This is a genomic window from Chlamydiifrater phoenicopteri, assembly GCF_902807005.1.
Classification (GTDB): Bacteria; Chlamydiota; Chlamydiia; order Chlamydiales; family Chlamydiaceae; genus Chlamydiifrater; species Chlamydiifrater phoenicopteri.
Genome location: NZ_LR777658.1, coordinates 1 through 57,671 on the forward strand (window position 1 = coordinate 1; position 57,671 = coordinate 57,671).

A 57,671-nucleotide genomic window follows, 5' to 3' on the forward strand; every position below is an offset into this window, starting at 1 on the left:
ACGCTTGATTTTGGAGAATAAACGTTTGTCGCCCTTTTTTATCCCGTACATCATATCCAACATGGCAGGAGCTCTCGTAGCCATGGACTATGGTCTTTTGGGCCCCAATTATTCAATCTCTACAGCGTGTGCGACAGGAAATTACTGCATAGATGCAGCGTATCAGCACATAGTTTCTGGTCGAGCGGATATGATTATTTGTGGAGGATCTGAGGCTGCGGTTAATAGACTAGGTTTGAACGGATTTGTGGCTAATAAGGCCCTTTCTCAGCGTAATGACGATCCAAAGGGAGCTTCTCGCCCTTGGGATAGAGATAGGGATGGCTTTGTTCTTGGGGAAGGGGCTGGAGTTCTTGTTTTAGAGTCGTTGGAGACTGCTTTAAAGAGAAAAGCCCCTATATATGCAGAAGTTTTAGGGACGTATACAACTTGTGATGCTTATCATATGACGGCTCCTAGAGAGGATGGCTTGGGGGTCACAGCCTGCATAAACGGGGTTTTAAGAGAAGCTGGCATCGAAAAGGAAAGAGTAAATTATATTAATGCTCATGGGACTTCTACAGAATTAGGAGATATTGCTGAGGTAACAGCTATCCGTAAAGCTTTTGGTTCTCACACCAAAAATATAAAAATGAATGCTACAAAGTCTCTCATAGGGCACACTTTAGGTGCAGCCGGTGGTATAGAAGCTATTGTCACGGTTTTGGCGATTTTGAAGGGGCGGCTACATCCAACTCTTAATTTAGATAATCCAATACCAGAGGTTGAAGGTATAGATTTGGTTGCCAAGAAAGCGAAAGACTGTGACATTGATGTAGCTATGTCGAACTCCTTTGGATTTGGGGGACATAACTCGACTGTATTATTATCTAAATATATTCAATAAAGTTGGCGATGGAAACTGTGAAAAAAGATTATTCTTTCGGAATTATTCCGATCAAGTACTTGGAAGGGCGTGCTTCTAGAAACATAAAAGTTTGTTTGATTCGTCATGCTAAAGGGGGGCATTGGGGGTTCCCAAAGGGGCATAGTGAGGAAAATGAAGGGCCTCAATTTGCTGCTGAAAGGGAACTTGTAGAAGAAACAGGATTGGGAATAGTCTCATTTTTCCCAAAGGTCCTTAAAGAGCATTACGAGTTCTCCCAAGGAGGACAAACGATTTCTAAGGAGGTCACTTATTTTATAGCTGAAGTTTCAGGGGAAGTCCGAGCAGATCCCGAAGAAATATCAGACTATAATTGGGTCTCTTTAGGAGAGGCTTCGAAAATTCTAAGTTTCCCAGAAGCTTTAAATACTCTGAAAGAAGCGAAAGCATTTTTGGATAGCATTCCTGCTCGAGAATAGTCCTATTTTTTCAAAAAGACTCTTAGAGCCCTGGGCGCAGTTAAGCTCCAGGGCTCTTTTTTTTAAGCGAATGATTCCATGTAATCTTCGTGGGCGAGTCGAATAACTTCTTTCGCTTCTTCTTTCCCGTAGACGCCAGCCACTTCTACTTTAGGTTTCCCTGAGCTCATCAGGTGGTCTGGTGTGGCTTTGTATGTAAGGAAATAATGGACGATCATGTCCAAGATGGTGGAAGGGCAGTATGTAATATCTGCAATGCCACCATAAACTAGATCGTCTTCGAGAACAGCTATAATTTTATCATCAGCTTCGCCAGAGTCAATGATTCTAATGCCTCCAATAGGTCTAGCTTGAACTAATATATTTCCTTGAGTGATGTTTTTTTCTGTTAAAACACATATGTCCAGAGGGTCTTTGTCTCCAAAAATATCGGATCGATTTAGTTTTTGAGCGGAGAACTCCCCAGAACGCTTTCCACAGTATGTTTTAGGAAGTAACCCGTATAGACAAGGGCAGAAGTTAGAGTATTTTTGGGGTCTGTCTATTTTTAATAAACCACTCTCTTTATCTAGCTCAAATTTCACAGAGTCAGAAGGAGTAATTTCGATGTAACAGCAAAGGCTCTCATAGTTATCTGAGGAGAGCTCTGGGCCATGCCAAGGGTGAGGGATAAACCTTTTAGTCATTTATGGATCTCTCATTTTTTATTTTTCAGGGTATCATTATAGAGAGTTTCATACAAAATTGATAGGCCTCTTTGTTTTGACTTTTAAGTATCTTTTGATGATCATTTCTCTTTGTGTTTCAGGAGTGTTATGAAGTATCGTCTAGTTCAGGAAGACTTAAATATTGATGATTATGAAAGAGTAATAAGGTTTTCTTGTAGGGAGACGCTATTAGATTCTATCATAGCTATTCATAACACTCGTAAAGGGCCAGCTCTTGGTGGCATTCGAATGCTCCGTTATAGCTCCTTTGAAGAAGGCCTGAGGGACGTGCTTCGTTTGGCAAAGGGAATGACTTACAAGGCTTTTGTTTCTGGAGTTAATACAGGAGGAGGGAAGAGCATAATATTTTTGCCCGAAGGTGATTTTGACAGGGAAGCTTTGTTGGAAAGTTTCGGTCAAGCTGTAAACTCTTTGCAAGGAAGTTACATTTGTGCTGAAGACATGGGAACAACCCCAGACGATATGCAAGTTATTCATAGGGAGACGAAATACGTCGTAGGGAAGAAAAATGTTAGTGGAGACCCCTCTTATTATACAGCACATGGTTTGTTTCTATGTTTGAAGGCTGTGGCTAAGGAGTTAGATGCTGCTTTTGATAGGTCTCTTAGGGGCTTAAAGGTTGCCGTTCAAGGCTTGGGAATGGTAGGATTTAAGTTGGCGGAGAAGTTATTTTGGGAGGGGGCATCCCTTATTGTGGCCGATGTAAACGATGAAGTGGTGAATATTGCTCGGAAAAGGTTTTGTGCAGAGGTTGTTGATACAACGGAAGTAATGTTTGCTTCCTGTGATATATTGTCCCCTTGTGCTAGGGGCGGTGTCTTGAATAGTGAAAATGTGTCCAGATTGCGTTGCAGAGGTGTTGCTGGAGCAGCCAATAATCAGTTGGAATCCCCTGAAATAGCCGAAGAGCTGCTTAATAGAGGGATTTTGTACGCGCCAGATTATTTGGCTAATGCTGGAGGGCTGATTAATGTCGTCTCCGAGCTGGGTGGGCAATATGATCCAAGAGAAGTTCTGTTTGCTCTGGATAGAATTCCATCAGTGTTCGATGAAGCATACAAAGTTTCACGAAATAATAACATTAGTCTTGAAAGAGTCTTATTAGAGCGTTTCCAAAAAGATTTTTAGATCGTTCCTTCTGGATAGATAGCGCTTAATTTTGTCAAAACTTCTTCATGAACGTTAGGCCTGGAAGAAGCCACAATGGTCGCGTTATTTTCTAAACATAGCGAGTTTCTTATTGTTAAAGGCCTTCCTAGAAGATCGGACACAATACCTCCAGCTTCCGCTGTTAGTAAAGATCCGGGAATATGATCCCAAGGTTTAGCCTGGACTTGTACGTAAGGTACTCTAAGAAAAAAATCCACTTTCCCGGAAGCTACATAAGTGTACTTACTTTGACTATCTAACCGGACGGGTTGAGGGCGAGAGAGCAGCTGCTCACTCAATTGTCGAGTTGTTTGATGCTGTTGATTGTAAGTAGACATAGAAGCCTCGCAAAACTTGCAAGTATAAGCTTGTGCTGTGTGGATTCTTTTTCTCTCAATACTCCCTCCAGAAAAAGATAAAGAAAAAGAGCCATGGTTTTTTCTTGCGGAAAAAACTTGATAAGGTTGATGAGGATTGAGTAGTCGAGTGGTTGGATCGGAGCATGCTATAACAGAAAGAAGAGGCTCTTTATTAATCACGAGAGAAATAGCTACGGAGAAGGCTTGGTTTCTAATGAACCCAGAGGTTCCATCAATTGGATCTATCAACCAGAAGGAGTCTTCTATAGAAGGATGTTTTTGACTCAGTACTTCTGTAATAAGCTCTGGGGAAGCTTTGGTAGTGCATTGCGTTGCAAAGTTGTAAATGCTGAGTAGTTTTTCCTCTGGCAGGTCGTGATAATTCTCTTCGCAAACCAATGGGATACCAGGAGTTTTTTGAGCCAGTTGTTGTTGGATAAGAAACTGAACGCCATAGTCTGCAGATGTAACAAATGACCCATCCGATTTCTTCCAAACAGAACTGAGAGGAAGGTTTTGTTGGTAGTGCACGAGTTTTGGTAATATAGAAAAAATTAGGCGTTCAAGAAATTGTTGGTAATTGGGAAGGAGCTGATAAAATGAATCTAACATAGTTTGAGATAGATAAGCTTAAGATAAAGCATATTATCAAAAGCGCCGTTTATGTTAAACTGGAGGTAGACGGGACTGTTTTGTTAATTAAACTGCTAACAAAGGTATTGGCGAGCTAGAAGTGCTTAAGGATTTTATAAATTTTTTCATTTTTTACCTTGTGAAATTTTTGCTTTCATTGCGCTATCGATTTACGGTTACTGGATTAGATGCGTTAAACTTAGATAAATCTTGCGGGGTATTGCTTCTTTCCAATCACGTTGCAGAGATAGATCCTGTTATCATAGAATTCTTGTTATGGAGAAAATTGAAACCGCATCCGTTGGCTTCTAGCAGTTTATTCAAATCCTCTTTTGTGCGCTGGGTGCTAGGTCAAGTAGGAGCCGTTGCTGTTCCTGATGTTTCTTTTGCAGAAAAGGATAGAATTAGAAAAAAAAATGAAATCAGCAAGTACTTCTCTACTGTTTTAAAAATACTGAAGAATTCTGAGACAGTGCTTCTTTATCCATCAGGAAAGATTTCTCGCGAAGGACCAGAGGTTTTAGGAGGAAGTTCTTCTGCCTATGTTTTGTTGCAAGAGATTGATAAATGCAACGTGGTGTTGGTGAGAATTAGGGGATTATGGGGGAGTTCTTTTTCCAGATACAACAGAAACTCTACCCCTCCATTGGGAGCAACTTTTAAGAAAAGTTTCTTTGCTCTTTTGAGAAAAGGCTTTTTCTTTTTGCCCCGTCGTCCGGTATCTTTGACTTTAGAGCGGGTAGACTTTTCTCTGCTGCGGTCATTTGCAGGTAAACAGGAATTGAATCGTTTTTTAGAAGCCTGGTTCAACAGGGATCCAGAAAGAGTCTGTTTAGTTCCTTACTAATTTAGTTTTCTTGCGTTGATAGTTATATCTGAAAGAAGGAGAGCATAATGGGGCGACAAAGAGATCCCTGTGCGCCGTGTAATAAAAACTCAGGCTTTCGTCGAGGGAAGACTATTCTAGAAAAGTTCCTTCGATTGTGCGACGATTTGTCTGAAGAAATAGTTTGTTTTGAAGATCAATTAGGTTTCTTTAGTTATAAAAACACTAAGCGAGCCATTATAGCTTTAGCTAAAGAGTTTAAAAAATATTCCGGTGAATCTCTAGGTATAATGATGCCGGCTTCTATAGGGGCTTACATTTCTATGTTTGCTACCCTACTCGCGGGGAAGATCCCAGTAATGATAAATTGGACCCAAGGGAGAAGAGAATTAGTTGCAGGTTTAGAAAAAACTCAATTGAAAAGAGTTATTACTTCAAAAACCTTCTTGGAACATTTGAAAAAAAATCGTGACGAGGAAAATCTAAGAGCACTTTTTGATCCAGATCAGATGGGTGAGGTTGTTCTCGATGCTATTCATCTAAAGAAAGTGAGTATTGAGAGTATCTATGCTTCTATGGGCTGGATCAGCAAGCTCGCTGTATGGGGATTAAGCCTTCTGCCTATTTCTTGGTTACTTCGTTTCTTCGGTGTTCATAGAGTTTCTGGTGATGACACGGCGGTTATGTTGTTTACCTCAGGGACTGAAAATGTTCCCAAATGTGTTCCTCTAACGCATAATAATCTTATTGTGAATCAAGAAGATTGTTTTCCTTTCTTCGATGTTAAATCCGTAGATAAGGTAATTTCTTTTTTGCCTCCTTTTCATGCTTATGGATTTAATAGTTGTACCTTGCTTCCGTTGCTTGCAGGTGTCCCTTTGGTTTTTGTCGCAAACCCCTTAAATATTAATCGAATAATGCAGCTCATGAAAAGTAAACGAGCAACCATAATGGGGACAACACCCACTTTTTATGGCTATTTTTTAAAAAAAATAGAGAGTGACCCTAGTTTTGCTGAATCTTTATCTCTGGTTGTTTTAGGAGGAGAGCGAGTTAGCGAAGAATTGTACAACTCTTCAGAGAAATTGTTACCTCACGTGAAAGTTATTCAGGGATATGGCGCAACAGAAAGTTCCCCAGTTATTACGTTGACTCCTAGAGAATTGAATCGTGATGGAGTGGGGTATCCTTTGCCTAGATCCTCTATCAAAATTTTATGTCGTACTACTTTAACTCCTCTTCCTGAAGGAAATCCTGGGATTGTCGTTGTTGCAGGACCTTCGGTTTTTTCAGGCTATTATGGAGAGGCTCCTAATTTTGGGTTTGTTAATCTTGATGGAGAGAAGTACTATAATACCGGTGACATAGGTCTTCTGACAAAAGAGGGATACTTGCTTCTCTTAGGGCGATTGAGTCGTTCGGTTAAGATCGGAGGAGAAATGGTGAGTCTTGAGTCTGTGGAGTCTATTCTCCAAGAGCACTTTCTCTCAAAAAAGGGAAAAGGATGCTATGGAGAGGGGCCATGCTTCGTTGTCTGCGGATTAGAAAGAGAAGCCGAAAAAACCAAACTCTGTTTATTTACGACGTTAGAACTTTCTCTGCAAGAAGTGAATGAAGCCCTTAAACAGGCCGGGACGTGTAGCGTGGTAAAAATCTCGGATGTTCAGAAGCTAGAGGCTATCCCTTTATCTGGGATAGGGAAGCCTAATTATGTATTGCTTAGTAAGTGGTTAGAGAATAAATAAAAAGGTTTTTGATTATTTCATATGGCGAGTCAGTCTATAGATTTTATTTCCAATGATTTTTTAGGATTTGCTGGGTCTTCCATGCTTCAGCAAGCAGTTCAGGACAAATATTTAGAGATAGTACATTCTTATCCAAAAGTGATGCAAGGATCGACAGGATCTCGTCGTATTGTAGGTGGACATCCATTTCAATCCATACTGGAAGAAAAAATAGCAAAGTATCACGGTTTTGAATCCGCAGTTATCGCACACTGCGGTTACATGGCTAATTTAAGTTTGTGTTATCTAGTTTCTGAAGTCGATGATGTGATGTTGTGGGACGAAGGTGTACATGTATCTATTCGCGAAGGAAGTTTGATCATTTCTGGAAAGCAAGAGTCTTTCCTGCACAATGATATGGAGCATTTAGAAAAACTATTGATTAAGTACAGAGAAAAAGGATGTAATCGCATATTCATTTTCATTTCTACGGTTTATTCGTCAGACGGTTCGTTAGCTCCTCTCAACGAGGTCGTCGCTCTGTCGAAAAAATATGAAGCTCTTTTAATTTTTGACGAAGCTCATGCTTTAGGTATTCACGGATGTGAAGGTAAAGGTTTTGGGTCTGAAGATTTTAGAAAGGATGTTTACGCGGTACTAGTCACTTATGGTAAATCCTTCGGGGGATTTGGGGCTGCTATCCTTTCTTCTAAGATCGTTAGAGAAGATATCATGGAAAAAGGTACTCCTATAATGTTTTCTACAGCACTTCCTTTGCACGCGCTCGTAGTGATAGACAGAGCTTACGAACACTTTAAAACTTTTGGAAACTCTCTAAGAAAACAAATTTTCAATTTAAGGAATTATTTCTCTTCCTTTGTCTCAGATAGCTCGCCAGGATGTGTGCAGTCGATAAGGTTTTCAGAGCGTCAGCATGCTTTGGATTGGGTAGAGGCTCTAAAGGAACATAATATTCAAGTTGGTATTTTTGAATCCGAATCCGTGAGCTCCGTTCGGATTAATTTGCATGCGTTTAATAGCTATCGAGATATAGACACTCTCTTTAGGGTTGTGGAGAATTTGTTAGAAAAAGGTCGTTGTAGGATCGACGTCGATCATAAACTTCACTTTTCCAGAGAGTTTTGCGTCAAATAGAGCTTTTTGCAAAGATCCGTTAATACGCATAATTTGTTTTCCTTTAATCAGAAATTGATATCGAAAGAAATCTTTGATTTTAGAGTAGCCACAAGAAGTAATTTCCATAATTTGAAAATCTGGGGAAGGTCTTTTTGCTAATAATAAGTGAACTTTTTTGATTTCAGACAAGGTCTCCTCGGAATTTTTCCCTATAAAGATACATCGGACAAGCCTTTGGAAGGGTGGAAAATCGCATAACTCTCTTCCAGGAAGTTCTCTATGATAAAATGTAGAGTAGTCTCTCGCAACTGCAGCCAGGATGGTAGAGTGATCGGGTAAAAAGGTTTGGATAAGAACTTCTCCAGAAAGTTTACCTCTTCCAGATCGTCCTGCTACCTGAGTGATTAATTGGAAGACCTGCTCTGAAGCTCTGAAGTCTGGAATGTGTAACCCCGAGTCTCCGTTAAGAATCACAGATAGAGTAACAGAGGGACAATTCATTCCTTTTGCAATCATTTGTGTCCCAATGAGAACATCGGCTTTACCCGTAGAAAATTGGCGGAAAAGTTCATCATGAGCATTTTTGCTTCGGGTGGTGTCAGAGTCTATGCGGATGATTCGTATAGAAGGGAAGATAGCGTATAAAGCTTTCTCTATCTTTTCTGTTCCCATGCCGCGAAAAACCAATGACATGGAATCTCCACATTGTTCGCATTTTGTTGGTGGCGGAGAGATGGCATAGTTGCACAAATGGCAGGCTAGAGTATTAGATTTTTTGTGAAAGGTTAAAGTAACATCACAGTGTTTGCATTTTATAACATGTTGACAAGAGGAACAGAGAGCACTCGTGTAATACCCTCTGCGATTGTAGAAAATAACGGTTTGTTCTCCTTTTTTTAATCGCTCTTCTATTCCATTGATTACAGGTTGGGTGAACAATGTTGAAGAGTGAGATTTTTCTAGTTCCTCGTTCATGTTTATCAAAGAAACTTTTGGAGGGATTAGGCTAACAGCAGGATTAGAAAGGGTTAGCAATTGATACTTTCCCGATAAAGCATTGTAGTAGCTTTCTATACTAGGAGTTGCACTTCCAAGTAAGACCGTGGCGTTTGCTAGTTTTCCGCGCATGACAGCTACATCTCTAGCTTGGTAGCAGGGAGTGCTTTCTTGTTGTTTATAAGCGGGATCATGTTCTTCATCAACGATGATAAGCCCAAGATTTTTTAAAGGACAAAACAAGGCTGAACGGGGCCCTAGTATGACGTCTATAGCTCCTTCAGAAGCTTGCTGCCAAGTTTTGCTTTTCTCGCTATCGCTCAATTTGTGGTGGAGGATAGCAACTTTTTTCCCTAGACGGGCACGGAATAAATCCATGTTTTGCACAGTAAGGGCTATTTCTGGGACAAGGAATATGGAGCTTTTCCCCAGTTCTCTAGTTTTTTCTATAGCTTGGAAATATATTTCAGTTTTTCCGCTTCCAGTGACTCCAAAAAGAAGATGGGTTAGAAATTGAGCTTTTTCTAAGGAGTGAGAAATTTTTTGAACAGCCAGAGATTGTTCCGTTGTTAGAGTTTTGGATTCTGGAAGAAAAAATTCTACGTTATTTAATTGCAAATCGTATTCAGAGCTAGAGACTATTTTAATAACACCCGCCTTCTCAAGAGAAAGAACGGGTGAAGTAGAGACGCTAGCTTCTTTTATTAGCTCTGCTAATGTTAAGGAATGTGTAGAGTAGAGTAATGTTCGGAGGACTCTAACCTGGGGAGAGTCTGTAGAACCTTTTTCTCGAATGAGAGCTCGTATTTTGGATTTTGATTTTAAACAAGATACTAAGTAGTGCTCCTTGGGTTGCACTACTGTTTGAGCTTTGCTGGGAATTACTAGTTTTAACATTTTTCCTAGCGGGCAAAAGTAATACTTACTCATCCAGATAATAAGTTCTAACAAATCTTCTGAGAGAGTAATTCCTGAATCAATATTGTTGATAATTGGAAAAACATAGGGACTTTTAGTTTCAGTTTTAGTCCGAATGACTATGGCCGCTTTTTGAGATCCGCGCAGAGGCACTGAGACGACCGAACCTCTGAAAATTTCTGTTTCCAAATTTTCAGGAATGCCGTAATCCAAAATTTTATTAATTGTGGATCCAACAATTACTTCAGCGTATCGACGAAAGGTAGTTTGCTTAATATTGCCCATAAGTCTTTCTTTAATCCAGTATTGTTGGCGTATTCTTCAGAAGAGTAGATAGGGATTACAAGAGATTCTTTATTGTAAGAAAAAGAGGAATGAGGGGAAGTATTAGGAAAGTATTGCTGGGTTAGTATAGGAGACAATAATGTTAGAGGGTGCTGAGGTAGTAATTGTTCTAAAGTATCTGCCGAGTGAATGAAAACACACCTAGCAGGGAATAAGCGTTGGGTTATAACTTTAGCCAAACGTGAAACAAAGACAACTTCTTCACTGTCTTCTCTATGAGAAAAAATAGCACAGGGGATGATCATCTCTGAGAGAGCTTTATCTTTTAAAGAAGCAAAGGAAAGTCTTGATATATCATCTGTGGGGTCCACAGGAGATAACGATAGTTCCCAATTAGTACTATTGTATACGGGCTTTTTTGGTGAGGGTAGCTTTAAGGAATAAGATGTCGTTGTAGGCGCGTTCTTGGGCAGAGATTTCTGGGATACGTGAGAGCTCTTTGGGTCAAGAAGCGTAGTCTTTACTGGACTTGTGGGACGAGAAGGTTGATTGGCTGCTTTAAAAGATTGAGAAGTTTTTTTAGGTTTTGTTATTGCCAGAGGAGACAACGTCTCTGTTGTTTTCTCGACATGGTAGTAGAAGTCTTCAATGTTAGCAGCTAAACAATCAAGCAAGTAAGTAACAGATTTGTCCATCGTCAGCGAGGTTTCTTTAGAGCTAAAGTCTCCACTATATCCTCTGTTGGATTTATTGCTCCATTAGATCTTGTGTTTGTTTTTTTCTTTGGATTTTATTTTTATTCTGGCAATAACTGGAGGATGTGACTTTTTGTAGACATGAACGTGTATAAAATTACTCAGGGTTTTTATGAGAGTGTTAGTTAAAGTTTTTGTGGCTGTTTTTTGTTTGTTTTCAGTCTCTTGTTGTTATGGAGGGACAGGTAAGAACTCTTTGAAAAAAGTTAGTTATGACGGCGCCTCTATGCATAAAAAAGATCATGCAGCAATTGCATGGGAAAGTCTAAAGGAAGCAACAGAAGCATCCCAAAGAGATCGGAAGCCCATATGTTTGTTCTTTACCGGATCTGATTGGTGTATTTGGTGTATTCGTATGGAGAAACAGATTATGAGTACCCCAGAGTTTGCTAACTTTTCTAGAAAACATTTGCACATGGTGTTGGTGGACTTTCCTCAGTCGACTCCTCTGGATGAATCTACCAAACAACAGAATCGTTTGTTAAAACAGAAATATAATGTTAATGGGTTTCCTGAGTTGGTATTCATTGACTCTGAAGGAAAGGTGCTTTCTCGACAAGGATATGAACAAGGAGGGGCAAGACCCTATATTTCTAAGTTAAAGAGAGAATTGTCTATAAAGTAACCCAAAGTACAGGGTTGTAAAAGTTTTTTTCTTGTCTCGCTAAGATCCCTGGGAGATTCCTCTTTAGAAGAGGTTTCTTCTAGGATCGAAAATCTAACTCTAAACCCATCCCAACTTCTTTCATACGCATCTGGATTTTTGTTGTTTAAAAAGCGTATACTAGGGAAATGCTGCCCTCGTTTGGTTTATTTCTCGAGGGAATGTAATTTTATGAAAGAGAAGGAATGCACTTTATGTTATCAAAGCCCCCCTATGCTGACCGCGAGGATTTTCTTTATCGCTCTGAGAAATTAAAAGAAATTTGTGAAAGGGGTATTAATCCTTATCCTTATAAGTTTGCCAACATAGAAAGTGTTGAAAATCTATGCTCCCAAGATATTGGCTCCATAGGAGATAGTGAAGCGGCTTTATCGAAGCAGACACCTAAAGTACGTGTGGCTGGTAGGTTAGTATTATTCCGAGCTATGGGGAAAAATGCTTTTGGGCGGATCCTTGATGGCAATCATAACATCCAAATCATGTTTAACCGTGATTTTAGTCGTGTAGATGGTTTAGGAGAGGATCAAGACATCACTCCTATGAAGTTCATAGAAAAAAAACTGGATCTAGGAGATTTTTTAGGAATAGAGGGCTATCTATTTTTAACGCATTCTGGAGAGCTTACAATTCTTGTTGAGACGGTTACCTTGCTGGCTAAAGCGCTACTTTCCCCCCCGGATAAGCATTCTGGGCTTAGCGATAAGGAGGTTCGTTATAGAAAAAGATGGATGGATTTGGCATCTTCTGAAGAGGTTAGGAAAACATTTCTAACAAGAAGTCGAATTCTTAAATTGATCAGAAACTACATGGATAATCATGGCTTTATAGAGGTGGAGACGCCCATTCTGCAAGCGACCTATGGAGGCGCAGAGGCTGAGCCTTTTATCACGCGGGTGAATGCTTTACACACGGACATGTTTTTGAGAATTTCGTTAGAGATAGCTCTCAAGAAAATCCTTGTCGGAGGCACTCAGCGTGTTTACGAAATAGGAAAAGTTTTCCGTAATGAAGGCATAGATAGGACTCATAATCCAGAGTTTACGATGATAGAGGCTTATGCTGCTTATGCTGACTACAATGATGTTATGGTGTTTGTTGAAAATCTTGTAGAAAGTGTAGTCAAAGAAATTAATGACGGTAGCACTGTTGTGACCTATTCACACGCAAAACATGGAGAACAAACTATAGATTTTAAGGCTCCATGGATTCGTATGACTATGAAAGAGAGCCTTAAGCAGTATGCAAATCTTGATGTAGATCTCTGTAGTGATGCAGTATTAAGAGACGAGTTGCGAGGGAGAACTACTTTAAAAGAAGAAGAATTCTGTAGTGCCCCAAGGGGATTATTGATAGCAATGTTATTTGATGAGTTAGTTTCCAACGATCTCATGCAGCCGCATCACATAACAGACCACCCTATAGAGACAACGCCTCTTTGCAAAACTTTACGTTCCGGTGACGGGCAGTTTGTTGAACGTTTTGAAAGTTTTTGTTTAGGGAAAGAGCTTTGTAATGCATACAGTGAGCTTAACGATCCTATACAGCAGAGGAAACTTTTAGAAGAGCAGTTATTAAGAAAAGAGCTCGTTCCTGGGAGAGAGTGTCATCCTATAGATGAGGATTTTATAGAGGCTCTTTGTCAGGGGATGCCTCCTGCCGGAGGTTTTGGTATTGGTATAGATAGGTTGGCAATGATATTGACAAATGCCGCCTCTATTAGGGATGTCTTGTACTTCCCCTTAATGAAAAAAGTGTCGGCAAGTTCGATCGAAGAAGAGGCCGTAGAAGAAGATTCTTTAAAATAGAAATGCTATTTTCCCAAGGGGGTTAGTTCATATCCTCCCTTGGTGTCTTTTATTTCATAGCCTAGCAGAGAGATCTGTTCTCTAAGGGAGTCCGCTAGTAACCAATTGCGTTCTTTTCTTGCTTCATCTCGTTTTTGTGCTAGTAACACAACATTTTCTGGAATAGGGGTTTTTTTAGACTCCAGCGAGAGGATGTTTAGAACAGAATTAGCTCGTTTTAAAGCATCCAAAATGACTTGCGACTCCTGATAAGAAATGTCTTTTGCGCATAGCAGCTCGTTTATTTCCTTCGCTAGTTCAAAAAGAGAAGCGATTCCTACAGCTATATTAAGGTCATTGCCAAGAGCTGTTGTAAATGAGGTCATAAATTTGTTAGTAATAGTAAGTACAAGCTCTCGCACAGGGGTTGGGCTAGTTATTTCTGGGATGGATTTTAAGCGGTTTACGAAGGATTCTAATCGACGTAAAGCGCTGCAGCAGCCATCTAAAGAATCTTTAGTAAAATTTAGTTGCATGCGATAATGACTTTGTAAAAGCAGAAAACGAATCTCTTTCCCTTGATAGCCCTTGTCTAAAAGATCTCTCAACGTAAAAAAGTTGCCTAAGCTTTTCGACATTTTTTTGCCGTTTACCAGAAGATGCTCTGAATGCATCCAGAATCGACTAAAATCCTTCTCGGTCAAACTTTCTGACTGAGCAATTTCATTCTCATGGTGGGGGAAAATATTGTCTACGCCCCCAGCATGAATGTCTATAGTTTGTCCAAGAGTATGCATCGCCATAGTGGAACACTCTATATGCCATCCTGGGCGTCCTTTACCCCAAGGGCTTTCCCAATAAATATTGCCGTCTCGTTCTTTGTTGTATGACTTCCATAGAGCGAAGTCTCCAACATAGTCTTTTTCGTATTCATCCAACTCTGTCGGACTTGTAGAAGAGAGCTCTGAAAGGTTAAGATCGGACAATTTTCCGTATCTGGGAAATTTGCTAACGGAAAAATAAACAGAGTGGTCAGAACCTATGTAGGCAACACCTTTGTCTATAAGAATTTCGATGAATGAGATCATTTCAGAAATGTAATCAGTGGCTCTTGGGTATATGTCGGCTCTTTCTATTCCCAATTGATCTACATCTTGTAGAAAGGCTTCTATATATTTCTCTGTGTAGGTTTTTAGCGTCTCATTTCTTTCAGTAGCCCGCCTTATTGTCTTGTCGTCGACATCTGTAATATTCATTACGTGACGAACTTTGTACCCAAAGTATTTTAAAGAACGTTTTAGAATGTCTTCAAAAACATAGGTGCGAAAATTGCCTATGTGAGCATAGTCGTATACGGTAGGTCCACATGTATATAAGAGAACTTCTTTAGAACAAGAGAAAGGCTCTTTTTTCCCTGATAAAGTATTGTGAAGAAAAAGGCGGAGATCGGTGGTGGAGGGAGTATTCATAAATTGGCTTGCGCACTATTTTATCTGTTTGAGATTCTCCTGATTATAATTTGTTTGTTGAAAAAAGCAAAGGCAGACGTTTAATTCGTAGCTTTATTTTGAGTTATGAAGTATTTTTTTTTAAACTTGTCTACTGGTTCCGTTTTTTAGTTTTGTTTTAATCAAAAAAAAGATTATATAACAGAATTTCTAGAGAGCGGTCAAAATGGATCGCCGAGTCAAGGAAGATGACCATTTTAAGGAGAGGCGCTAGTGGTATTAGTAAGAAGGTTTAAGAACGTTAGGTTACTCCGCTCATTATCCCTATTGCTTTGTGTAAATACCGTTGCTCATGCTGCTCCAGAGAAACAGAAAGCCTCCTCAAATTTTTGGTACACAAACTATCAGGATGCTTTGAAAAAAGCCAAAGATAGTCACAAAGGGCTTCTGGTACTGTTCTCCGGATCAGACTGGTGTGGATCTTGCATGAAGATCAAGCGAGAAGTTCTTTCTAATCCAGCATTTATTTCTAAAATTCAAAGTGCGTTCGTTTGCTTGGAAATAGATTTTCCAAGGCACAAGAACTTAGATGAGGCTATTCGTAAACAGAACATGGCGCTGAAAGAACGCTTTCATGTTGATGAGTTTCCTTGTCTGGTATTGCTGACTAAAGAAGAAAGAGAAGTTTTTCGTGTAATCTCTTTTGGTAATGAATCTGGTGAAGGGTTGGCGGGTCATTTGCAGCACATTATGAAGAGCGACGAGCTTTTACAAAAAGCGTTGCCAGTTCTTCATAAACTTTCTTTAGAAGAGTTGAGAGAGTGTTATGATTTGGCTCAAGAATTAGGTCGTAGGGATATTATTAAGAATATCCTTTCTCTTGGAGTGAAGGAAGATGACTACTTCTTTCTATCTGAGCAGTTTCGTCTTCTAGTTGAAGGCGGTAAGATGGATACAGAGGAATGCGTCAAATTAAAGAAAAGGTTGCTTTCTAAAGATCCTAAGAATGAAAGGCAAACACATTTCACTGTGGCTCTTATAGAGTTTCAGGAATTGGCAAAAAGATCTAAGGAGGGCGTTCGTCAAGATTCTAGCCAAGTCATAGCACCTTTAGAGTCTTATTTGGCCCAATTTGGAAGACAGGATAAAGAAAACGTTTGGCGTATTGAGATGATGATAGCGCAGTTTTATTCTGAATCTGATCAATGGGATTTTGCGAGGAAGCATGCGGAGGTAGCATACGAATTTGCTCCAAACAATGTTCGCTCTCACATATCGCAGTCTTTGGACTACATTAAAGATCAGGAGTGCTGTTCCTAGAACAGCTGTCTAGATTCATTTGTTTGATTTTTGGAATGCAGTTCAAGAAGTCATCGAACAAGCTTTGCACGGAGGGCATGACAGAGCTTGATTGCGGCATGACTACTATGCTGCAGGAGGGTAGAGATGGTCGAGAGTGACGAAAAGCTTCTCTAACTTTTCTTTTGAAAGAATTTCTTGCTACAGCCTTTCCAAATTTTTTTGAAACAGTGATACCCAGTCTGGCAGAACTTTTCTTTGACAGAGTCACATAGAAAAGAGCCTGCCTGCCACGGAAACAAGTCCCTTGACGCTGCGTATAGAGAAATTGTTTCCGCTTAAGGATACGAAACTTCTTTGGTAAGGAAAAAGAACTCACACTATAGATCAATCAAAAGATGTCGACCATGCCGCCGCCGGCGGTTCAAAAGTTTTCTACCACCCTTTGTTTGCATGCGCTTTCGAAACCCTACAGAAGAGCGACGCTTTTTTTTACTAGGTTGATAAGTGCGTTTCACGATAAACCTCTCAATATTTTGCACGAATCTCTCGATTTCAGAGAGAGAAACGCTGATCGAACAGGCGACAATGGTATCAATTTGCGTAAATAAACATCAATAAAAACCACCCCCCTTTTTTCCCGCTCTCACTAAGAGAAAAGAAAGCAATTTTCTAAATTGGAATTAGTTGAAAAAAAAAACGAAACGCAATAAAGTATCCCCTATATTGCTCTGTTGTGCTTCCTGGTTGGAACTCTTTCCGTGTTCTAGGAGCATAAGGTCGCCTTAGTTAGCCGAAGATGTTTTATAAGGTTGTTTATGAAGGTTAGTTCATCTATCAAAGCAGATCCCTCTAAAGGAGACAAGTTAGTACGCAGGTGCGGTCGTCTTTATGTCATCAATAAAAAAGACCCTAACCGCAAACAAAGACAGCGTGGGCCTGCGCGTAAAAAATAATTTTTAGGATTAGGATATGGCTAAAAAATCTGCAATCGCTAGAGAGAAAAAGCGTAGAAAACTAGTAGATAGAAATTTTAAGAAGCGTTCGGAGTTGAGGGCTTTAGCTAAGAGCTTGTTTGCTAGTGAAGAAGAAAAAGAGCAGGCTAGAATCGCTCTTAATAAGATGAAACGAGATACAGCCAGTATTCGTTTGCACAATCGTTGCCAGCTAACCGGTCGGCCAAAAGGCTTCTTGAGAAAGTTCCAAATTTCCAGAATTTGCTTTAGGCAGATGGCCTCCATGGGTGAAATTCCTGGAATCGTCAAGTCTAGTTGGTAAAAAATCTTTGAGGAGCGGGCTCCCGCTCCTTTATCGTTCTCTTTCCCTAATTCTCTGACTCTCCTGTTGTATTTAGATTCCCAGCTCTCTCCCAGTCTTTCATTCCCTTCTTCCATACCCATATTTTTTTCCAGTCCTCAGGCCTGGAGCCTATAGTCTGAATCTCTTTGCAGAGATCCTCGTATGAAAGGGGCCCTATTGTGTTTTTATTGAGATCTAAGTAAAACCATTGGTCTTCCTCGCAGGACTTTTTTGGACTTTCTGTTTGTTCATCCTGACCTTTGTCTAAAACAGAATGCACATCAGGAGAAAGAAAAAGGTTATCGTTAACATTCTCGGGATCCGAAGAATCTAAACTTTGAAAAAAATCAGTGTTGTCATCAGGCTTCGAATTTTCTTGTTCTGGACTGTTCTTTGGAGGTAAAATAAGGAGAAGAAAGATTCCAAAAAAACCAAGGAAAAGCGTCCCCAAGAACCATCCCAGGGGATTTCTTCCTTTCCGAATAGCCAAGTAAGCGCCAAGAAAAGCTATGACTGCATAAAAAATAAAAAAGAAACCAGGAAGGATTGAGGGTAGCATATTAACCGCTTGAATATTAGACTATCATCTAGATCTTATTATTTCTGTGATGTCTATTTCATGCTAGTGAAATAGAGCAAAAAGGGAGTACTTTTATGGGAGAAAAGCAAAGTTTGAAGCTGGATGTAAAGGAAATTGAGTTCCCTGAGACAGTTTTTAGTCGAGATATAGAAACTCGGGTCATTCAGGTGATCATCTTGCATTGCCTAGCAAAAATTGAGGGAGTTTCTCTGTTAGGAGGAAATCTGATCGATACTTTGTTCGGTAGAGATATTGAGAGAATGAAGGGAATCTATGTTGAACAGGACACTAAAAATCACTTAGTTAAAGTTAAAGTGGAAGTTAATGTGGAATATGGGGTGTCTATTCCAGAAAAAACAGATGAAATTCAGGGAAAAGTTGTCTCTGAGATTTCTGAGTTTACAGGATTGCATGTGGCTTCTGTTCATGTCATTATCAAGGGATTAAGCCAACCTAAGGATAAAAATGCTGAAGAAGCCAGAGACGAAATAGATGAAGGAGAAAAAGAGTTGGTAGAACCCTTGCTCTTAGGTGAAGGGGACGAGGAAATTATAGAGTAGCTACAGCCTTTTCTCTGATTGTGTTGCAGGTCTGGTGATTGAAAAATCACCACGCTGCCTGCTTCTTCCTTCAAGAGTTTTCTTTAGAATATTTTGTTATGTTAAATACGTCTTTCCTTGTGATTCCAGGGACTAGTAGCAGTTCTTCTGGTGTCGCAGAAAGGATTGCTGCGGGACTTTTAAACCGCCTCAGTAGTTTTGTCATCTTAATTGGGCCTATCCCGGGAATTTTTATTTGAGATTGTAAGGTGCTTTTAGCCCTGCGCCTTCTATGAAAAGATAGTATGAACCTGTGAGCTTCATCTCGAATGCGCTGTATAAAATGCAGTAAGGGAGAAGTTGTAGGTAAAGAAAGGCCTTTAGGAAAATGCAGACCAAAGATGCGCTCATTTAAAAGACCCTTGCTGTGGTTGCTTTTTTCTTTACTTATGGAGAGAAGATCTATGTTGTTAAGGTTTAGGTCGTCGAGAACTCTTTTTGCTGTGGCAAAATGACCTTTTCCTCCGTCTACGATTATTAAGTCGGGGATTTTGATCGGTTTTGATGAGCAAAATCTTTTTCGAAGGGCTTTTTCAAGAAGGAAATGGTCGTTTGACTGCGCTTCGGTATTGATAAGAAAGGCTCTGTAATCTTGTTTTATAAATCGGTCGTCTTTCCAGACTATAAATCCTCCCACAGCTGCAGAGCCCGATGTGTGGGCATTGTCGTAACATTCTATCCTTTTAGGAAGGTTAGATAATTGCAAAAGTTCTTGAAGTTGGAGATGAATAGGAGATTCTGCTTCTTTTGATTCGAAGTATTCTTCAGCATTTTGAAGAGCTAAAGCTATCATACTCTTTTTATAACCCCTCAGAGGACATAAGATTTTCACCGAGGAGTTTTTCTGAAGAATTTTAGATAAGACGGAAGGAAGAGGAATGGGAACTAAAATTTCTTGAGGCAGTTGAGGGGAATTTTCGTAATATTGTAAGAGGAAGGATGTTAAAAGGTCTACGTCTTCTTGAGCGTTTTCTTGGAAGTAAAAGTGTCTTGCGTCTAACAATTTCCCTGAACGAAAAGATAACAGAGTGACTACAGTCTTTGTGTGTTTGAAGAACCCTATAACATCCGAGTCTACATTGATATGCCGTTCAACATTTTGGTTTGATAAGGATTTTTTTATTAAATTTAAGGTTCTGTAAACAACAGCAGCTTTTTCAAATTCTAATGTTTCAGATAAGGACTGTAATTTTTCTTCCAGAAGCTTTATGACTTGAGTTTTCTTCCCAGATAAAAATAATAAGGCTTCTTTAATTAACAGCTGATACTCTCCTTGAGAACTGTAGCCAACGCAAGGAGCCACGCATTTCTTCATGTCATAAAGCACGCAAGGTCTTTTTCTGTTGCTAAATTCCTTATCAGAACAGGTGCGTAAAGGAAAAAAATTGCAAACCGTTTCTAGAAGGGCTTTACAAGCTTCAGAGTTAACGTACGGGCCAAACAACGAGTGATGTTTTGTTTTTTTAGGCAAAGAATGCGCCCGAACTAGATTGATTCTGGGCCAGGGATGTTCATGGTTGATAAATAGATAAAAAAACGTCTTATCGTCTTTTAACAAAATGTTGTATCTAGGAGAGTGTTTTTTTATTAGATTGTTTTCCAGAAGGATTGCTTCGGTCTCATTAGATACAGAAATAGTCTCTATATCCGTCACTTTTTTTATTAAATGAGAAATATGTTCTCTAGAATCTTTGCTCGCGGAGAAATAAGAGGAGACCCTCTTTCGCAAGTTTTTTGCTTTTCCTACATATAAAACCTCTCCTTCAGAATCTTTCATAAGGTAAACCCCAGGAGACTCTGGAATGGTTTTTGTGGATCTAACCATAGAATGTTAAAAAATAGTTAATTGCACGGATTTTTCTTTGTTACGAGGCTTAGGCTCTTCACTTGTTTCCATCGATGATAATAAAACCTGAGCTCTAGCAATTACAGATAACGGGAACCCTGCTAATTTGGCAACGTGTATGCCAAAACTTTTATTGGAGGGGCCTTTTATAATCTTGTAAAGGAAGACTGGTTGCGAGTTAGATTCATTAATGCCCGCGTGAAAATTCTCTACCTGAGGAAAAGAATCTTCTAAGGTTGTCAACTCTTTGTAATGGGTCGCGAACAAGGTTTTTGCTTTTTTCCCCTCCGTGGTTAGTAAATACTCTATCACAGCCTGTGCTATTGCTATACCGTCATAGGTGCTGGTTCCTCGTCCAATCTCATCTAAGATTACAAGAGAACGCGAGGTGGCATTGTGAAGAATATTAGCCGTTTCAGCCATTTCCACCATAAATGTGGACATTCCTTTGGTGAGATTGTCTCCAGCGCCAATACGAGTGAAAATTTTGTCAATGATGCCTATGTGGGCTGATTCTGCAGGGATAAAAGACCCCATTTGAGCCATTATCACTAGTAGAGCTGTTTGCCGAATGTAGGTTGACTTTCCGGCCATGTTAGGACCAGTAAGAATCATCATGCGTGTTCTTGTTCCATGCATGATGGTGTCGTTAGGAATGAACGTCGAGTTAGGTAAAAGTTGCTCAACAACAGGGTGTCGTCCTTTATAGATAATTAAGTTGTCTCCATTATCTACTAAAGGACGACAGTAATTTTCATTAGAAGCTAACGTGGCCAGAGAATAAACATAGTCTAATTTGGCAATACCTTCAGCAAGAGAAAGAATAGAATTTTTTTCTTTAGCAATGTCTTCGCAAAGCTTCTTAAATAAAGAAGCCTCTAAAGATTGTAAATTTTCTTCAGCGTGAAGAGTTTTATCTTCGAATTTTTGGAGTTCTTCTGTAACAAAACGTTCGGCATTTAACCGTGTTTGCCTTCGGATAAATGTTTCTGGTAGACCGGAAGCCTGTTCTTTACTCGCTTCAATGTAGTAGCCCATCAAATTATTGAAACATACTTTCAATCGTTTTCCTGTCTCCTGTCGAATTTTTTCTTGATAGTCTTTAATCCATACTTGAGCGCGAATTCTTGCGTTTCGTAATTCTTCGATCTCTGGGTGGTAGCTATCCTTAAACACTCCGCCTTCAGAAACTCTTAGTGGAAGCTCTGGCAAGAGAGCGTCTTCCAGCAGACCAGATAGAGGAGACAGTGTTTCCATAATTTCAAAAGGAAGAGACAAAAATTCTGGGAGGGAATAAGAAGTTAATTTGCTAAAGATTTCTAGAGAGCTAGATAAAGAAGTTTTTAGGGCTCCTAAATCCTTTGGAGTTGCTAACTGGGCTGTAATTTTGGTAATCAACCTCTCGAAGTCTCGCACTTCTTTGAGGTGATTTTGTAAAAATTTTCTTAAGTCTTTTCTATACAAAAGAAATTCTACAGAATCCTGGCATGCCAGGATACGCTCTTTATCATAAAAAGGACGAATGATTCTGTTTCGTAATAGCCTCCCGCCCATGGGAGTTAGTGTTTGGTCCATTACGGATAGTAAGGAAGAAGCTCTCGTGTCATCATTTGTTGAACGCAGTAACTCCAAATTAATTTGGGACGCCTTATCTACGGATAAATACTCTTTCTCACTGTGAGAAGAAATTTTTGATACATGGTCTAAAGGAAGCAAAAGTTTGTCGTGGATGTAGGATAATAGCCCTCCTGAAGCGTTCACAGCAGGAACAGCGCCCTTGAGTCCAAATCCGTCTAGTGTAGACACTTTGAAGTGCTTAGTTAACGTTGCATAGGCTAGTTTGTGGTCAAAAGTCCAATCTGAATGGACAGAAATGGACAAGTTAATGTGGTGCCGAATTTTCTCCAATTCATCACAGTGCTTCTGAGCAAATTTTTCCGAAGTTAAGAGCTCTTTAGGTTGTAGTCGGAAAATTTCTTCATAAAGATTTTTAATAGAGTCATATTCGCAAGCAGAGAAGGCCCCTGTGGAGATATCCAGAGCTGCTAGCCCGAACAAAGATCCTACTCTGTCTAAAGCTACTATGTAATTATTGGATTTTTCTGAGAGTAAAGACGAATTTAGTAAAGTTCCCGGAGTAATGAATCGAGAAATGTCTCTATTTAAAGGCCCTTTAGTTATAGATTTAGACTCTTGCTCAGCAATGGCAATTTTAAACCCTCTAGCAACAAGCTTGTCAACGTATGAATCTATGTGCAAAACCGGAATCCCAGCCATGGGGATCCCTTGCCTTTGTGTTAGGGTCAGCTCTAAATTATCTGCTAGAAGTTTAGCATCTTCATAAAAAGCTTCATAAAAGTCTCCTAGTCTAAACAGTAACAAAGACTCTCCGGCTTTTTTCTTACAATTATGCCACTGCTCCATCATGGGGGTCAGCTTTCTTTCTACGGTCATAGGGCTACAAGATGTTGAAATTCTCGAGAGACGGTAATTATTCTACTCTGTTTATATGTACTATGGGTATTATATCTATTGAAGGGTTTAAGTTTCTACTATTGCTAGATATTGGGTGTTCTTACCGCGGGTGATTTTCTGCTGCCCTCAAGTTATGGGGTGTTAAAATGTACACAGAAGAAAGTTTAGATAATTTGAGACAATCCTTAGATATTGTAGAAGTGCTTTCAGAACATATCTCTTTGAGAAAATCGGGAGCCACTTACAAATCTTGCTGTCCTTTTCATAGCGAAAAAACACCTTCGTTTATAGTGAATCCAGCAACTTCCAGATATCGTTGCTTCGGTTGTGGGGCGAGTGGAGATGCGCTAACTTTTCTTATGCAGCATCAAGGATATTCTTTCACAGAAGCTGTGATTCTTTTGGCTAAAAAGTTTCAAGTGAAGTTGGTCTTACAAGCTAAAGAGGGGTCACAGGAATCTAGTAGCGAGAAGAATGAACTTCGAGAGGCCTGTGCAGAAGCAGAAAAAATCTTTTGCTATTGTATCAGATTTTTACCCGAAGGTCATCAAGCGCAAAAATATTTATTCGCTAGAGGTATTGCTCCAGACACTATAAACAGATTTCGTATTGGATATGCTCCAAGTAGTGCTCTGTTTTTGCAGATGGCCAAAGAAAGAGGTGTTCGTAGAGATTTTCTTATTCGAGCAGGAATTATTAAGGAAAAGCATCTCCTTTTCGCTAACCGAATTGTTTTTCCAATTCGAGATCTTTTGGGAAGGACCATAGGTTTTTCTTCTAGAAAATTTCTTCCCAATACCTATGGGGGGAAGTATGTAAATTCTCCTGAAACAGTTATTTTTAAAAAGTCTCGCACCTTTTTTGGGGCGGATTTATCTCGGAGACGGATAGCCAAAGAAGGAAGAGCTATATTAGTAGAAGGTCAAGTAGACTGTCTTCAGATGATAGAATCTGGGTTTAATTGTACCCTGGCAACTCAGGGAACAGCTTTCTCCGAGGAGCATGTTCGGGAGTTGGAAAAGTTGGGAGTAAAGAGATTGTACCTTCTATTTGACGGAGATCAGGCGGGTAGGGCAGCAGCATTGAAAGTCGGAGACCTTTGTCAGCAATCTGGAATAGCGGTGTTTGTTTGCTTATTGCCTTCAGGAGAAGACCCTGATTCATTTTTGATCTCTAAAGGAGTGGAAAAATTAGTTGATTTAATCAACAACGGGGAAGAGTACCTCGCCTTCATGTTGTTCTCATCAAGATCTAAGTGTAGCTCGGCTTCTCCAGTAGAAAAGGCTGCAATTATTGAGACAATTTCAGCGAAAATTAAAAAATGGGGAAACCCTTTAGTTGTTCACGAAAGTTTAAAGAAATTGGCTTCATTAATGAAAGTGCCTGAAGAGCTAGTTGTTGGGAAGGGGCCTTTTTATGCGGACCCTATTTTTGCTAAAGTGGTTTCTTCTAATGGGAAAATAAAAGAGATCTTTGATGCAAACTTAATTATGGAAACAGATGTTCTACGTTGTATGATCTTCTGCAAAGGAAGAGAGATTTCTATTTTTCAAACTGTTGAAAAGTATTTAGGAGAATCCAACTTTAGGCATGATGCTTGTCGTAATCTATTCAAAGCATTGGTGAGTTATTACCGAAGGCATAAGGAATGTATGTCTTCAGAAGGAGCTTTACATTTGATAGAAGATGAGGAGGTGCTGGAGCTTTTAACCAAAAGGTTGGTAGATATTTCAGATGTGTCTAAAGTTTTTGTACGGTCTCTTCAGAAACTTTTAGACAGAGAGTGGAAGGAAGGTCAAGAGGCCTTACGCATAGCAATCAGAGAAAAAGAACAAAAAGGAGAAGAGTGTTCCTTAACGGAGTACGTGACAGTTTCTGGTAACAGACCTATCATCTCTTTGGTGGATTCCGATGGCCTTGATAATAAGCGGGTTACGTCTGATTAAAAACGTTCTTTGTTCTTGTGCTTCCGAGCCAGTTTTTATGAAATAATGGTTTCGTTTTATCTCCCTGCTTGAGATAATTGCTTGGAAAGTTTGCAATTCTAGGTGAATTTATGAGCAAAATTCTTGTGTTCCTATCTTTGTTAGGATTGGTTTTCGGTAGTACAAAGGCTTTTTCAAATGCTCAACCGATTATCTGTCCCTTCCCAGTCGAAGCCCCGACAGCCGTAGACAATGAAGGAACGTCCATATTTTTAAGTTATGAGTCTGGGTTGAGTAACGCTAGAGAAAATAATAAACCTCTTATTGTCGTTTTGTTTTCGAAAGAACCTTCTACTATCTTTTCGCCGTTCTTTTCTGGAAATATATCGTTTGGCGAGAGCGTAGATAGTTTGTTGAACATAGTTGTTTTACAACCGTCTTTGATATCTCCCTTGATTTATCCGCCTAAAATAGATCCTATGATATTCCGTATAGCTGATTTTCAGAGAAAGTTTGCAGACGCTTGTGATTTCTTAGAAACGAGCTATATTTTTGTTGTGGATTCGGAGTCCGAAGACTTGTTATTCCAGATGGCTATTCCAAGTAGCTTGAGCGAGGATGAGTTGTCGGTCTTAGATCTTTTAAAAGATGTTTTTAAAGAAAACTCCGATGAAGAGTAGTTTTAGTTAAGATTTCTTTGCAAAACCCTGGGGGCTCCCAGGGTTTTTTTTTGTGAAATTGATTTTATAAATAAAATCTATTAAAATAGGCCCTCGTAGTTTTTATATTTTTGAGTTTTTATGAGGGTGATTCATTTTATATTATTATTAGCCCTGTTTTTAAGCTGCTTTTGTTTAATGGGGCAGCGCTCTTCCAGTCTTATAGAGAACGCTGAGAATCTTTCTGAAGCCGTAGGAACCAGCGTCCTTGCCAGACGACCACTATCTTCGTACGTTAATGTAGTGGAGTCCATTGGCTGCGGATTCTTTTCTTCTGAAGTGATTTCAGAAGAAAGCGCTGCCCAATGGGAGAAGGACGGAGCCTTGCTAGCTAGAGCCTAGAATTTCACTACTAGAAGTGGCAGCTAAAATCCGATCTTATCTAAAGCATAGAACTCGTTAAATTGCTCCTCAGCTTGTTTTAATAACAATCGTCTGCTGCAAATAACTTTAGCGTCTCCGTCGGAAATTCTAACCGAATCTAATAGATCATTCACTTTTTCTGTTAGAGTTTCTAAATGGGAGAAGTAAGTTCCTCCTTGAAGATCGAGAGAATCAAGTCTTTTTTGTGATAAAAATTGTAGTAAGGAAACCTCTTGATCTGTTCCCAATAACTCCGGACAGAAAGGTTCCTCGGAAGAACTTCTTATGGATGCGAGGATATTTTTTAAACGCTTATATCCCGTGAGTATTTTAGTCATTTTTTCTTTAGAAAGAGCTCTGAAGTTTTTTAGATTTTGAGCTCTGTCGAATAATAAAACAGGGTTTGGGGTTGTCATGGCGTTTTCCATAACAGCAGAAACCTCCTCTTTAGAGCATTCTAAAGAAGAAGAAAGTAGAGTTTTTAGTCTGCCTAAAATAAAAGAAAGAACCTCTTCAATAAGATTTTCCGGAGAGTTTCCTCTAAGAGGAAAATGCTCCAAACAGTTTGATAGTATCTCCCGAAGATCGACTGGGGCTTTCAACATTTTCAAGAGCAAGAGAATTTCTAGTGACTGTCGCCTCAGAGCATAAGGGTCTTGGGAAGACGAAGGCTTTAAATCCAGTAGGAAACAAGCTAGTATGTTGTCAACTCGGTCAGTAAGAGATAATAAAGCTCCTAAAGGAGAAATTGTCTTTTCCTGGGTTATATGACAAAGGTGCTCGCCAATGGCGATAGCAACGTCATCAGGAAGAGAAGCATTTCTAGCGTAATATTTCCCCATGATTCCTTGAAGTTCTGGAAATTCATTTACGACGGAGGAAACTAAATCTGCCTTACAGTAAGTAACGCACGAAATTAAATCTTTTCCTCCAGATAAGGGAATCAATTTTTGGAGAACAGAAGCATGTTTCTTCAATCGTTCTACCTTGTCGTGAAGGGATCCAAGTCCTTCAATGAAGGTAACAGAATGCAGCTTGTTTACAAAATATTCTAGAGGGGTTTTCAAATCTTGTTCAAATAGGAACCTACCGTCCGTTAGCCTAGGGACTAGGGCTTTTTCATTGCCCTCGATAATGATAGAGTTTGGAGTATTGTCACAAACAATAGCAAATATATTGGAAATCTCGTTCTCAAGGGTTTTGAGCGGGAAATATTTTTGGTGTTGGATCATTTCCGCTGTTAAAAGCTCTACGGGCAGCGAACAAAATTTCTTGTCAAAAGAGGCTTTCGCAATGAAAGGGTATTCACTCAGGTAACAGGTTTCTTCGCAGAGCTTATTTTTTGATACCACTTGTAGGTTATATTCCGCGCATATTTTGTCTAGTCCTGATTCTATCATTGTCCTGCGAACATGCTGAGAAACAATAACATAAGACTTCTCTAATAGGGCTTCGTACTCATTAGCACTAGTAATCTCTATAGAAGCTGGAGATAGTTGACGGTGTCCATATGTTTTGTTGCTCGCTACAATTTTACCCACCCGTACGGGGATAACAGAAGAGCCGTGCAGAGCAAGGAGCCATCGAATAGGTCTAGCGTATTCAAAATTACTCTCGTCCCAAACCATTTTTTTAGGGAACTTCATTTCTTTTATCAGAAGAGGAAGAGTTTCTATTAAAATCTCAGCACTTGGTCGAGAGGAGGAAGGATGAATTAAAAATAAATAGTCGACATTTTTTATTTTTCTAAGCTCATATTGAGCAAGAGAAGGGAGATCTTCAAAAAGCGGAGCAGAGAGACCTTGAGATTCAAAAAATTTCTTTCCGCATTCCGTAATTGCTTTGTTTTCATCGTAAAGGGAGGCTAGGGGAGGACCTTTTTTTTCCTCTTGATCTTTGACAGAAAAGGCTGCCATATTTCGGACATATGCAGTCAGCCTTCTAGGGCTTCCAAAAACAGTAACCCCTGAATGGGAGATGCCGTTCTCCTTGAGAAGAGAGCTGATAGCACATTCTAGATTTTTTATTCCGATAGGGACAAAGGAGGCTGGTAATTCTTCTGAACCAATTTCTAAGACGAAATCTTGAGGGGATTCCAATGGAAACGTCTCAAAGGCAGAACAGCTTGTGCTGTTCTGTGCCGCCTTTTTCTGCAGAGGGAACCCTAGAGTTTCTCTCCATTTGACATAGGAGTCTGCTACAGCTCTGGCCAGTTGGCGAATACGAGATATATAGCGAGTCCTCTCTGTAACAGAAATAACCCCTCGGGCATCCAAAATATTAAAGGCATGGGAGGCTTTTATAACAAAATCGTAAGCGGATACAGGTAGATTGACTGCCACACAGCGAGTAGCTTCTTCAGAAAAATCTTCAAAATGGCGTAACCACATCTCTGTATTGGCTTCATCAAAGTTGTAGTAGCTCCATGTTTTTTCAAAGTCGTGGACAATATCCCCGTACGTCAAAGAATCATTCCACATGATGTCGTACACGGAATTCTTTTTTTGCAAATACATAGCAATTCGTTCGATTCCGTAAGTGATTTCTCCGCTGATAGTCTCTAAAGTCTTGCTGCCAACCGATTGGAAGTAAGTCATCTGAGTGATTTCCATTCCATTTAGCCAAACTTCCCAACCTAACCCCCATGCACCAATGGTTGGATTTTCCCAGTCGTCGTGAACGAAGCGGATATCATGCTCTCTGAGATCTAAGCCGATAGACTTTAAAGAGTCCAAAAAGAGTTCTTGGAGGTTCTCCGGAGCAGGCTTAAGGATGACTTGAAGCTGGTGATAGTTTTGTAATCTATTAGGATGCATTCCATAACGTCCGTCTTGGGGTCTCCTTGACGGTTCTACGTAGGCCGTTTTGTATGGTTCGGGTCCCAGGGCTCTCAGAAACGTTGCTGGATTGAAAGTCCCTGCTCCAGTTTCCAAATCATACCCCTGATGTATCACACACCCGTAATCGTTCCAAAATTTTAGGATTGCTGCCATCATTTCTTGTAGTGTGAGGCTTTTCTCTTTGGACAATGTAAACACTCCCTTTTTGGAAACTAGAAAATAACATAGAAACAGAGAGGGATTGTAGAAGAACTTCGGTATTATCGCAACTTGACAGTATGAAAAGTATTTTTGCCTTCTGATTTTTAAGTAATTTGGAAGAAATAAATGATTTTTTGGTTTTAATTGTGTAGAGTTGTCAGTGCTTGCGCTGTAATTCCGATCGGGTTAACTTTTACGTCTTATGGGTTAGGAGGTTAAGATGGGTTTGCCGAACTATTTGACGTTTTTCAGGATATTTATTACGCCGATTTTCATGCTGATTTACCTGAAGGGTCAGTGGTTGGGGATATCCTCTGTACTTCTCCCTTATGTCTTATTAATTGTTCTAGGAATTTCTGAGCTGACGGACGCTGTTGATGGCTACCTGGCCAGGAAGTTTTCTCAAGTTACGGATTTGGGAAAATTGTTAGACCCCATGGCTGATAGTATCTACCGTAATTCTTTGTATCTTACATTTACTCAGCCGCCAGTGAACTTGCCCTTGATCTTGGTGTTTATCTTTCTTGCTAGAGATTCTGTTTTAAGCACTCTTCGAACTGTTTGTGCTTTAAGAGGTTTCGCTTTAGCTGCGCGGAGAAGTGGGAAGTTGAAGGCTATTTTTCAAGGTATTAGCTTTGCTTTAATTTTGCTTTTGATGATTCCTTACTCGCTAGATCTTTTGTCTTCCTCCGGGCTGGAGTGTATTGCTACAATAGTCGTAGCTTTGGTTGCTGTTTATTCCGTAGCATCAGGAGTGGAATATTTATGGATTAATAAGGGGCTTTTGATACAGATTTTTCAGGGAAAATTTTCTGGGGATAAAAACACTCCGGAGGAGTAGTTTAGAGGTCGCGAAGGCTTCGGTAAATCTGGAGGTAGCTGATAGCAGACAGCTCCCAGCCGTGGTTCGCAGAGATTCCCTCGAGGATAATTTTTTGCCAAACCTGCTGATTGTGCTTGTACAGTTTAACAACAGCCCTTAGCTTGTCCAGGAATTCGTCAGTAGAGGCTGTTTCAGAGAAAACAAAGCCATTCCCGAAGTCTTTAACAGTATCTCCCAGTCCTCCGGTTTTTCTTACAAGAGGGAGCGTTCCGTAGCGCATTCCTATGAGTTGTGTCAGTCCGCATGGTTCGAACAACGAGGGGATTAGAATGATGTCAGCCCCAGCGTACAGTTGATGAGCAAGGGCTTCGTTGTGTTCAAGATGTATTGCAATTCTGTTTGAGTATTTTGTTTCACTTTGTATCGTTTCTATTAGACTTTTTGAAAGATCGTCGCCACACTGCCCCAAGACAACAATTTTATAAGATTCTTTTTCTGCGTGCTCTATAGCTTTGAGCATGAAGTTCAGTCCTTTCTGGTGAACCAGCCTTGATATAATGCAAATTAGAGGATCTGAGTCTTGTGGTAACTTTAATGTTTTTAATAAACTTTTTTTATTTTGGTTTTTCCCGAGGATTGTCTGTTTTATTTTTTTGGGGTCTACAGGATATCTTTGGAAGATATATGGATCTGTTTCTGGGTTCCAGTAGTTGGTGTTTATTCCGTTAAGGATTCCATAAAATGTATTTTTTGAATGTGTTAAAGAGTTCGTGATCTCCTCATCGGATACATCTTGCAGTATTTCTTCTCTGTACCCCGGGGAAACAGTTGTCGTGGCTTGAGTGCACAGGATGCCGCCTTTCAGGAAACTACATAAGTCGGGATCTCTTTCCAATTGATAGTATTTGAAATTTCGTTCAGATATAGAAGTTTTTCTTAAAGTTGAGGAGTGGCTATATCCTCTATGAGAAAAATTGTGGATGGTGAGGATTAGTTTGTTTTCTAAGTCGCGTTTTTCTTTTAATATGCCAGCAATTAAAGCGCTGTGCCAATCGTGTAGGTGAACAACGTTTACTTCTTTTTTCAGAGACTGCTGGTAGATGTATTCTGCGGCCGCGGAACAAAAGCAAGCGAATCTCTCCGTGTCATCGGGATATCCATAGATGTTATTTCGGTTAAAAAAATCGTAGCCAGAGGCTTCAAGAAGAGTTACAAAGATTCTATTTTTTTTTATTTGGGTCGCTGTAGCATTAGTTTTTTCGTTGAAGAAAAAATCAAAGCTCAATTTTTTAAATGGCGTAAAGTTTTTCTTTCGAACTTCCTCATAAAAGGGGATGATAATCTCCACTTCATGATTTAAAGAAAAAATATCGGCCAGATCGTAAACAACGTCTCCTAACCCCCCAACTTTTGCAAAGTGAGCAGCTTCGGCAGATACATGGATAATTTTCATAGTTGAGCATAAGGATTTTTTCCCATTCATAGTTTAGTGGGATTAAAAGCTCAAGGAGACGATTGAAATGAAAGACACAAACTCCAAAAGGAGGGCGATTTACAAGTTGTGGGAAAAAGGAGAACGTAGTACACTTCGTCCCTTCCTCATTGGGGTGTGGCCAAGCGGTAAGGCAGCGGTTTTTGGTACCGTGCATCGGAGGTTCGAATCCTTCCACCCCAGAAGCTTGTTTTTGAGTCGGCCTCCCGTTTTGCTTTTCTCTTTTTGGTCCTTCTAAAGACGAAGACAAAGGGTATTCTGGAAGGGAAGTTCTTGACTTTTTCCTCAAGCGAGCTATAATTCTGCCGCCGAAAGTTCTGGAAAGTTGGTTCTTTTGTTGATTGGGAAAGCTTTCTTTGCCGGGTGGTTTCCTGGGGTTCAAGGTTATGGAGAAATAAGATGAAGTTGGTTGTTACAAGTCGGGAGACTGGCAAGAAGTCTTTTTTGAAAATGATTCGTCAACAGGGAGGGATTCCTGCGGTTGTCTACTCTAAGGGAGAAGCCGTAGCTAACGTTGTTGTTGATGGGCACGTTTTCAATAAGTTTCTTAACGGCCTAGAAACAGGCGCCCTTTCTTCCACAGTTTTTTCTATAGAGTTCGAAGGGAAAACCTTCTCAGCTATTATCAAAGATATTCAGTACAAGATTACCAGCTATGAGGTCATACACTTGGACTTCGAAATGCTGCATAAAGACTCGCTTGTTCGGCTTAATATACCTATTCGGTTTTCAAATGTTATGGAATGTGTAGGAGTTAAGTTGGGAGGAACTTTGCGTCAAGTTATCTATAGCTTGAAGGTTTCTTGCTTGCCCGAAAATATCGTTCCATTTTTGGAGCTAGACGTCCGAGATCTTGGAATGTCTCAGACGAGGAAGTTGTCCGATATCGAGTTGCCTAAGGGTATTAAGCCTATCACTCCTCTTAGAGAGGTCGTCGCTACAGTCTCTAGAAGATAGAATAGAAAATTACGGCTCTCCATGGGTGTCGACTCTGCTAAATTAATTGTTGGGATAGGAAATCCTGGAGCCCAGTACACATATACCCGGCATAATGTCGGGTTTTTAGTTGCACAGGCTTTTTCTGAAAAATATGGGCTAGAGTTTAAGAGAAAGACCGAAGTAAAAGGGAGTTTGGCTAAAGGCCTCGTTGAAGGAATTTCCTGCGGTCTCTTGAGGCCGAGTACGTATGTTAATCTTAGTGGAGATTCCGTTGCTCGGGCAAAGAAAGTCTTGAATGTCAGCATAGATAATATTCTTGTCGTAGTAGATGATGTAGATCTCCCCTTTGGGATAACGCGCCTACGCCAAAAGGCTGGAAGTGGTGGACATAACGGAATAAAGAGCATAACAAGCTCTTTGGGCTCGAACGCTTATTATCAGTTGCGCGTAGGAGTTGGACGCCCAGAAGGCTTGGCAGGATTGTCGGATTATGTTCTTAGCGATTTCTCTCTTGAAGAGAGAGGAGAGTTGGATGGTGTTATTGATCGTGCCGTAACAACTATTCTAGAGTGGATGTCCACTCGGCTCGTAGAAGAGTGAAATATTTTTTATTCAGAACGTGTTTTTTACCTGTGATACAACTTTTTGTGGACCAGGATATTCTGAAGGTAATAGAATAGTCGACTTTTAGGAGTGTCGAATGAGAAAAGAAAAAAAACAGCTTTACGAAGGTATGTATGTTTTTAGTGTGACTTTGAGCGAAGAAGCCAGAAAAAAGGCTTTGGAGAAGGTTACCTCAGGCATAGTTAACTATGGCGGAGAAGTTGTAAAGATTCATGATCAGGGTAGAAAAAAGCTTGCTTATGAGATTCGTGGAACTAGAGAAGGGTACTATTATGTAATTTATTTCACAGTATCTACGAGCGCTATGGCCGAGCTGTGGAAGGAGTACCACCTTCACGAAGATTTATTAAGATTTCTTACTTTGAAAGCAGATTCTGTAAAAGAAGTTTTAGAATTTGCTTCCTTGCCAGAGTAATAGTTTAAGGAGAATGGAAATGAAAAAACCTGTTCATCATCATGAACATAAAAGGAAACGCTTTAGTAAGAAGTGTCCTTTTACTACCGCAGGTTGGAAGACTATTGATTACAAAGATGTCGAAACTTTGAAAAAATTTATTACTGAGAGAGGAAAAATTCTTCCTAGAAGGATTACTGGGGTCTCCTCCAGATTTCAAGCTTTATTGGCTCAGGCTGTTAAAAGAGCCCGCTATATTGGGCTTCTTCCATTTTTAGGTGAAGATTAAAGAGGTTGTGGAGAGTTTTATTCATGAAACAACAGTTGTTATTGTTAGAAGATGTTGATGGATTGGGAAGAAGCGGGGATATCGTTACTGCTAAGCCTGGCCATGTTAGAAACTATCTCCTTCCTAAGCGAAAAGCTGTTATTGCTGGAGCAAATACTTTGAAATTGCAAGAAAAGCTTAGGGAAGAACGGAAAATTAAAGCTCAGCAAGATAGAGTTCTGTCTGAAGCTTTGGCAAAAGAGCTACAAGGAATAGTTTTAGAATTTCCTGTGAAAGTTGATCCAGAGCAAAATATGTACGGGTCCGTGACGGTGACAGACCTTATTGCAGGCGCTGCCGAGAAAAATATCACCTTAACAAAAAAGAATTTTCCTAGTGCTCACTACGCTATCAAGACTTTAGGAATGAAAAAAGTTGCATTGAAACTTAACGAAGACGTTGATGCAATTTTGGTTGTTGAGGTATTTCCTGAGGGGCAAGAATTGAAAGTTTCAACCCCTTCTTCTTCTCAAGTAGAAGAGACTGCAGAGTAGCTCGTCGGTTTTCTTCTGTGTGTGATGCCCAGCTAGGTTGTTTCTTGTGGCAGTGTACTTCTCTCCAGCAAAAATAAACCTATTTCTCAGGATTACTGGTAAAGAGTCCTCTGGGTATCACGAAATTTTAACTCCTATGGTTGCTTTGGATTTTGGAGACGAGGTTGCCGTAGAGTTTTCTTCCGCAGATTCTTTCTTCTGTAATATTTCTGAGATTGCCGATTCCAGTAACCTGGTTCTTCGTGCGCTTGCCTTATTTAGAAGACAAACAGGAATGAATGATCCTTTGAGTATTTCTTTGAAGAAAAGAATTCCTATAGGCTCAGGACTGGGAGGAGGTAGTTCTAATGCTGCAACACTTCTTTTTGCCTTGAATCAAATGTTTTCCGCAAAGTTATCTAGTGAAGAATTGACTTCTATAGGTGCAAGTCTGGGAGCCGACATACCTTTTTTCTTTTCGTTAGGTAGCGCCTTATGCTCGGGAAGAGGAGATGTTTTGACGCCTTTCGCAAGCCATAATGCCTGTCGAAACTTTCTCTTGATTTTTGATGATCGAGGAGTTAGTTCTGCTGCAGCTTATCGTGCCTTCTCTAAAAAACATCAACCTTCGACGGAGGATCTTTTTCAATTAGCTAAGAATGACTTAGAAGCTCCTGTTTTTTCTTTCCGAAGGGACTTGTATGAGAAAAAAATATTTCTCCAAACAATCTTTCCAGAATCTCAAGTAGTAATGTCTGGCTCGGGAGCAACTTTAGTAGTTTTTTCTCCGCAAAATCTAGAAGGAAGGCTTCCTCTGGTTTTTGAAGGAAAGCCCTTGCGCTACGTTGTGACTGAAAACATTAACCGCCAAAAAGACCTTTGGTATCAGGAGAAGAATTCTAAGGCTAGGATCTTTCCAGAAGTAGAGCAGATCCTGCAACAGAAGTAGTTTTATTTGCCTCCAGGGATAGGAGAGTTTCTCCCCTGCAGATCTTTCTAGAAAACGGCTTTTCTTCTAGTTGGTTACTGCTAACGTCTCTGAGTTGATGGAAGAAGAGCTTTTCAATTTGAGATATTTTTTCGACGCTTTTCTTTACAGAAGGGTTATTAGACTTATTTTCTAGAGTAACTCCTTTTTCTGACATAAACACCCTCCTTAAATTCTACTCCATACTTATAGGAATAAATTTTTTTTTACAAACTGTTTGTGACAGAAATGTTTTCTCTGCAAGAGTTTTTAGTGAACTTTTTAAGTATACAAACTTTATTTCTGAAGACAGACATTCACCTTCCTTTTTTCTTCCTTTAGCTCTATATCATGCAAAATAATGAAGAGAGGAAAAGCGATATGGAATCAGCCCAATATTCCGAGTTATTAAGGACTGGTGCTTTATGGATTTTTTCCCTTTCCTTAGTACACATGTTTTTGACCCCCTATTTCTATAAAGTTTGTGAAAACTATGCGCACAAAAAAATGGTTTATCCTGAGCAAAGGGAAAAGTATGGGGTTTTATCAGAGCTTTTCAAAATATTAAGCCGGGTTGAACTTGTTTTTATCCTTTGGTCAGCTCCATTGTTTTTCTGGTTTTTGATTACTGAAGGGACGAGGCTCTCTATAGCGTACTTTAGTAGCAGAAACTATATTTTCCCTTTTTTTGTTGTTGTTATCGTTTTGTTTATCGAGTCTAGGCCTATAGTGTATTTGGGAGAAAGATTGCTATCAAAGATAGCGAATTTTGGTAAAAAATCCCCTGCTGCATGGTGGTGGACTATATTACTTGTCTCTCCATTTATAACGCCTTTAATCAAAGAGACAGGCACAATGGTTCTTGCATGCGTTTTGCTTGTTGCTAAGTTTTTCCCTTTTTCCCCTTCAAAGAAATTTTCTTATGCTACAGCAGGACTTTTGTTTTCTAATGTTTCCATAGGGGGGATGTTGTTCCCAATAACGTCTAGAGCTGTATTTCTTATCAACTCTAAGCTCCGTTGGAGCGCTGTTTTTGTTTTGAAATATTTTTCTTGGAAAGCCTTTTTGGCTATCTTAGTTTCTACAACGATCTATTATCTAATTTTTAGAAAAGAATTTCAGGCTTTCCCATCCACAATCCCATCAAGAAAAACTTCCGAAGCTGTCCCTTGGTGGGTTGTGGTTGTTCATATTCTTTTTCTCGTTGCTGTAATTTTTGTGAGACATATTCCGGTGATATTGGTTGGCGTAGTATTAACTTTCTTGGGTTTTAGAGCGCTCACAATTATGTATCAGTCCCCCATTAGTTTTACTAAAGTGGGTATGGTCGGCTTATTCTTTTCTGGTTTAATATTGTTTGGGGATTTACAGGAATGGTGGGTGTTGGCTCTTATGGAAAAGGTATCTTATGAAGGGCATATGATAATATCCTTCATCATGTCTATGTTCCTTGATAATGCTCTTGTTAATTATCTTATTTTTAAATTGCCTTCAGCGAACGATTGTTACCATTACTTAGCTATCTCTGGCGCAATGTCTGCAGGTGGTTTGACATTGATGGCAAATGTGCCCAATATTATAGGATACCTCTTATTAAGACCTTCCTTTAAGGTTCGGTCTGTTTCTTTAGTCTGGTTATTCGTTGCTGCATTGCCTCCAGCAGTAATTTCTGCATTAATCTTTTGGGCTTTCAAGAATGTCCCTATTTTCACTCTGTGTGAGTTTAAATAAGAATTTCTGGTTTTTTACTCTCTTCCAAGAATACGAACAGATACGGAATTTTTGTTGTTTCTCAGAAGGTCCTTACAATATTCTATGCATTCTTCGTAAGTTAGTTTTTCTGCAGCATCTATTTTATCTTCTAAGTATCTAGGGTTGGGGATGCTTTTATCGAAGCAATTGGAGAACAAGTGACAGTTCATCTGGTCGAAAGAAATTTCTGGCGAAGAGAATTTCTTAATGTAAGCTTTCTGCATAGCTTGAAATCCTTCCCTAGTTAAGCCATATTCTTCCAAATTCTCCGTCACTTGATTTAGAAAAATTTTTGTTCGATCCAATAAATCATCAGGAGAGTGATTTTCTGATTGTATAAAGAAAATTACCAACGGCTCCGTGTTAATTTCTCTGTAAAGAGCAGAAACAACATAGCCTGTTTGTTGTTGTGTTCGTAATTCTTTGAAGTAGATATTCTTTAGCCATGGTATCAGCATTTCTGTTGCTACAGTATTGTCTATGGAAGATTCTATGTAAGGATTTTGCAATACGAAAAGCATAGCGTTGGCTGGTAGAGGATAAGAGAAATCTAGAACTCTAGGAATGCCTGTTTTATTCAAACGAAGAGCTTGGTCCGTGATGGAGAAGGTTTTTGATTTTTCAGAGAAGTGTTCGAAGATCGAAGAAATATATGCGCGCTCTTCAATGGAAAGGTTTCCAAAGACCATGCTTTCCAAGAAAATATCATCGTAAACTCGACGTTGAAAATTCTTATAGTCTTCAAACGAAACTTCTTGGCAAGCCTTTAATTTCTCTTGATTAGAACAGAAATTAGTTACTGATTGCGAATACAAATAGTCTATTCCAGAAAGGATGGGACATGCTGCTATCGCTGCTTCAGATTCATCAGAAATGGTAGAGAGGTAATATTGAAATTTCTTTTTATTAACCTCTACATTGCGTAAGGAAAATAGGATCTTTTGTAGAACTAAAGGAAGGTTTTCTGTGTAACCAAAGAGTTCTATATCAATGCCTGTTCTTGAAGCCGCTATAGAGCTTTCTATTCCCGCTGCTTCAGCCTGGTAAGTGACATGCCTGATAGCGTTTTTGACTGCTAAACAATAGATCTTTGCGAGCACGGATTGTTTGGCGTCATCTCCTTTTAATAGGGGAGTTTTGATTCTTAAATAACAAGCAGCTTTCGGCGTGGTGTAATAGTTATCCTGACAATAGAACGATTGCATTTTGCTCGAAGTGTGCTCTGGAGTTACAGAGAAGGGATATCCCTCAGAAATAGGTTCTGTTAGAGGAAAGTTTTCTATGTGAGCGGGAATGAATAAGTTTTTACTAGGCAATTTCAGTTCATTGTGTATTTCCAGATTATTGAGAGATTTTTTACAGCTTTCAGTAAAAGGGACTTCATAAATAACTAGCTCTGGAAAAATGATGTCCTGCTGAGTGGAAATAGATTTAGATAACAGAGGGTCGGAAGAAGCTTCTTTATTGGAAAGAATATCTGGAGTGGAAAGAATATAGCGAGCAGCGGAGGGATTACATAATTTGCTTAAGCAATGTTTTTCCTCGTTTTTAGAGAAAGGTAAGGGAGATATGGAGCGATGAGGGTATGTGGAGACATCTTCTCTTAAAAGGCGTTCAGATTCAATGCAAAGCAAGTCAAAAAGAGGCTCCTTTGAACGGAAGCAGTAATTGATTTCTCTCATGCGAACCGATTCTTTAAAGCAGTGAGGAGGGATTCCTTTGTCTTTAAGAAGCTTCAATGTTTGGAAAAGTCTTGTGATAATGGTTTCGTAATTTTCCGCGCCCTTCTGTGTTAAACGAAAATCAATGTCCATGATGGCAGATTTCCCAGAACATCTGAAGAAATTTGCTTGAGTGGAAATGATGAGATCTTCTTTAAACAAAGTATCTTGGAGACTTCCTTTTTCTTTGCTGGATAGTATTCGAGCTATTAAGTTTCCACAGGTAGGGGAGATGTTATCTTTATCAGAGAAATGCCAGTGAATGTTTAAGTAACGTTTGGATTGAATAGCTTTGGTAACAAAGATAGTTAAGGGATAAGTTAGGGAATGCTTGTCGTCTATTTTGTTGGGCTTGTATCGATTAGAAATAGGGATCCAAGAGAATGCTTTGGCAACGCTTTTTATTGAATCTTCTATAGAAGCTGACGTGTATACCAGAGCACGCATGTTTTCCGGAGAGTAATGTTGTGCATACCAGCGCTGTATATTTTTTTCTTTGACGGGGGCAAGGGTCTCTAGATTACCGCAATGGAATCTGTGGAAAACATGATCCTGGGGAGCAATGATCTCTGAAATTCTCTGTATTCTTCTTTCATCTAGCAAAGTATTTCTTGCAAACTCTTGTTGCACTGCGTTTTTTTCTTTGTCTAAGTATTCTTGTGCAAATAGTGGATACGTAAACATGCTAGTAAATCGATCCAGAGTTTCAAAGAAAGCAGAATTATTAACGGAGAAGAGATAAACAGTTTTGTGAGGGAATGTGAAAGCGTTGTATTTACCGCCATTTTTACTTAGAAAAGATGAAAACTCTTCCGGTTGGGGATACTTTCTATTTCCAAGAAAAATACTGTGCTCTGTGAAGTGGGCTAGCCCAGGGAATTCTAAAGGATCTTCTGAGCTTCCCGAGCCAACTACAAGGCATGCTCCGGAAGTAGGTAACGAGGGGTCAGAAACAACAACAACAGGCAATCCGTTGGCACAAATAAACTTAAGGACTTGCTGATCTTTAAAAGCTGGGGTGAGCGTTTTTAAAAAACACCGATCGGGAACTATTCGAATATCATAAAGTTCTTCACAGTCCAAACTTTCTAGTTGTCTGAATGAGGCTTTTACTGGAGAAGCTTGGCAATAGGGAGAGAAAAGATTTAAGAGGAAGCTTAGAAAAGTAATAGTGCAAGTCTTTCTCATAAATCCGCTATCTCCTTATACAACGATTGAACTTTGCCAAATACAACGTTGGCTCGTAATTCTCTCAGCAATCTTTTATCGGAAACCTCAGGAGTCGAAATAATGGAGTTTAGATCTACTTCTTCTCCGAAAGCAAAATGAACTGGACTGCGTTTAGTGCTTCGTTGTTCTCCGATATTTTGTTCTATAACCGGAGGGGGAGGGAGGATGTCAAAGGTTTTTAAGGCCATCGGATAGAAATGTGTCGGAACAGCGCATGATTTTCCTAGTAGGCGAAACATCTCTATACTGTCCGGGTGAAAAGGAGCGGGAGCTAGTCTTCCTGAAGCATCTTTTCTATCTCTTCCTCCAGAAGGTGCAACATATATAAACTTGCCGCCTTGTGATAGTAAGGTTTTTAGAACCTTCATGCTTTTTTGATTATGCCGTAGTTTTTCTTCTCTTCTCTCTGGAGGGGAGTCAATGTGTCTCTTGGAGTAAATGCATAACAAATTGCAGCCCATACTGAAGGGGCGAGCTATGGGATCAGAGGTGACTCGATCTCCGGCAAGAAAGATGATTTCTTTTAAGAATCTCTCTGGAAACAGTGTTTTCAGCATAATTTGCATGACTTGGGGGTCCGCTTCCACTTGGTGATTAGCTAGCAAAATAACATTCTCTCCAGAGGACAACTGTTCGATGATTTTGCTAGCTACCTCGCTATGTAAAAGGCAGGAGTGAGGAATATCTATTAAGGGGCGAAAGAATTGTTGTCCGAAAGACTCTAAGTTTATCGGAGAAACGATTCGTTTATGAAAACAAGGAAATTGAAACGGGTCTTTCTGATCGGCTTTTAGTAGTTCAAGAAATTTTGAGAACATAGCCTCCGTTTCCGAGATGTGAAGAATGTCTTCGGTTTCTCGAACGTAGGAGAGATACACCATTTTTGCTCTCTCGTATACGTCTTCCGGTAGCTCCTTGTTGATTAAAGCCTGGTCCAAGGACTGTAGAAAGCTCATCCGACTTACCCTCTTATAAATCTATCTTTTCTCCAGTGATCAGTGAAAAGAATTGATAGTGATTGAGATGGAGTTCGTCGGAAGTGTTGATTTGGAGTTTAGCTTTCATCTGTTTAGCTAAGCGAATTAATGCTGTATCATCGCCTTCTAACTTCATGTAAGAAGCTAGTTCTGGGTGTACGATGAGACAAAGATTTTTGTGGTTTCGGTAGTTGATAACTTTCTTCAATTCTCGCTCGATTTCAATCGCCATACTTTCATTGGTTTTGATCAGAGCGTTGCCGCAACAATAAGGGCAAGGAGTAAATAGAGTTTGTACCAGGGATTCTCTATTTCTCTGGCGGGTCATTTCTACCAAGCCAAACTCGCTCATGCTTAAGATGGTACATCTAGCAGAGTCCACCTTCATATGCTCTTTTAATCTTTCTAAGACTCGTTTTTGATTTTTTCTCGACTTCATGTCGATAAAATCAATAATGACAAGGCCCCCTACGTTGCGTAGTCGTAATTGTCTAGCAATTTCTTCTGCAGCCTCTAGATTGATCTGTACTAGAGTTTCTTCTACACCTCCTTCCAACTGCGTGCTGCGGCCTGAGTTGACATCGACTGTGTGCATGGCTTCCGTTCTGTCGAAGAAAAGATAGCCCCCACTTGTCAGCCAAATTTTTCTTTTGGTGGCCTTCTCTATTTCCTTTTCTACATTGAATCTTTCGAACATAGGAACAGAATCCCTGTAATACTCGATTTTCATTGAGCTTTCAGGAGAATATTTTTTCATTATGTGACGGCATTTTCGATAGGTAGCATAATCGTCGATCAACAGACGATTAAAATTTTTATCTATCCCCGTAACAACAGCTTTTTTGACTAGATCTGTTTCTTCGTAGAGAAGAGCGGGTTCCTCTGTTGCGTGAAACTTTTCTATGATGGTTTTCCATGTTTTGAGGAGTTCATGTGCTTCGGCAATCAATGTTTCTGTAGAAGCTGTCATGCTCGCTGTGCGGCAAATTAATCCCATGTCACGAGGCATTTCAAAAGAACGGATGAGTCTCTTGAGTTGGTCCCGGATCTGAGGGTCCTCAATTTTTCTGGACACTCCGCGATGAGGAGAGTTAGGGAGCAAGACTAGGTACCTTCCTGGAATAGAGATGTTTGAGGTTAGTCTTGCTCCTTTCGTGCCTATGGGCTCCTTAACAACTTGAACAAGGACTGGACTATCCAATTCTAAAAGATCTTCGATAGGAGAATCTGCTTGCCCTGGAGAGGGAGGGATGTTTTCGTCCTCATCCAAATCAGTGTCAAACATCTGTTCGAACTTTTTAGAATTTTCTAGAACGTCGGAAATATGAATGAACCCATTCTCTCGCTCGTCAATGTTAATGAAGGCCGATTGAATGTTTCTCAAAATATTGGTAACTTTGCCTCTGTAAATATTGCCTTTGAGTTGGCGAATCTTTTTTCTCTCTATGATCAAGTCAAAAAGTAGACCATTTTTCAGGTGGGCGTAACGGATCTCTTTTGACTCGACATTCAACAAAACATCGTTTTCCATGCGTGTTCCTTGGAATGCTAAATCTTTTGGGCGGTTTTTTAGAGTAAAAACACGCGCTCCGAAGGAGGGAATCATAGGGTAAACAGATAAAAAATTCTACAGAAATGCTTTACGTAAATTATTTTTGAGACTGTTAATAGAATTAGTTGTTCCACTAATTATAATTAGAAATAAGTCGAGGTTTTCCATAAATCCTTGTTTTGGTAGTATGGGTGCCAAAATTGTTTAATGTCCTGCAGAGGGAACCTTGAGTTTCGTCGACGATCTAAAAATTTATGTTTATAGACTGAAAAATATCGGGGACAGGGAAACCTTGCAGTACACGGTTGCTCCAGAAACTTTTGCTGAAAAGGGCTTGGAGCAGGTGTTCTCTTGTCCAGTGCAGGTTTCAGGGCATGTTGAAAGAGTCGATGACGAACAATTAATCCTATCCCTTTCCCTGCAGACAGAGGTGGGAGTGTCCTGCCCTTTCTGTGATAAAGCCTTTTTGCGCCCTGTCGCCATAGAAAGTATTTGCCATCTGATAGAAAGAGAACAGCTGCGGGACGGGGTTTTCGATTGCTCTGATTTAATCAGGCAAGAAATTTTGCTAGAGTCTGAAGGCCTATACGAGTGTGAGCCAGAAGGGTGCCCCAGTAAGGCTGGAGTGGAAAGTTATTTGCAAAGAAAAGAAGAAAAGTTTGGGGGAAATAATCCCTTTGAAAATTTATAGACTAGGATTTTAAGCCATGGCAGTACCACGTAATCGTTTGAGTAATGCAAGAAAGAATATCAGAAGAAGTCACCACGCAAAGGGACCTCGCCAAACCGCGGTATGTAAAAATTGCAAGAACGCCTTCATTCCTCACACGGTTTGTTCTTCTTGTGGTTTCTACAACGGGAGAGCTGTTCTGCAAGCGACAGAAAAAGATTAGTCAGTACGTAATGGTGCTATGACCACAACTTTTACCCCTTGCGTGGCTGTTGATTTGATGGGGGGAGATCATTCCCCCATCCTAGTGTTTCGAGCGCTCCTCGAAGCTATTCGTTTGGGAGATTTTAAGGAGATCTCCTTTCTAGCCATTGCCCAGGAGGGCTTCCGAAGGGATATAGAGTTAGAAAGAGAAAAAGTTTCGGTTTTAGCAAATGTCAATTTGCGTGTAATGTACGTAAAAGACTTTGTTTCTATGGAGGACTCTCCCTTGTCCGCCACTAGAAAAAAGGACTCCTCTATGTCAGTTGGGCTAGATTTGTTGTCCGCAGGAAAAGTTTCGGCTCTGTTCTCGACAGGAAATACAGGAGCTTTAATTACCTTGTCTAGGTTAAAAGTTTCTTTGCATCCAACAATCTCAAGACCAGCTCTCACCGTTCGTATTCCAACTTTAACTGGAAGCGCCATAGTGTTAGATGTGGGAGCTAATGTTGCGGTTAAACCTGAAGAATTAGTCAATTTTGCCCGTATGGGGGAAGCTTACAGAAAGTGTCTATACCCCCAAAAAAAAGGAAAGGTAGCGCTTCTTAACATTGGTTCAGAAGAAAGAAAGGGTACAGAAAGTCATCGGGTAGCTTTTAAAAGGCTTCAAGAGGTTTACCGAGAAGACTTCTTGGGCAATATAGAGGGGGGGGATGTTTTTTCCGGAAAGGCAGATGTTGTTGTTACCGATGGGTTTACGGGAAACATTTTTTTGAAGACCGCAGAGGGAGTGTTTGATTTTCTCTTGCAACTTGTAGGATCCCGTTTAGAGGAGGATCTGAAAGGTAAGCTGAACTACTCCATCTATCCAGGGTCTGTCTTGTGCGGGCTTTCTAAGCTCGTTGTTAAATGTCATGGCGAGGCCGATGAAGAATCTTTAGTTCAGGGGATTTTCGGTTTCCTGCAACTTTCTCAAGCTAATCTTTGCGACAAGATTTTACGAGAGCTTGGTTAATTTTATTTAATTAAGTGACTGTGTTTCGTTGACAAGTCTTTCGTTTTTCTATAAGTAGTAATTCGATCAAGAAAATGTTTTACACACTATTCTTGTCTTTCTTTTGATCAATGAAACTTTTGAGAAAAGCGGGCTGTTCATGAAAAATCGTTATATTTCTTCTTTTTCCCAATCTGTTATTTTGGCAATAATTGCTTCCTCTAGCTTGCAGGCTAGTGCAAGTTATTTGGAAGAAAAAGAATTTGTTGCTTCACACTTCTTACATCCTTTTTCTCAGGAATGTTTTGAAAATTATCGTTATTTCTCTACTCAAGTAGGAGCTCAAGGGACTGAAGATAAAAGTTCGGAGACTCCTTCATCGGATGCATCAGATCAAGAAAATACGGAAAGTTCTCTTGATGGAAAATCGGAGTCGGAACCTAAATCTGAAATCACAGAGCCCGCAGCTCCTTCTAATGGCGCAGAGAAAGAAGCGCCCGTAGCTCCTGCTGCCCCTGTAAAGGAAGAGGAAAAAGTTGTCATAGCAGAGCCCACCCCTGCTACAGAGGCGGCATCGCCTTGTTTTAAAACAGAAACATTGACTTCTGGTGGCAAAACTCCAGCGTCTGCTGATGATTTAACTGGGTTTCAGCATTGCTCTGAAGGAAATGTTCTTTATGAGGTGCTTGGAGGGCTTTCTTGGAAAAATGTTGATGCGAGTTCCGTTGGAGAGGTTGCGGCAGAGAATGAGTTAGATTCTTCAAATGCTCAACAAGAGGAGGCTCAATCCGGAGAGCAGGGTCAGGGTGATACAGGTTCTCCTATAGGAGAAGAGAGTAGCATAGGAAGCGGCTCCCAGGAAGGAGGAGATGAAAATCAAAATGGCGAGAGTTTAACTGATGAATCTTTGAGGCGAGAAGGAGAGAATCATGACTCAGGTAGTGGACAATCCGATAAAGGCGACGAACCTTCTAACGTAGTTACTGAAGGAGCTGTTGCAGAGTCCGGAATAGATTCTAATCGGGAAGCCGCAGAAATCAATCCTTTGAGTGCAGTTGCGTTGCGAGATTACAGTCTAGAGTCAGTGTCAACGGTTAACGAAAAATGTAATAAAGAGCATGGTTTAGCCTTTTGTAATACTAAAGTAAGCCAGCAGGGTTTAGAAGGAAGGCAAGAGCAGTCTGCTTGCCCCGTTAATGGAATAACCTTTTCTGGCGTAGGTAAGTCTGACGGTCTTTTATTCTCTAATCTTAAAACGAAAAAGAGTGGAGCAGCCATTTATAGTGAATCTGACGTAGTGTTTGAAAATCTTCAAAGAGGGTTAACTTTTTCCGATTGTGAAAGCTCGGAATCTGGAGGGGCTGTTGCGGCTAATAACATTACGGTTAAAAATTGTAATGGGGTGACCTTAACCAATAACAAAACGACTGTTCCTTCAGATGTTGATTCTAGTGCGGGAGATTCTGGTGGGGAGTCGGTTTTGTTGAGTGTTGCAGAAGGAGGGAGTTCTACCCAAGATAACCTAAACATGGGTGGAGGAGCTTTTTGGGCTGGAGAACCCACTTCTTCATCGGATGCGGGAACAGTTGGTTTTCAGGGGGGGGACGGAAGTACTACACAACCGAAAAGTGGATCCATTCAGTTTGTTGGGAATACGGGAGTTATTCTAATTTCCCAAAACAGCTCTACCGTTAATGGTGGGGCTATGGCTGCCAAATCTATCACGTTTGATAGTAATGTTGGTAGTGTAGAATTTTCTGCGAATGCTGCGAGTTTTAGTGGGGGAGCCTTATCTTCAACCGATTCTATAACTTTTTTAAACAATAAAAGTGGGATAGTGTTTTCTGGTAATTCAGCTTGTAAGCAACCAGGCGCGGTATCTACTGGACTCGTAGAGGGCTTGGCAAAGACTGTAAGCTCAGGAGATAGTGCAGAGGTTATCAAGGGTTCGGGGGGAGCTATAGCATCGAATGGGACCGTTACTTTTTCTAAAAATAGCGGAGAAATTTCTTTTTTAGGCAATAAAGTTGGAGAGAGTAATGCAGATGCTGAAAGAACCTCGGGAGATTCTAGCGTTCAACTTTTAGGAAAAGGGGGGGCTATTTCATCCAAGAAGTGTTCTTTTGAGTCCAATTTAGGCAAGATATCTTTCTCAAGCAACTCGACTTCTGATTCTGGCGGGGCGATCTTTGTTAGCGAAAATATAGAAGGAAAGAATAACTTAGGCCGAATAGAGTTTATTGATAATAAAGCCGATGGTTCTGGCGGGGCTTTGTATTGTTATAAAGATTCCTCATTGGCTAACGAGACAAATTTAGAGTTGTCTACAGAAGAAACGGAAACGATAAGTGGCCAAGTGACTTTCTCATCAAATGCTGAGGGGGTTCTGTTTTCTGGGAACTCTTCAAAAAAAGATGGAGGAGCTATCTATGCTCAAGGAGTTTCTTTCTCTGGAAATTCAGGCATAGCTTTCTTGAAAAATACTTCAGCATCCTCCGGAGGGGCTATTTGCTGTAAGTATTCTTTATCAGAACCTGGATCTGAGTTAAGTGTTTCAGAAGAAGGTCCCCAAAAATGTGAGATCAATATCTCAAGAAACTCTGGGTCAACCGTTTTTGAAGGCAACTCGGTTTCTTTGCCTGAACAAGTTATGAACAAAGCATCAGGCGATGTTTTTGGTGGAGGAGCTATTTTTGGAAAAAGCATCAGTATAGATAGCAATATAGGAACATGTTTATTTGAAAGAAATTCATTTTCTAGCGAGCGTTCCGGTTTAGATAAAGTATTCGGTGGTGGTGGAATTTTTGGAGATACTGTTACAGTTTCAAAAAACTTGGGAGGGGTGGCTTTTTCAAATAACAGTGTTTCTGGGAAAATTTCAACCACGCCCTCTTCCCCTGAAGAGCTTCAAATAATGACGAATCCTAAAGAAATAGAACCTTCTTCTCCTACATTGGCTGCTATTCAAAGTGCTTTTGGAGGAGGGGCTATTTTCACAGGCTCTCTTACTTTTTCAGGGAATAAAGGAGATTCTAGCTTTTCTAATAACCAAGTTTCTGTAGAAGAGACGGAAGGTGGAAACTCTGTCTCGAGCCAAGTATGTTATGGAGGAGGGGCCATTTTAGCAAAAGAGAAAGTGTCTCTAACGGGAAACGAGAGAATAGCTTTTGTTTATAATGTTGCCTTGGGAAAAAACTCATCGGGAGGAGCTGTCTTTTCCAAGGACGTTACTCTTACAGGGAACCAAAATATAATTTTTGATGGAAACTCTTCCGAAAGTAAGGGTGGTGGAATCTATTCAAAGAACGGATGCGTGTCTATTACAAATAACTCTAGTGTTGTTTTCACTAATAACCATGCTCAAGAATCAGGAGGAGCTATTTTTATAGAAAGTGTGACGTCTAGCACAGAAGGACCTGGCGCGGAGGAGGAAGATAGCGACCAAGGGCAACTTGGGGCTTTAAATTCAGATGCTTCGGATAAGTTTTCAATAATAGGAAACTACGGACAGGTTCTTTTTTCCAATAATTACACCACAACAGCATTTCCAGCTTCAGAAAATGACGGAGAAGCTCTTTCTGGAGCTTCTTCAGAAAAATACGGTGGCGGTGCAGCCTACGTCAAAGATATAGAGGTTTCTGGAAATAGAGACGTTCTATTTCTTTTTAATAAGGCTGATAAAGGAGGGGCTATACATATTAAGGACGGGGGTAGCGTTTCTTTGTCAGCAGACTATGGCAATATTGTCTTTCAAGGTAATAAGGAACTAGATGGGACTTCTGACTGTATTTTCTTGGCTGGAAGTACTAGTAAGATAACCAAGTTGCGCGCTAGGGAGGGACATGCAGTTCAATTTTTTGATTCCATAATTTTCGATAACGAAACAAGCAGAGATACGGTCTCTACTCAAGTAGTTAACAGTACTGTTGCTTCAACTCAGACTCCTTCCTTGAGTATTAATGGTGCGGATAATGGTATGGTTCGTCAGAATTCAGAGAATCCATATATAGGAGTTGTGCAATTTGGAGGGGGGATTTCCAAAATCCCTCAAAAAGCAAAACTAGAAGCCGGGGGATTGATTGTTAGTGGTGGAGAGTTATGGTTAGAAGGACTAGAGCAAACTCAAGGATCCTACATCCAGCTATCCGCTGATACTGTTTTTGGACAGTTGAAACAATCTACAGAGACCGGCTCTACTACAAGCAGCGGATCAAGTAGCGGTAGTCCGTCTTCTTTGCAATCTCTGGGTGCCACTTATGCTGGACATGGAAAACCTCGTTTAAATAAAAATATGTCGATTGATCCAAAAAATAGTTCAACTTTTTCAGATGGTAGTTCTGGAGAGGTTTCTCTAGGTTCGGGTTTTAAGATTACGGAAATTAGAGTAGATTTATCCTCTTTCAATAAGAACTCCAAGGCTCCAAAGTTTGTTATTGTTCCTAGTGGAAATGGAGGAGGTTCTGCTGCTTTGAATGCAGATGGTTCTAATTCGGAGCTTAAAGTTGTTCTGGTTGACTCTTCTGGTACTGCTATGGAAAAACATGATTTATTTGCTTCAGATTCCCAAATATCATTCATAGATTTCATGGAAGAAAAGAATGGAAAGTTGGAGCCAGTATCTTCTACTAATGGGGAAAATGGTGCTTTAGGTTTTTCTAAAGTAGCATTCTCTTTAGGAGAAGGTCTTGATGGGAATTTTTATGGACACCAAGGAAGCTGGAGTGCTTCTTTAGCTAATGGAGCTGTAACAGCTAATTGGACTAAGACTGGCTATTCTTTGGATCCTAAAACAGACGGAGCTGTAGTTGTTAACGGATTATGGAGTCAGTACACGGATGTTCGTGGAATTAAGGGACAAATTTTCCATAACCACGTGACAGATCAAAGAATGGAGATGGATTTCTTCACGAACGTTTGGGGTTCTGGACTTGGGCAATTTGTTAACAGTGTCGCTGTTGGTGATATAGATGGCTTTGTTCATAGAACTGGCGGATATGTCTTGGGAATGGACACAGAAATTATCCAAGACTTCTTAATCGGTGGTAGTTTTGCTCAAACTTTCGGATACACGGATAGCCGCCGCCATAACATCCGTTGTTCAGAAAGAGGTTATATTGGCTCCGTGTATGCTGGCATTTCTCATTATGGGAAAGGTTCTGGTACATGGATGTTTAAAGGGGCTGTTCTTTATGGAAACATCAATAATGATATGACTTCTAGATACACAGGCGAATTGGGTGTTTCTAAGGGGGCTTGGGCGGACCATTCCTTATTGGCTTCTGTTAGAGTAGATCGTAAGAAGTTTTCGAATTCAAGATCGTTCTCTTCAGCTATGATTAGTGCATGGGCACCCTTTGTTGAAGTAGAGTATGCATTTATTGATCAAATGCCATTCTTAGAAGTAGGAGGATCACAAGTTAGAGATTTTGAAAAAGGTAAGCTACAGAATTTAGCTGTTCCTGTAGGGATAACTTTTGAGAATTTTTATTCAAAAGGAGCAAGGTCTGAGTCTTTGAGTTTTGCTATAGCTTACAGTCCTGATGCATACAGGAAGAACCCAAAGGGATCAGCAACAATAGTTAATGCAAAACATTCCTGGATCACTAGAGGATGTAAATGGCCTCGGCATGCCGTCCGTTGCCGATTGGACAACAATACGGAATGGAATGAGTCTTTGGGAACATACATGAGCTTTGAGTATGAAGGAAGGAAGCATGTAGCTTCTTATAACTTCAGTGGGGGAGCTCGATTGATTTTCTAATGGATGCGTAGCTTTTGTTGGAGAAGAAAAAGATCGATGATTTTTTCATCGATCTTTTTTTTTGGTACATTAGTTTCTTTCAGAGTGTTAGTTAACAATCGCTGAAATGATATCTTCTTCAGAAGAAATATTTGACTCCATGACTTCTTTTAACTCTCGGCAACAAAGTTGTTGTAGATGCTTTTCTTCCAAAGATAGTGTGCGTTCAATTGCGGTTGCGATTTCTTTTGGAGAAGTGTCTTCTTTGCTTCCAAGAAATTCTGGGAAAACTATTTTGCCCAAGATGATATTAGGCAAACAGTAAGAAGACAAAAATATTCTAAATAGGTACTTGATCAGGAACGCATCTATAGATCCTAGTCTACAAGTTACAATTGTCGGAGTCTGCATTAGAGCTGTTTCAAAAACAATCGTTCCGCATTTGGCTATGGCGCATTGACATGATTTTGCTAGTTCATACCTGTATTCACTTGGAATGATAGAGAATCGCTCTATTTGTTCTTTTCTTGCTATTTCCGAGATGCTTTTAGCGAATGCTGGGGAGCTACAAGATATTAATGCCTGATGAGAGCTTTGTAGCGAGGAGGCTTTGAATGCTTGTAATTGCACAGGAAGATTTTTGAGAATATCTCCATGTCTACTTCCTGGGAAAAAGGCGACAAAATCTCCCTCAGAAACGTTACATTTATCTTTCCAGCAGGGCTCTGGCTGATGCTGTTCAATTTCTTTAACGAGAGGATGTCCTACGTAGAGCACCCGAAGAGAGGAATCATTGAAAAGCTGTTTTTCAAAAGGTAGTAGGGATAGCAGGAGGTTGACATTTTTTTCTAAGAAGACTTTTCTTTTTTTTCTCCAGGCCCATATGCTTGGGCAGACATAGAAGATTATTTTGTTAGTAAATTTCTTTTTTCTTAACTTGCGTATGATCAAGAAATGAAAATCAGGAAAGTCGATGAAAATGAGCTTTTCTGGATTTTTTTGGAGTACGAAACTAACTATTTTCCTATAGAAGAGGAATATTTTTGGAATAGCTAAAAAGACTTCTTTGAATCCGGAAATACAGAAGGACTCCATGGGCAGAACTTCTTCCATTCCCGCAGCTCGCATTAAAGGACCGCCAATTCCAACAAAATGAATTTCCGGATGTTTAGCTTTTATTTTAGTTATTAAATCAGCCCCTAGACGGTCTCCGCTGGCTTCTCCTGCAGAAATGAAGTAGGTATGATTTTGAGCAGATTGAGAAATAAGTCGTTTTCGATTTTTGTATATCAAGAACAAATTAGCTATTGGAGGGAAGATGCCGCACCCGTAGCTAAGGATGTTGATAGGATCGGCGACTCTGATAAAGTATAGGAGAGACAATAGACAGCCTAAGAATCCTATTTTCCAAAAAACTTCAGGGAAATTGCTGGTTTTAAAGCGCTCAGCATAAAGCCATTGCACAAGAAAGCGGCTGGAAAAAATAAAAAGTCCGAAACAGCCTACGATGCGCCATGTGAGATTGGGGGGATTTATAGGTAAGTTAAAAATATTGGGTGTAGCCATCCAGCAGCTATTTTCACAAATAAAGGACTGTAGGATAAAAGGAATAGATGTCAGGACGATTGTAAAAGACATCAGCAAGACGACGTTTAAAAATGGTGCTGGGCGTTTGTTATAAAGATTGATATTGCGTAGGGAGATAACAAAGTTTACTGAATGAAGTAATGTCACGGGGTACTGGCTTTGAATCACGCCATGAAAGATCATCATGAAGGATCCTATCGATGATAGGTACCAAAATGTTTTAGGAACGAAAGATTGTTTGAACTTTGTGCTTAGAACCCATTGAAGAATAAACGCGCTACCGAAGAACAAGTTGGCTACTAACCCTACTGGATATAAGAAACGGACAACATCATCAGAGAACATAACGTCAGCGCTGTTATAACTAAATTGTTTGGGGTAAGGATACTGGAAGCATAGTTTTTTCTTATTCAGTTTTTTCTGGATTCCAGTGAGAGAACCATGCCTGGTAAGCTGACATCCACTTTGGGTCTGTAGAGCTTCTCAATTTGAGTAATAGTAAAGCTTCAGGGAACCGGGAATGCTGCAGTAATTTTTTGTTAAAAAAGTTTCTTTTCTTAGAAATTTTGAGAGGAGTCAACCGATACTGCAGTTGTATCAACAGGGTTGTGAGGATAAAATTCTTTTTAGAGCAACTAGTGAAAGAGTTAGCAAAAAGTTTTTCTAAAAATTTCCTAATAAACTCAAAAGTCTCATTTAGATTAATGCCGTTATGTTTTTGGTAAACGTAATGAACATTAAAATTAACTAGAGGAAAGAGGAAGGCTGCTAACAAGAGATGCCTTTCGAATTGAATATTTTCGTTTTTTACTAAGTGGTCCACGGTCCGTAGCAAAGAAAATGTTTGTTCTTGGATAATGGAGCTTAGATTGAAGGCTTTGTCTATGTAGGGGAATAACACTGCTAGCATACCCCATTCTTTGAGTAGTCTGAAAAAAGATTCTGCGTATCCTGAGCCAAGCATTTTGAGAAGTTCTTCAAAAACTCTCGTTTGAGAGCTTTTCATCAATTCGTAGCGATGGGTTGTGAGAGCTGAGGAAGTTTCTTTATCTACAGAAAACGGGTGTCGAGCAAGGATTTTGAGTAAACGCAACATCCTTACAGGATCCTGCTTAAACCGCACAGCAGGATCGCCTATTGTTTGTAAGAACTTGTTTTTAATGTCTTCGAATCCGCCTGTGTAATCAATAATCACTTTTTCAAAAGGATCGAAGAACAAGCCGTTAATAGTGAAGTCTCTACGTAGAACATCTTCTTCAGGGGTGCCCCAAAGATTATCTTTGGTAATTAAGGAGTCTTCGTCAGGGTTTCCAGCTCTAAATGTGGAGACTTCTATGATTTGGTTGGAGAATCGAATATGAGCCAATCTGAAGCGTTTGCCCACGAGGATACAGTTTTTAAAAATTACCTTAACTTCTTCTGGTTTTGCGGAGGTGGAGACATCAAAGTCTTTTGGTGTTTCTTTTAAGAGAAGATCTCGGATACAGCCTCCCACAAGGTAGGCTGTGTACCCTGCCTTACGGAGAGTTTTTACCACTGAGAGGGCATGAGCAGAGAGGTCTTCTAGTTGTATGCCGTGCACTTCTTGGGAGTATATCACGGGAATCAAGGGAAACCCAGTATGTTGCTTTGACAATTCTAAACCCCTGCTAATATAGAAACTTAATCTTTGTCCTGTCCAAGGCCATTATATCGGTATTAGTGGTTAAATGTCTCGGAAGAAAAAGATCTTTTTCTTATGCTACGGGCGAGAGAAGGTCTTTGATTCTGTTAGCGTCATACGTTAAGGGAGAGGCTTCTTTTGTCGCAGTCTGATGATTTTATTTTTTTGACATGAAAAGGGATCTTTTTAGAATAAATCCTTCTGGGACGGTTCTTGAAGTTTACTGCTGCTAAGCTTATAAGACGCTTTACTACATTTTGGTATCGTCTTAGTTTCGGGGTGATGAGAGGATTTTTTATATCGGAATTTTGATGGATGCGCATTTGTTAGGATTGAGCAAAAAACAAGATCAAGGGGAGAAAGTGAAATTATTCGGAACGGATGGTGTCCGAGGGCGAGCGAACTACCATCCCATGACGGTAGAGACGACAGTTTTATTAGGAAAGGCCGTTGCGGCTGTTTTAAAATCTAGTAAAGCTTCGGGTAGACAGAAAGTTGTGATAGGGAAAGACACGAGACTTTCCGGTTACATGTTTGAAAGTGCTTTGGTTGCAGGTCTTACTTCCATGGGCATAGAAACTTTGGTGTTAGGCCCTATACCAACCCCAGGAGTTGCCTTTATAACACGTGCATACAGAGCGGATGCGGGTATCATGATATCGGCTTCCCACAATCCTTACCAAGATAATGGGATTAAAATTTTTTCTTCAGAAGGGTTTAAGATCACAGATTCTGTAGAGGGGCGCATAGAAGCTATGGTGACCAGTGGAGCTTTTGAAGATCTGCCAGGTGATCACGCTGTAGGGAAAAGCAAGCGGGTAGTAGATGCTTTGGGGCGGTATATCGAGTTTGCTAAGGCGACTTTTCCAAAAGGTAGCACTTTAAAAGGGCTCAAAATAGTTTTGGATTGTGCTCATGGAGCGGCCTACAGGGTAGCGCCGTATGTCTTTGAAGAATTAGATGCAGAGGTGATTTGTTTAGGTTGTGAGCCTACGGGGACGAACATTAATAGTCAGTGTGGAGCCTTACATCCGTCGGTTATTCAGAAAGCTGTTATAGAGCACAAAGCAGATGTAGGCATTGCTTTGGATGGTGATGGAGATCGAGTGATCATGGTGGATGAAAAGGGGCATATTGTTGATGGAGATGTTATATTAGCTGTTTGTGCTCACGATTTAAAAAAGAAGGGCGTTCTCCGTGGTGATCGTGTTGTGGCTACTGTCATGACGAATTTTGGTGTTCTTCAGTATCTGGAAAAACTTGGTTTAGAGTTGATTCTTTCTCCTGTAGGTGATCGGCATGTTTTGCAGCATATGAGAGAACATAATGTATCTCTGGGTGGCGAGCAAAGTGGTCACTTGATATTTTTGGACTACAACACTACGGGGGACGGGATTGTTTCGGCTCTGCAAGTGTTGAAGATTATGACTGAGAGTGAGTCTACGCTATCTGATTTAACGGCTCCTGTGTGTAAGAGTCCCCAGACGTTAATAAATATCCCTACGAAAGAGAAAATTCCTATAGAGGATATGCCTGGGGTCCTTGAGGTTATTAAGGATGTAGAAGCTACCTTGGGGGGAGCTGGGAAGGTCCTGGTAAGATATTCTGGTACGGAAAATGTATGTCGAGTTATGGTTGAGGGAACAAAGAAACATCAAGTGGATGGGTTGGCAAAGCTTATCGCCGATGCTATAGAAGCCGCTTTGGGTCTTTGTGCTTCTAAGTAGGAAGTTGTATGTGTGGAATTTTTGGATATCTGGGGTTGGGTTCGGCTATTTCGGTAGTTGTGAATGGACTGAAAAAGTTGGAATACCGAGGATATGATTCTGCAGGCATAGCTTTCTTTGCTAATGGCGAGCTCCTTGATCACAAATCTGTGGGGCGGGTGTCTTCTTTGGAAAAAAAAGTTTCCCAGGAAATCCCCTCGGAAGTCGCTATAGGGCATACCAGGTGGGCGACTCATGGAGAGCCTACAGAGCAAAATGCGCATCCGCATTTTGATGCGAATAGAACCTGCGCTGTTGTTCATAATGGAATTATAGAGAATTTTGAATCTTTGAGGAAGCAGCTGATTTCCGAAGGAGTCTCTTTTTGTTCTGATACTGACACAGAAGTTATAGCTCAGTTAGTAGCCAGATATTATGAAGGAAATATAGAGGAAGCTTTTTATAAAGCCTTGAAGAGACTTTCGGGAAGCTTTGCTTGCGTTTTACTCCATAAAGATCATCCTGGAAAGCTTCTTTGTGTAGCTAAAGACAGCCCGTTGGCCATTGGTATCAGTTCTTCAGGAGTTTTTGTTTCGTCAGACGCAAGGTCCTTCTCAGAATACGTAGACTCAGCGACGTTTTTATCTTCGGGTGAGATAGCTATTGTTAGTGCGAAAGATCTGGTGGTTTATGATGCCTCTATGTCTAGCGTGGAGAAAAGCTTTCGCTCTATAGATGTTGTGGATGAAAAGTCCTATAGCAAAGGTGAGTATGAGTATCACATGCTGAAGGAGATTTATGAGCAGCCGGAGATTTTTTCAGCCTTGATTGCTAAGTATGTAGTTTTAGATCAAGAGACTGGGTTGTTCGACATTTCTCCAAATTTTTTATCTGGCGTTGATTTAGGGCAATATAGCTCTGTTCATATTGTTGCTTGTGGATCTTCTTATCATGCTGGTTGTTTGGCTAAGTATGTTTTTGAATCTTTTGCTAAGGTTCCTGTCCGTGTTGAAATAGCTTCTGAGTTTCGATACAGAGACCCTTGTGTAGACCAAAATTCTTTGGCTATTTTAATTAGTCAGTCTGGGGAAACTGCTGATACGTTGGCTGCTCTTAAAGAATTTCGAGCTAAGAATGTTTCTTTTATTCTAGGTATTTGCAACGTTCCAGAGTCTTCTTTGGTTTTGGCTGTAGATAAGCATGTGCTCCTTGAAGCAGGCGTTGAAGTGGGTGTAGCTTCGACAAAGGCTTTCTCTTCGCAGTTGCTGTTGCTAACGCTTTTGGGTGTTGCTTTGGCTAAAGTAAAGGGTGTTCAATCCGCTTCTAGCATAGACCTTATCCTTAGAGATTTTCAAAATCTAGCTTTTAATTGTTCGCGTATTTTACAGGACGCTTCTATTCAACGTGTTGTGAGGGAGTATAGTCATCATGATAGCTTTCTCTTTCTAGGAAGACGGTTGATGTATCCCATAGCTTTAGAAGCAGCCTTAAAAAGCAAAGAGATAGCTTATGTTTATGCTGAGGCTCATCCTGCGGGAGAATTGAAGCATGGGCCTATCGCTTTAGCTAGCGAGGATCTTCCTATAGTGGCCTTTTGTGGGGATCTCTCTGTCTATGAAAAGACTGTTAGTTCTATTATGGAGGTTAAAGCTAGACGAGCTCCAGTCATAGCTATTGCTCCAGAATCTTCCTCAGATATTGCTGCCGTGGTAGATGCTTTGATTTTAGTTCCGGATAGTCATGCTTTGTCTTTGCCTATTTTATGTACAATAGTGCTACAATTGATGACCTATTTCTTAGCGTTAGAAAAAGGAACAGAAGTTGATTATCCAAGAAATTTGGCTAAATCTGTAACTGTTGAATAAAGTTTGTTTTATATAGAACTTTATTTTTTTAATTCTTTCCTTTGTTTTTCTGTTTGATTTTTTGTTTGTTGTATTTAATTGTTGAATTAATTCTTTTTTTAGAATAGTTTGTGTGATAGTAAGTCCAAAAATGGAGTATGCCATGGGTCTATTTGAGCGAGATTATTATATACGAGATACCAGAATGCCTGGGACCTTTGCTTCTAGAGTATATGGGTGGATGACAGCTGGCCTAGGAATTACGACGCTGGTGGCGCTGGGATTATATTTCTCAGGATTATACAAGGTGCTATTTCCTTTGTGGGCAGTATGGTGTTTGGCCACTTTAGGCGTGTCTTTCTTAATTAATAATCGGATTCACAGGATGACTGTTCCTGGAGTGATTGGGGCTTTTATTACCTATTCTGTTCTTGAAGGATTGTTTTTTGGGACATTAATGCCTGTTTATGCGGCTGCTTACGGAGGAGGGGTTATATGGGCTTCTTTCGGTACTGCTGCTGTAATTTTTGGTGGAGCGGCAGCTTACGGTATGCTTACAAAAAATGACTTAACTCAGCTAAGTAGACTTCTATTTCTCGGAGTTATGGGCTTTCTTTTTGTTACTTTAGGGTTTGCTGTTTTATCGTTTTTCTTCTACATGCCAATGGCTTATCTGTTCATCTGTTACTTGGGCTTGGCTATTTTTGTTGGCTTAACGATTACTGATGCTCAAGCGATTAGAAAAATTTCTGAAAGGGTCCATGATGATTCCGATTTAGCATACAAGCTTTCTATGATCATGGCGCTAAAGATGTATTGCAACGTGATTATGGTATTTTGGTATGTGTTGCAAATATTTTCTTCCTCAGGCAACAGAGATTAAAGTAGAGGAGTTCTTTATCCTTTTTTAATAAAGAGGCTCTGATAAGGGCCTTTTTATGAATTTTTCACGAGAGACTTTTAAAGAAGATCTTGGAAGAAAGAGTCCAGGAACAAGTCTAAATCAAAAGGATGCAGAGATTCTATGTTTTCGCCTGATCCAAAGAAAGCTGCAGGAAGTCTCAAAGACTGATAGATTCTAAAGAGAGTGCCGCCTTT

General features: G+C 40.1%; 49 protein-coding genes and 1 tRNA gene (1 of these 50 running past the window's edge). 31 read left to right on the plus strand and 19 right to left on the minus strand.

Going from position 1 to position 57,671, the window contains the following annotated elements; genetic code table 11:
• A partial coding sequence (locus KJA58_RS00005) for a beta-ketoacyl-ACP synthase II (RefSeq protein WP_213357441.1) occupies window positions 1–886 on the plus strand: 886 nt, incomplete at its 5' end.
• Window positions 887–894: 8 nt separating this feature from the next.
• A complete protein-coding gene (locus tag KJA58_RS00010; RefSeq protein ID WP_213357442.1) occupies window positions 895–1,344 on the plus strand; it encodes a bis(5'-nucleosyl)-tetraphosphatase in 450 nt (149 codons plus the stop codon).
• Window positions 1,345–1,406: 62 nt separating this feature from the next.
• On the opposite strand, the gene KJA58_RS00015 is transcribed toward KJA58_RS00010, so the two are convergent.
• A complete protein-coding gene (locus tag KJA58_RS00015; RefSeq protein WP_213357443.1) occupies window positions 1,407–2,030 on the minus strand; it encodes an inorganic pyrophosphatase in 624 nt (207 codons plus the stop codon).
• Between the two features lie 129 nt (window positions 2,031–2,159).
• Here KJA58_RS00015 and KJA58_RS00020 point away from each other — a divergent pair, with 129 nt between their 5' ends.
• Window positions 2,160–3,200 carry a Glu/Leu/Phe/Val family dehydrogenase gene (locus KJA58_RS00020; RefSeq protein WP_213357444.1) on the plus strand — a complete coding sequence of 347 codons (1,041 nt, stop codon included), beginning with the start codon at window positions 2,160–2,162 and terminating at the stop codon, window positions 3,198–3,200.
• On the opposite strand, the gene KJA58_RS00025 is transcribed toward KJA58_RS00020, so the two are convergent.
• Window positions 3,197–4,192, minus strand: coding sequence for an inositol monophosphatase family protein (locus tag KJA58_RS00025; RefSeq protein WP_213357445.1), 996 nt, complete (start codon window positions 4,190–4,192; stop codon window positions 3,197–3,199). The two genes, KJA58_RS00020 and KJA58_RS00025, sit on opposite strands and share 4 nt — an antisense overlap.
• A gap of 121 nt (window positions 4,193–4,313) precedes the next feature.
• On the opposite strand from KJA58_RS00025, the gene KJA58_RS00030 reads away from it, so the two are divergent.
• The 3 genes from KJA58_RS00030 to KJA58_RS00040 are packed head-to-tail and all read left to right on the plus strand — an operon-like array spanning window position 4,314 to window position 7,918.
• Window positions 4,314–5,060, plus strand: a complete 747-nt coding sequence (locus KJA58_RS00030) for a lysophospholipid acyltransferase family protein (protein WP_213357446.1) — start codon at window positions 4,314–4,316, stop codon at window positions 5,058–5,060.
• Window positions 5,061–5,107: 47 nt separating this feature from the next.
• Complete coding sequence (locus KJA58_RS00035; RefSeq protein ID WP_213357447.1) at window positions 5,108–6,784, plus strand: AMP-binding protein; 1,677 nt, start codon at window positions 5,108–5,110, stop codon at window positions 6,782–6,784.
• Window positions 6,785–6,805: 21 nt separating this feature from the next.
• On the plus strand, window positions 6,806–7,918 hold the full coding sequence (locus KJA58_RS00040) for an aminotransferase class I/II-fold pyridoxal phosphate-dependent enzyme (RefSeq protein ID WP_213357448.1): 1,113 nt from the start codon (window positions 6,806–6,808) through the stop codon (window positions 7,916–7,918).
• Here the strand turns inward: KJA58_RS00040 and priA are convergent.
• Both priA and KJA58_RS00050 read right to left on the minus strand, forming a co-directional pair.
• Entirely contained in the window at window positions 7,847–10,099 is a 2,253-nt protein-coding gene (gene priA / locus KJA58_RS00045) for a replication restart helicase PriA (protein ID WP_213357449.1), read from the minus strand. The two genes, KJA58_RS00040 and priA, sit on opposite strands and share 72 nt — an antisense overlap.
• Window positions 10,054–10,794 carry a hypothetical protein gene (locus KJA58_RS00050; RefSeq protein ID WP_213357450.1) on the minus strand — a complete coding sequence of 247 codons (741 nt, stop codon included), beginning with the start codon at window positions 10,792–10,794 and terminating at the stop codon, window positions 10,054–10,056. Before KJA58_RS00050 ends, priA begins: the two co-directional genes overlap by 46 nt.
• A gap of 172 nt (window positions 10,795–10,966) precedes the next feature.
• On the opposite strand from KJA58_RS00050, the gene dsbH reads away from it, so the two are divergent.
• Window positions 10,967–11,479 (plus strand): disulfide reductase DsbH, encoded by a 513-nt coding sequence (dsbH, locus tag KJA58_RS00055; protein ID WP_213357451.1) that lies wholly within the window; start codon window positions 10,967–10,969, stop codon window positions 11,477–11,479.
• 233 nt (window positions 11,480–11,712) lie between these two features.
• Window positions 11,713–13,323, plus strand: a complete 1,611-nt coding sequence (gene lysS / locus KJA58_RS00060) for a lysine--tRNA ligase (protein WP_213357452.1) — start codon at window positions 11,713–11,715, stop codon at window positions 13,321–13,323.
• A 5-nt stretch (window positions 13,324–13,328) separates the two neighbouring features.
• Here the strand turns inward: lysS and cysS are convergent, their stop codons facing one another.
• Window positions 13,329–14,771, minus strand: coding sequence for a cysteine--tRNA ligase (cysS, locus tag KJA58_RS00065; protein WP_213357453.1), 1,443 nt, complete (start codon window positions 14,769–14,771; stop codon window positions 13,329–13,331).
• A gap of 252 nt (window positions 14,772–15,023) precedes the next feature.
• On the opposite strand from cysS, the gene KJA58_RS00070 reads away from it, so the two are divergent.
• The gene (locus KJA58_RS00070; RefSeq protein WP_213357454.1) at window positions 15,024–16,070 is read left to right on the plus strand and encodes a thioredoxin family protein; all 1,047 of its coding nucleotides are present in this window, start codon (window positions 15,024–15,026) and stop codon (window positions 16,068–16,070) included.
• Here KJA58_RS00070 and rnpA read toward each other — a convergent pair.
• Both rnpA and rpmH read right to left on the minus strand, forming a co-directional pair.
• Window positions 16,045–16,428 (minus strand): ribonuclease P protein component, encoded by a 384-nt coding sequence (gene rnpA, locus KJA58_RS00075; RefSeq protein ID WP_213357455.1) that lies wholly within the window; start codon window positions 16,426–16,428, stop codon window positions 16,045–16,047. The two genes, KJA58_RS00070 and rnpA, sit on opposite strands and share 26 nt — an antisense overlap.
• Window position 16,429: 1 nt before the next feature.
• On the minus strand, window positions 16,430–16,567 hold the full coding sequence (rpmH, locus tag KJA58_RS00080) for a 50S ribosomal protein L34 (RefSeq protein WP_213318096.1): 138 nt from the start codon (window positions 16,565–16,567) through the stop codon (window positions 16,430–16,432).
• A 300-nt stretch (window positions 16,568–16,867) separates the two neighbouring features.
• Here rpmH and rpmJ point away from each other — a divergent pair, with 300 nt between their 5' ends.
• Together rpmJ and rpsN are read left to right on the plus strand one after the other, a co-directional pair.
• Window positions 16,868–17,005 (plus strand): 50S ribosomal protein L36, encoded by a 138-nt coding sequence (rpmJ, locus tag KJA58_RS00085; RefSeq protein ID WP_213357456.1) that lies wholly within the window; start codon window positions 16,868–16,870, stop codon window positions 17,003–17,005.
• Window positions 17,006–17,021: 16 nt separating this feature from the next.
• Entirely contained in the window at window positions 17,022–17,327 is a 306-nt protein-coding gene (gene rpsN, locus KJA58_RS00090; RefSeq protein WP_213357457.1) for a 30S ribosomal protein S14, read from the plus strand.
• Between the two features lie 46 nt (window positions 17,328–17,373).
• On the opposite strand, the gene KJA58_RS00095 is transcribed toward rpsN, so the two are convergent.
• Window positions 17,374–17,907, minus strand: coding sequence for a hypothetical protein (locus KJA58_RS00095; RefSeq protein ID WP_213357458.1), 534 nt, complete (start codon window positions 17,905–17,907; stop codon window positions 17,374–17,376).
• A 95-nt stretch (window positions 17,908–18,002) separates the two neighbouring features.
• Between KJA58_RS00095 and KJA58_RS00100 the strand changes: the two genes are divergently transcribed.
• Window positions 18,003–18,488: an Asp23/Gls24 family envelope stress response protein gene (locus tag KJA58_RS00100; RefSeq protein ID WP_213357459.1), complete on the plus strand. Its 486-nt coding sequence runs from the start codon at window positions 18,003–18,005 to the stop codon at window positions 18,486–18,488.
• A 70-nt stretch (window positions 18,489–18,558) separates the two neighbouring features.
• Here the strand turns inward: KJA58_RS00100 and uvrC are convergent, their stop codons facing one another.
• Both uvrC and mutS read right to left on the minus strand, forming a co-directional pair.
• Window positions 18,559–20,352, minus strand: coding sequence for an excinuclease ABC subunit UvrC (uvrC, locus tag KJA58_RS00105; protein ID WP_213357460.1), 1,794 nt, complete (start codon window positions 20,350–20,352; stop codon window positions 18,559–18,561).
• Between the two features lie 6 nt (window positions 20,353–20,358).
• Window positions 20,359–22,827, minus strand: coding sequence for a DNA mismatch repair protein MutS (mutS, locus tag KJA58_RS00110; RefSeq protein ID WP_246485698.1), 2,469 nt, complete (start codon window positions 22,825–22,827; stop codon window positions 20,359–20,361).
• Window positions 22,828–22,994: 167 nt separating this feature from the next.
• Between mutS and dnaG the strand changes: the two genes are divergently transcribed.
• From dnaG to KJA58_RS00125, 3 genes are all read left to right on the plus strand, one after another.
• Window positions 22,995–24,794, plus strand: coding sequence for a DNA primase (gene dnaG / locus KJA58_RS00115; protein ID WP_213357461.1), 1,800 nt, complete (start codon window positions 22,995–22,997; stop codon window positions 24,792–24,794).
• Window positions 24,795–24,904: 110 nt separating this feature from the next.
• Entirely contained in the window at window positions 24,905–25,453 is a 549-nt protein-coding gene (locus KJA58_RS00120) for a CT795 family Sec-dependent secreted effector (RefSeq protein WP_213357462.1), read from the plus strand.
• Between the two features lie 120 nt (window positions 25,454–25,573).
• The gene (locus KJA58_RS00125) at window positions 25,574–25,834 is read left to right on the plus strand and encodes a hypothetical protein (protein WP_213357463.1); all 261 of its coding nucleotides are present in this window, start codon (window positions 25,574–25,576) and stop codon (window positions 25,832–25,834) included.
• Between the two features lie 23 nt (window positions 25,835–25,857).
• Here the strand turns inward: KJA58_RS00125 and KJA58_RS00130 are convergent, their stop codons facing one another.
• Window positions 25,858–28,884, minus strand: a complete 3,027-nt coding sequence (locus tag KJA58_RS00130) for a glycine--tRNA ligase (RefSeq protein WP_246485699.1) — start codon at window positions 28,882–28,884, stop codon at window positions 25,858–25,860.
• 232 nt (window positions 28,885–29,116) lie between these two features.
• Between KJA58_RS00130 and pgsA the strand changes: the two genes are divergently transcribed.
• On the plus strand, window positions 29,117–29,737 hold the full coding sequence (gene pgsA, locus KJA58_RS00135; protein WP_213357464.1) for a CDP-diacylglycerol--glycerol-3-phosphate 3-phosphatidyltransferase: 621 nt from the start codon (window positions 29,117–29,119) through the stop codon (window positions 29,735–29,737).
• A gap of 1 nt (window position 29,738) precedes the next feature.
• Here pgsA and KJA58_RS00140 read toward each other — a convergent pair whose 3' ends face one another.
• Window positions 29,739–31,172 carry a glycogen synthase gene (locus KJA58_RS00140; RefSeq protein ID WP_213357465.1) on the minus strand — a complete coding sequence of 478 codons (1,434 nt, stop codon included), beginning with the start codon at window positions 31,170–31,172 and terminating at the stop codon, window positions 29,739–29,741.
• A gap of 150 nt (window positions 31,173–31,322) precedes the next feature.
• On the opposite strand from KJA58_RS00140, the gene KJA58_RS00145 reads away from it, so the two are divergent.
• The 7 genes from KJA58_RS00145 to ispE all read left to right on the plus strand — a co-directional run bounded on the left by KJA58_RS00145 (window position 31,323) and on the right by ispE (window position 34,918).
• Window positions 31,323–31,394, plus strand: a tRNA-Gln gene (locus KJA58_RS00145).
• Window positions 31,395–31,610: 216 nt separating this feature from the next.
• Entirely contained in the window at window positions 31,611–32,168 is a 558-nt protein-coding gene (locus KJA58_RS00150; RefSeq protein WP_213357466.1) for a 50S ribosomal protein L25/general stress protein Ctc, read from the plus strand.
• A gap of 21 nt (window positions 32,169–32,189) precedes the next feature.
• Window positions 32,190–32,750: an aminoacyl-tRNA hydrolase gene (gene pth, locus KJA58_RS00155; RefSeq protein WP_213357467.1), complete on the plus strand. Its 561-nt coding sequence runs from the start codon at window positions 32,190–32,192 to the stop codon at window positions 32,748–32,750.
• 100 nt (window positions 32,751–32,850) lie between these two features.
• Entirely contained in the window at window positions 32,851–33,189 is a 339-nt protein-coding gene (gene rpsF / locus KJA58_RS00160; protein ID WP_213357468.1) for a 30S ribosomal protein S6, read from the plus strand.
• 19 nt (window positions 33,190–33,208) lie between these two features.
• On the plus strand, window positions 33,209–33,457 hold the full coding sequence (gene rpsR, locus KJA58_RS00165) for a 30S ribosomal protein S18 (protein ID WP_213357469.1): 249 nt from the start codon (window positions 33,209–33,211) through the stop codon (window positions 33,455–33,457).
• 23 nt (window positions 33,458–33,480) lie between these two features.
• Entirely contained in the window at window positions 33,481–33,990 is a 510-nt protein-coding gene (gene rplI, locus KJA58_RS00170; RefSeq protein WP_213357470.1) for a 50S ribosomal protein L9, read from the plus strand.
• 46 nt (window positions 33,991–34,036) lie between these two features.
• Window positions 34,037–34,918, plus strand: coding sequence for a 4-(cytidine 5'-diphospho)-2-C-methyl-D-erythritol kinase (gene ispE, locus KJA58_RS00175; RefSeq protein ID WP_213357471.1), 882 nt, complete (start codon window positions 34,037–34,039; stop codon window positions 34,916–34,918).
• Here ispE and KJA58_RS00180 read toward each other — a convergent pair.
• A complete protein-coding gene (locus KJA58_RS00180) occupies window positions 34,875–35,114 on the minus strand; it encodes a hypothetical protein (RefSeq protein WP_213357472.1) in 240 nt (79 codons plus the stop codon). The two genes, ispE and KJA58_RS00180, sit on opposite strands and share 44 nt — an antisense overlap.
• A gap of 203 nt (window positions 35,115–35,317) precedes the next feature.
• On the opposite strand from KJA58_RS00180, the gene KJA58_RS00185 reads away from it, so the two are divergent.
• A complete protein-coding gene (locus tag KJA58_RS00185; protein ID WP_213357473.1) occupies window positions 35,318–36,667 on the plus strand; it encodes a putative Na+/H+ antiporter in 1,350 nt (449 codons plus the stop codon).
• Window positions 36,668–36,681: 14 nt separating this feature from the next.
• On the opposite strand, the gene KJA58_RS00190 is transcribed toward KJA58_RS00185, so the two are convergent.
• From KJA58_RS00190 to KJA58_RS00200, 3 genes are read right to left on the minus strand one after another with little or no spacing between them, the layout of a single operon-like run.
• A complete protein-coding gene (locus KJA58_RS00190; protein ID WP_213357474.1) occupies window positions 36,682–39,597 on the minus strand; it encodes an insulinase family protein in 2,916 nt (971 codons plus the stop codon).
• Entirely contained in the window at window positions 39,594–40,595 is a 1,002-nt protein-coding gene (locus KJA58_RS00195) for a 1-acyl-sn-glycerol-3-phosphate acyltransferase (protein WP_213357475.1), read from the minus strand. The genes KJA58_RS00190 and KJA58_RS00195 overlap by 4 nt, the downstream gene beginning before the upstream one ends.
• A 13-nt stretch (window positions 40,596–40,608) precedes the next feature.
• Window positions 40,609–42,147, minus strand: a complete 1,539-nt coding sequence (locus tag KJA58_RS00200) for an Rne/Rng family ribonuclease (protein ID WP_213357476.1) — start codon at window positions 42,145–42,147, stop codon at window positions 40,609–40,611.
• Window positions 42,148–42,394: 247 nt separating this feature from the next.
• Between KJA58_RS00200 and KJA58_RS00205 the strand changes: the two genes are divergently transcribed.
• The 4 genes from KJA58_RS00205 to KJA58_RS00220 all read left to right on the plus strand — a co-directional run bounded on the left by KJA58_RS00205 (window position 42,395) and on the right by KJA58_RS00220 (window position 49,794).
• The gene (locus KJA58_RS00205) at window positions 42,395–42,859 is read left to right on the plus strand and encodes a DUF177 domain-containing protein (RefSeq protein WP_213357477.1); all 465 of its coding nucleotides are present in this window, start codon (window positions 42,395–42,397) and stop codon (window positions 42,857–42,859) included.
• Window positions 42,860–42,875: 16 nt separating this feature from the next.
• On the plus strand, window positions 42,876–43,061 hold the full coding sequence (gene rpmF, locus KJA58_RS00210) for a 50S ribosomal protein L32 (RefSeq protein WP_213357478.1): 186 nt from the start codon (window positions 42,876–42,878) through the stop codon (window positions 43,059–43,061).
• Between the two features lie 18 nt (window positions 43,062–43,079).
• The gene (locus KJA58_RS00215; protein ID WP_246485700.1) at window positions 43,080–44,054 is read left to right on the plus strand and encodes a phosphate acetyl/acyltransferase; all 975 of its coding nucleotides are present in this window, start codon (window positions 43,080–43,082) and stop codon (window positions 44,052–44,054) included.
• 139 nt (window positions 44,055–44,193) lie between these two features.
• The gene (locus tag KJA58_RS00220) at window positions 44,194–49,794 is read left to right on the plus strand and encodes an autotransporter domain-containing protein (RefSeq protein ID WP_213357479.1); all 5,601 of its coding nucleotides are present in this window, start codon (window positions 44,194–44,196) and stop codon (window positions 49,792–49,794) included.
• Between the two features lie 87 nt (window positions 49,795–49,881).
• On the opposite strand, the gene lpxB is transcribed toward KJA58_RS00220, so the two are convergent.
• Together lpxB and pcnB are read right to left on the minus strand one after the other, a co-directional pair.
• A complete protein-coding gene (lpxB, locus tag KJA58_RS00225) occupies window positions 49,882–51,705 on the minus strand; it encodes a lipid-A-disaccharide synthase (protein ID WP_213357480.1) in 1,824 nt (607 codons plus the stop codon).
• A gap of 61 nt (window positions 51,706–51,766) precedes the next feature.
• Entirely contained in the window at window positions 51,767–53,014 is a 1,248-nt protein-coding gene (pcnB, locus tag KJA58_RS00230) for a polynucleotide adenylyltransferase PcnB (protein WP_343215987.1), read from the minus strand.
• A 320-nt stretch (window positions 53,015–53,334) separates the two neighbouring features.
• Here pcnB and glmM point away from each other — a divergent pair, with 320 nt between their 5' ends.
• From glmM to KJA58_RS00245, 3 genes are all read left to right on the plus strand, one after another.
• Window positions 53,335–54,750: a phosphoglucosamine mutase gene (gene glmM, locus KJA58_RS00235; protein WP_213357482.1), complete on the plus strand. Its 1,416-nt coding sequence runs from the start codon at window positions 53,335–53,337 to the stop codon at window positions 54,748–54,750.
• An 8-nt stretch (window positions 54,751–54,758) separates the two neighbouring features.
• Window positions 54,759–56,594: a glutamine--fructose-6-phosphate transaminase (isomerizing) gene (glmS, locus tag KJA58_RS00240; protein WP_213357483.1), complete on the plus strand. Its 1,836-nt coding sequence runs from the start codon at window positions 54,759–54,761 to the stop codon at window positions 56,592–56,594.
• Window positions 56,595–56,736: 142 nt separating this feature from the next.
• Window positions 56,737–57,456: a Bax inhibitor-1/YccA family protein gene (locus KJA58_RS00245; protein ID WP_213358345.1), complete on the plus strand. Its 720-nt coding sequence runs from the start codon at window positions 56,737–56,739 to the stop codon at window positions 57,454–57,456.
• A gap of 77 nt (window positions 57,457–57,533) precedes the next feature.
• Here KJA58_RS00245 and ftsY read toward each other — a convergent pair whose 3' ends face one another.
• Window positions 57,534–57,671 carry the 3' end of a signal recognition particle-docking protein FtsY gene (gene ftsY / locus KJA58_RS00250; protein WP_213357484.1) on the minus strand. 729 nt of this gene lie beyond the right edge of the window, so only the last 138 of its 867 coding nucleotides appear in the window; the start codon falls outside the window, past its right edge; it ends in the stop codon at window positions 57,534–57,536.

Coding starts and splice junctions, on each gene's coding strand:
- glmS (WP_213357483.1), top strand. CDS start 54,759: ATGTGTGGAATTTTTGGATATCTGGGGTTGGGTTCGGCTATTTCGGTA.
- rpmF (WP_213357478.1), top strand. CDS start 42,876: ATGGCAGTACCACGTAATCGTTTGAGTAATGCAAGAAAGAATATCAGA.
- KJA58_RS00025 (WP_213357445.1), bottom strand. CDS start 4,192: ATGTTAGATTCATTTTATCAGCTCCTTCCCAATTACCAACAATTTCTT.
- lpxB (WP_213357480.1), bottom strand. CDS start 51,705: ATGTTCTCTGATGATGTTGTCCGTTTCTTATATCCAGTAGGGTTAGTA.
- KJA58_RS00125 (WP_213357463.1), top strand. CDS start 25,574: ATGAGGGTGATTCATTTTATATTATTATTAGCCCTGTTTTTAAGCTGC.
- KJA58_RS00040 (WP_213357448.1), top strand. CDS start 6,806: ATGGCGAGTCAGTCTATAGATTTTATTTCCAATGATTTTTTAGGATTT.
- KJA58_RS00150 (WP_213357466.1), top strand. CDS start 31,611: ATGAAGTTGGTTGTTACAAGTCGGGAGACTGGCAAGAAGTCTTTTTTG.
- lysS (WP_213357452.1), top strand. CDS start 11,713: ATGTTATCAAAGCCCCCCTATGCTGACCGCGAGGATTTTCTTTATCGC.
- dsbH (WP_213357451.1), top strand. CDS start 10,967: ATGAGAGTGTTAGTTAAAGTTTTTGTGGCTGTTTTTTGTTTGTTTTCA.
- priA (WP_213357449.1), bottom strand. CDS start 10,099: ATGGGCAATATTAAGCAAACTACCTTTCGTCGATACGCTGAAGTAATT.
- dnaG (WP_213357461.1), top strand. CDS start 22,995: ATGTACACAGAAGAAAGTTTAGATAATTTGAGACAATCCTTAGATATT.
- rpsN (WP_213357457.1), top strand. CDS start 17,022: ATGGCTAAAAAATCTGCAATCGCTAGAGAGAAAAAGCGTAGAAAACTA.
- KJA58_RS00215 (WP_246485700.1), top strand. CDS start 43,080: ATGACCACAACTTTTACCCCTTGCGTGGCTGTTGATTTGATGGGGGGA.
- rpmJ (WP_213357456.1), top strand. CDS start 16,868: ATGAAGGTTAGTTCATCTATCAAAGCAGATCCCTCTAAAGGAGACAAG.
- KJA58_RS00185 (WP_213357473.1), top strand. CDS start 35,318: ATGGAATCAGCCCAATATTCCGAGTTATTAAGGACTGGTGCTTTATGG.
- rpsR (WP_213357469.1), top strand. CDS start 33,209: ATGAAAAAACCTGTTCATCATCATGAACATAAAAGGAAACGCTTTAGT.
- KJA58_RS00190 (WP_213357474.1), bottom strand. CDS start 39,597: ATGAGAAAGACTTGCACTATTACTTTTCTAAGCTTCCTCTTAAATCTT.
- KJA58_RS00050 (WP_213357450.1), bottom strand. CDS start 10,794: ATGGACAAATCTGTTACTTACTTGCTTGATTGTTTAGCTGCTAACATT.
- KJA58_RS00245 (WP_213358345.1), top strand. CDS start 56,737: ATGGGTCTATTTGAGCGAGATTATTATATACGAGATACCAGAATGCCT.
- KJA58_RS00140 (WP_213357465.1), bottom strand. CDS start 31,172: ATGAAAATTATCCATGTATCTGCCGAAGCTGCTCACTTTGCAAAAGTT.
- pgsA (WP_213357464.1), top strand. CDS start 29,117: ATGGGTTTGCCGAACTATTTGACGTTTTTCAGGATATTTATTACGCCG.
- uvrC (WP_213357460.1), bottom strand. CDS start 20,352: ATGGTTAGATCCACAAAAACCATTCCAGAGTCTCCTGGGGTTTACCTT.
- glmM (WP_213357482.1), top strand. CDS start 53,335: ATGGATGCGCATTTGTTAGGATTGAGCAAAAAACAAGATCAAGGGGAG.
- KJA58_RS00180 (WP_213357472.1), bottom strand. CDS start 35,114: ATGTCAGAAAAAGGAGTTACTCTAGAAAATAAGTCTAATAACCCTTCT.
- KJA58_RS00100 (WP_213357459.1), top strand. CDS start 18,003: ATGGGAGAAAAGCAAAGTTTGAAGCTGGATGTAAAGGAAATTGAGTTC.
- KJA58_RS00010 (WP_213357442.1), top strand. CDS start 895: ATGGAAACTGTGAAAAAAGATTATTCTTTCGGAATTATTCCGATCAAG.
- KJA58_RS00220 (WP_213357479.1), top strand. CDS start 44,194: ATGAAAAATCGTTATATTTCTTCTTTTTCCCAATCTGTTATTTTGGCA.
- pth (WP_213357467.1), top strand. CDS start 32,190: ATGGGTGTCGACTCTGCTAAATTAATTGTTGGGATAGGAAATCCTGGA.
- KJA58_RS00095 (WP_213357458.1), bottom strand. CDS start 17,907: ATGCTACCCTCAATCCTTCCTGGTTTCTTTTTTATTTTTTATGCAGTC.
- KJA58_RS00020 (WP_213357444.1), top strand. CDS start 2,160: ATGAAGTATCGTCTAGTTCAGGAAGACTTAAATATTGATGATTATGAA.
- KJA58_RS00015 (WP_213357443.1), bottom strand. CDS start 2,030: ATGACTAAAAGGTTTATCCCTCACCCTTGGCATGGCCCAGAGCTCTCC.
- KJA58_RS00195 (WP_213357475.1), bottom strand. CDS start 40,595: ATGAGCTTTCTACAGTCCTTGGACCAGGCTTTAATCAACAAGGAGCTA.
- cysS (WP_213357453.1), bottom strand. CDS start 14,771: ATGAATACTCCCTCCACCACCGATCTCCGCCTTTTTCTTCACAATACT.
- rplI (WP_213357470.1), top strand. CDS start 33,481: ATGAAACAACAGTTGTTATTGTTAGAAGATGTTGATGGATTGGGAAGA.
- KJA58_RS00200 (WP_213357476.1), bottom strand. CDS start 42,147: ATGGAAAACGATGTTTTGTTGAATGTCGAGTCAAAAGAGATCCGTTAC.
- KJA58_RS00120 (WP_213357462.1), top strand. CDS start 24,905: ATGAGCAAAATTCTTGTGTTCCTATCTTTGTTAGGATTGGTTTTCGGT.
- KJA58_RS00035 (WP_213357447.1), top strand. CDS start 5,108: ATGGGGCGACAAAGAGATCCCTGTGCGCCGTGTAATAAAAACTCAGGC.
- mutS (WP_246485698.1), bottom strand. CDS start 22,827: ATGACCGTAGAAAGAAAGCTGACCCCCATGATGGAGCAGTGGCATAAT.
- rpsF (WP_213357468.1), top strand. CDS start 32,851: ATGAGAAAAGAAAAAAAACAGCTTTACGAAGGTATGTATGTTTTTAGT.